We start from the raw sequence: 46182 nt of genomic DNA, 5'->3' as shown, positions 1-46182 counted from the left end.
AGAGGTGTATAAGAGACTGCCTTCAACGCGCTTTACTGAAATTGTGGAAGGCGGCTTTGCAGGCGGGCCAGTCATTCCTGCCGACTTTAATTCTGCGAGCCCAGAAGCATTAGAGTTGGTGGCAGCTAACGTAGAAAAGGCAAACATTGTCGGAAGACAAGTATCCAGTGATTACAGCTGCGCAATGGTAACAGCACAATTGCTCGATATTGACCCGCAAACTGGCGAGCCTCTCAATACATTGGCGCTAGCAGCAGAGCTTGAAGAGCAGCTTCGCGGTCAATATGAAAACGAAAATACGTCTATTCATATAATTGGCTTTGCGAAAATGATTGGCGATGTGGCCGACGGTGCAAAAGACGTGTTGATCTTTTTCGCCATTGCTATCGCGATTACTGCCGTAATGGTGTATTTCTTCTCGCGCAGCATCATGCTTACGTTATTGCCGTTAGTATGCTCAATCATTGCCGTTATCTGGCAGCTAGGACTGCTTACTTCAATTGGCTTTGGTATGGACCCTATGTCAATACTGGTGCCATTTTTAGTATTTGCCATTGGTGTGAGCCACGGCGTACAAATGATTAACGCGGTAGAAAAACAAGCAGTAACCGGTATTGGTGCTAAACGGGCATCTATGGCGGCATTCAGAAACTTGCTGGTTCCAGGCGGAATTGCATTGTTATCTGATACGGTTGGCTTTATGACGTTATTGGTAATCGATATCGGCATTATTCGCGAGTTGGCGATTACGGCAAGTATGGGTGTAGCGGTAATCATTCTTACCAACTTGTTGCTGCTGCCTGTGCTGATGAGCTTCTTAAAACTTGACCAGAAATATGTCGAAAAATTCGCGGGTAAAGAAAACGCTAATTCGAAATTCTGGGAAGTCATTGCAGCTTGTTCACGTAAAAAGCCTGCGGCAATAATTCTTATCGTTACTGCTATCCTATTCGTGTTTGGTCATTTCCAAGCTCAGAATATGAAGATAGGGGACTTACATGCGGGTGCACCTGCGCTTCATGAAACGTCACGCTACAATCAGGACACTTTTCTGATTACCGATAAGTACGAAGTAACGGTAGATTACATTTCTATTTTGGTTGAAACCACACCAGAAGCTTGTACGTCACACAGCGTGATGAAGGCCATGGACGATTTCCAGTGGAAAATGGAAAATGTTCAAGGCGTTCAATCGGCGGTTTCGTTGGCATCTGTAGCAAAAATTGTTAACGCAGGTTACAACGAAGGCAACGTTAAGTGGCAGGTACTCCCTCGTAACCAGCAAACATTGGTGCAGGCAATTTCTCGCGTTCCAACGTCGTCAGGTTTACTTAACGGCGACTGCTCGGTCATGCCAATTATTCTGTTTATGGAAGACCACAAAGCAGAAACGATCTCTCGTGTCGTTGAAGCGGTAAAAGCGTATCGCGATGAATATCAAACCGATGATATGAAGTTCAGTCTTGCTTCTGGTCCTGTCGGCGTGATGGCCGCAACTAATGAAGCGGTGAGTGCAGCGCAAGACCCTATGATGCTTTATGTATTTGGCGCCGTTATTGCGTTGTGTCTAATTAGCTTCCGCTCGGTGCGTGCTACGTTAGTTGTTGTTATTCCGCTGTATGTGGTGTCTGTACTGGCGCAAGCCTTAATGACATACCTTCAAATTGGCCTCACCGTTTCTACATTACCAGTTATCGCACTTGGCGTGGGTATAGGTGTGGACTATGGTATTTATATACTCTCTACCAAGAGCTTGATGCTGAAGAAAGGCGCTACCGTTCAAGAAGCGTATTTCGCTGCCTTAAAAGAACGTGGAAGTGCTGTGCTATTTACCGGTATTACGCTGGCAATAGGTGTGAGCACATGGGTGTTCTCTTCGCTTAAGTTCCAAATGGATATGGGCATTTTGCTTACATTTATGTTCGTCGTGAACATGCTTGGAGCAATAATTGTACTGCCTGCACTAGCAAGATTCCTATGGTGGAACAAGAATGACCCTGATGCATAAAATATTTTTGCATAGCTAAGCATTAAAAAGGGCCTTTAGGCCCTTTTTTTTGGGTGTTTTCTGCATACTTATCTATGCTGTTAATATAAGGTTAAAAATGGGCTTTCATTAGCGTCATTTATTAGAGAAAATAGTTAGGTACTCGGCACTTATACCAAGCTGGATTGGTATTACGACATTCAAAAAAGGTTAACAAATGACAGTCACCTCACAGCGACACTCAGTACTGCTAGACAATGTATTTGCACTTATCGACAAAAAAGTAGATACCAAGCAGAAGTCTCTTGTGCAGCAATTCGGACGTCTGTTGTATAAAAATATTTCAAGCGATGACCTAGAAAATCGCAACGACAGCGACCTTTATGGTGCAACACTTAGTTTATGGAATGGCTTGGCGAAGTTTGAACATACGTCGCCATACATACGCGTATTTAACCCGGAAATTGCCAAACACGGCTGGCACTCAAGCCACACAATTGTTGAGATTATTGTGTCGGATATGCCATTCTTGGTTGACTCGGTGCGCATGTTGCTAAATCGTTTGAACATCACCGCACATTTATTCCTTCACAGCCCAATTGGCATTAAGCGCGACAAAGCGAACAAAGTTGAAGCGTTTGCTGAGCCAGGTCAATCGCTTGAAGGTGCGAAAAAAGAAACGGTCATCTTTATCGAAATCGATAGACAAACATCGAAAAAAGACATCGATGCTCTAACACAAGAACTACACTCTGTCGTTGATGAAGTTTCTTTGGCAGTTCAAGACTGGCAAGGCATGACAAATACCTTGCAAGACGTAATTAAAAACAATGCTAAATTTAACTGGCCTGTATCTACAGAAGCCAAAAAGCAAACTAAGGCTTACTTAGAATGGTTAGGCGATCACAACTTCACAATGATGGGTTACCGTTATTATGACGTTAAAGCCATTGAAGGGGACCATAGATGGATCCCTCAAAACGACACCAGTTTAGGTTTGCTTAAAAACTCAGTAAACGACCGTGAGCGTTTGTTGTCTCGCTTGCCTGCGTCGGCCCGTGCGGAAGCGCTTAGCAAAAACCCATTGATTCTGACCAAAACAAATTCACGCGCGCGAGTACACCGTCCTGCATATATGGACTATGTAGGCGTGAAGGTGTTTAACAAAGAAGGTCAAGTTGTTGGTGAGCACCGCTTTTTAGGTTTGTATTCTGCCTCTTTCTATAACAACAGCGTAACTCAGCTTCCGATTTTACGTGAAAAAATCAAACGTATTTGTGAGCTATCTGGTTTCGAGCCCGGAACTCACGCATACAAAGCGTTTGCAAATATTATAGAAACCTACCCACGAGATGAGTTGCTACAAACGCCAGCAGAAGAGCTAGCGCAAATTGTGATGGGTATTTTTCAAATGCAAGAGCGTGGAATTTCACGTTTATTCATTCGAAAAGACATTTTTGGCCGCTTTTTCTCGTGCATGGTGTTTGTTCCAAGAGAGCGCTATAACACCCAGTTACGCAAAGAAACCCAAGCGCTACTTAAAGCGTCATTGGGCGCAACTGAAGAAGTGGAATTTACTACGTTCTTCTCAGAGTCTGTATATGCCCGTACGCATTACATTGCTAGAGTCAACGACAACAACGCGGAATTCGATGTGAAGGAAATAGAGCAAAACATTATTGAGTTGACCAAAACCTGGAATGACAGACTCGCGTCAGCTATTTCAGCGGCACACGGTGAGGCTTCGGGTAAAGCGTTGGAACGCAAATACAACAATGCTTTCTCTCGCAGCTATATGGAGCATAACCTACCGTCAGCAGCGCTTGTAGATATTGGCAAACTAGAGATGTTAGACGACAACCACACATTGGATATGTTGTTCTATCGTCCACAAGAAGAAGACGCTGACAGCCAAGTAGTTAAGCTTAAGCTTTTCCACCGCGCCGAGCCTATTCATTTGTCTGACGTGTTACCGATGCTTGAGAATTTTGGGTTACGCGTAATCGATGAAAGCCCTTATAAAGTCACGTGTTCAGAAGGTGAACGTAACTGGGTCATGGACTTCACCATGTTACATAAAAGTGGTCAGCACTTTGACATGGAAAACGCCCAGATTCTCTTTCAAGATGCCTTCGCCAAAGTGTGGTACAAGACACTAGAAGACGACGCGTTTAACCGTCTTATCCTTGGCGCGAATATGACTGGTCGTAAAGTTACGGTACTCCGTGCTTATGCTAAATACATGCGCCAGACCGGCAGTTCTTTCAGCCGTGACTACATCGCAAACACACTAGCTAACTATCCAGACATTGCTCGTTTACTCGTAGACTTTTTCGACCAGCGTTTTAATCCTAAGAAAAAGCGCAATGAGAAAAAAGAGGAAGGTATTCTTGAGACTATTAAGGAACAGTTAGACAACGTTAGTAACTTGGATGACGACCGAATTATTCGTCGTTATCTGGATATGATGTCTGCAACGTTACGTACAAACTTCTATCAGGTAGACGATGCCGGCAATGAAAAATCATATGTATCATTTAAGATGATGCCTGAACTCATTCCTGACATGCCATTACCACTGCCTAAGTTTGAAATTTTTGTTTACAGTCCTCGCGTTGAAGGTGTGCACCTGCGTGGCGGCAAAGTTGCCCGCGGCGGTCTTCGTTGGTCTGATAGACAAGAAGACTTCAGAACAGAAGTACTCGGCCTAGTAAAAGCGCAACAAGTTAAAAACACGGTGATCGTGCCGGTTGGTGCAAAAGGTGGTTTCGTTTGTAAGAACCTACCTGTAGGCGAAGGTCGCGCAGCTATTCAGGCTGAAGGCCAAGCATGCTATCGCACTTTCATCACCAGCTTGTTAGATATTACTGACAACATTGTAAATGGTGAAATTGTTCCTCCTAAGGATGTTGTTCGCCTTGATGATGATGACCCTTATTTGGTTGTTGCTGCAGATAAAGGCACTGCCACGTTCTCTGATATCGCAAACGGTATTGCGGAAGAGTTTGGGTTTTGGCTGGGCGATGCATTTGCATCTGGCGGTAGTATTGGATACGACCATAAGAAAATGGGTATTACTGCACGCGGCGGATGGGAGTCGGTTAAACGTCATTTCAGAGAAATTGGTATCGACTGTCAGACCACTGACTTTACCGCTGTTGGTGTGGGTGACATGGCAGGTGACGTATTCGGTAACGGTATGTTGCTATCAGAGCATACGCGACTAATCGCTGCGTTTAACCATTTACATATTTTCTTCGATCCAAGCCCAGATGCAGCAGCAAGTTATAAAGAGCGTCAACGCCTGTTTGAGAATCCAAGCCTAAGCTGGGAAGACTATGACAGTAAGCTGATTTCAAAAGGCGGAGGCGTATTTAGCCGCGCGTCTAAATCTATCAAGCTTACACCTGAAATGAAAAAGTGGTTAGGTACGCGTCAGCTAACGATGACGCCTAATGAGCTAATTCACAATATATTGAAAATGCCAGTCGACCTACTGTGGAACGGTGGAATCGGTACGTATATTAAGAGCAAGAAAGAATCTCACTCAGACGTAGGTGACCGTGCTAATGATGACTTACGCGTCAATGGTCGTGACGTACAAGCTAAAATTGTGGGCGAGGGCGGTAACTTAGGTCTAACGCAGTTAGGTCGTATTGAATATGCGTCTAACGGTGGCCGAGTTAACACTGACTTCATCGATAACGTAGGTGGGGTTGATTGCTCGGATAACGAAGTAAACATCAAAATCTTGCTTAACAGCCTAGTTAACGACGGTGAACTTACGCTTAAACAGCGTAATAAGTTGCTCTACGATATGACCGACGATGTAAGTCGAATTGTACTGAAAGACTGCTACCGTCAAACTCAGTCTATCTCTATTACTGAGTTAGCTGGCGTTAAGCAACTTAAAGAACAGCTTCGCTTTATCCACGGTCTTGAGCGTGAAGGTCAGCTAAACCGTGAATTGGAATTTATTCCAAGTGACGATGAGATTTCAGATCGCGTAGCCACGGATCAAGGTTTAACTCGCCCAGAGTTAAGCGTATTGATTGCGTACGGCAAAATGGTACTTAAAGATGCGCTTAATATTCCGGAAATTACTGACAATCCTTACCACGGTAAGTTGTTAGTAGAAGCATTCCCTAAAGTGCTCCGCGAAAAATTCGCAACACACATGCAACAGCATCCGCTTAGAAGCGAAATTATTGCGACTAAGTTAACCAACAACATGGTTAACGACATGGGCCTTAACTTCGTGTTTAGAATGCAGGAAGAAACTGGCGCAAGTGTGAGCGAAATTGCTGACGCATACGCAATTGTTCACGGTATCTTTAACATGAAGACGCTGTGGGAGCGCATCGAACAACTGGATAACGTTATTCCAGCTCAGCTACAGCTTAAAATGTTAGATGAAGCACGTAGAATTATGCGTCGCGCTTCGCGCTGGTATATTCGCCACGGTAATAAGACGCAATCCATTGAAGAAGCCATCGCGAGCTACCGTGGTACCTTCGATATTTTATCGAAGAACCTGCAAAACTACTTGGTTAAAAGCGAATTTACTCAGCTTGAAAACGCCACGCAGAAATACATTGATAAGGGTGTACCAGAAGACATCGCTTATCAGGTTGCAAGCTTCTCTAACATGTTCTCTAGCTTTGACCTTGCGCAAATCGTTGAAGCAGATAAGCATGATACCGATGTAGTCGCTAAGCTTTACTATCAGCTAGGTTCTCGTTTAGAGCTTCACTGGTTCTTAGATCAGATAAACAACCAGGCGGTAAGCAACCACTGGCAAGCGTTAGCTCGCGCCTCGTATCGTGAAGAGTTAGATTGGCAGCAGCGTTCCATTGCAGCAAATCTTTTAGCTTCTCGCGCAGACGTAAGTAGTGCAGATCAAATTCTTGATGAGTGGATTGAAAGCAATCAGGTCCTACTTAAGCGCTGGTATCACATGATGTCTGAGTTTAAGACCAGTACAACGCACGAATTTGCGAAATTTTCTGTCGCTTTACGTGAATTGATGCTTTTAAGCGTGAAGTCTAACCATTAGAATACACGCACCTTAATGATTTAAGCCCTGTTTATCAGGGCTTTTTATTGGCCAACTGAACATTACTGTACATTTTTTCAGCATCGCTTGTAAATGCAAACCTCATACAAGCGCAATATACGTTGATGATCAACAGGCCCTTAATTAGCGAGCGGTAAAAATAACCATGCAATCTCTAGTGCAAAAATTCTTGCTTCAGTGTGAACCTGAAAAAAGTCACGATTTCACCATTAACTGGTTAAACAAGACCCAACATACACCGCTGAAATGGATGTACAGCACACCGACGATAAAAAAGCCCGTTACCGTTGCCGGCATGACCTTCGATAATCCGGTAGGACTTGCCGCCGGTCTTGATAAGAACGGCGATTGTATTGATGCATTTGCGAGCATGGGATTTGGTTTTGTTGAGATAGGCACGGTAACGCCTCGTCCGCAGCCAGGAAACCCAAAACCTCGTTTATTCAGAATTCCGGAAAAGCACGCCATTATTAATCGCATGGGATTTAATAATAAAGGTGTTGATCATCTTGTCGAACAAGTGAAAAAGGCTCAGTTTAAAGGGCCTATTGGTATTAATATTGGTAAAAATAAAGATACCGAAGAAGCGAATGCGCTCGACGATTACCTGATTTGTTTAAACAAAGTTTATCCTTACGCAAGCTACGTCACTATTAACATTTCGTCACCGAACACACCTGGCCTAAGAAACCTTCAATACGGTGAAGCGCTCGATAAGCTGTTAGTTGGCCTAAAAGCAGCACAGGAAACGCTAACGCAAACCCACGGTAAATATGTACCGCTGTTCATTAAAATAGCGCCAGATTTGAGCGATGTGGAAATTGACAGTATCGCTGCCTCGCTAATTAACAGCAAAATGGATGGCGTAATTGCTACTAATACGACACTTTCACGTGATGCCGTTGCCGGATTACAGCACGCTGAGGAAATGGGCGGTTTAAGTGGCTCAGTTATGACAGATATGAGCTTAGAAGTAACACGCAAGCTAAACAAAGCACTTGACCGCGCTATTCCTATTATTGGCGTTGGTGGTATTGACTCACCCGAAGCGGCACAAGCACGCTTGGACGCTGGCGCATCACTGGTGCAGGTCTACTCGGCTTTTATTTATCAAGGCCCATCGCTCGTTAAACGCATCGTAAACGCGTTATAATATACCCAAACCAATCTCTCGTGTACGTGCTTTTTCTTAGGCACGTACATCAAAAACAGGTACATGAATGAATACTATTCTGGTTACGACCAGTCGCGGTCTTGACGAACTATTAAAACAAGAAGTGCTACGCCTTTGCCCTGATGCGCAAGTTAAGCAAGGGCCTGGCACTATTCAGTTTGAAGGCTCAAAAGAGGATGCGTATAAACTTTGCTTATGGTCACGCTTAGCTAACCGCGTAATTTGGGTGCTTGCATCAGGTAAAGCAGGCGATGCAGATGCACTGTATAACACGGCTATGGGTATTGACTGGCAAATGCAGATGGATTCACGTCATACCTTATCTGTACAGTTTATCGGCACAAACTTTGCCATAAAAAACACTCAATTTGGTGCGGTTCGTGTTAAAGACGCCATAGTAGATTCATTTGTAGAGCAAGGCTTACCGCGCCCATCAGTAGAACGAAAGAGCCCTGATATTTCTGTGTATGCAAGACTACATCGCGATAATGTAATTTTAGGCATAGATTTAGCAGGGGCAAGTCTGCACCAACGCGCATACCGACAAGAAACCGGTGACGCGCCGCTTAAAGAGCATATCGCAAGCGCAATGCTAATGCGTAGTGGATGGACAGAGAATACCGATGCGCCATTGGTCGACCTAATGTGTGGCTCGGGCACCATCGCGATTGAGGCAGCCTACATCGCTCGCAATATTGCGCCAGGTATAAAGCGTATGTATTGGGGCTTTACTAAGTGGCTCGGCCACGAAGAGAAGCTTTGGGATGATTTGGTAGAACAAGCTATTTCCGTTCAGAAGCCAAGCTGCAGTGGTATTTACGCGGGTGATTTCAGCCGTAAAATGGTAGCAATTGCAAAAGCAAACGCTGATTTTGCTGGCGTATTTAACGATATTTCGTTCTCACAGCAAGACGCAACAAAATCTTCTCCTCCCGTTTCCACACCAGGCTACGTCGTTTCAAACCCTCCTTACGGAGAACGTTTGGGCGAGCTAACATCGTTGATACCGCTATTTAGTGATTGGGGTAAGCGTTTTAAAGAAGCCTGGAAGGGATGGCATGTGTCGCTTCTTAGCAGCAATCGTGATTTGCTTCGGGTTTTAAAGCTTCGCGCCACCAAAGACTATGCCATGAATAACGGTAAGCTGGAATGTCGTTTAGCGAATTATGTGTTGGATGAAGAAAACACGGTACAGTTTAGCGAGGACGCTAGCAACCACGAGTTTGCCAATCGTTTGAAGAAAAACCTCAAACGCATGAAAGGCTGGATCAAGAACGCTAACACTAACTGTTACCGCATATACGATGCTGACCTGCCAGATTATAACGTTGCCGTAGATAGATATGGTGACTGGCTGGTCGTTCAAGAATACGCGCCGCCAAAAACGGTTTCTGAAGATAAAGCACGCAAGCGTCTGCAAGAAGTCTTGCTTCATTTGCCAGCAGTAACAGGTGTTTCACCAAAACAGATAGCGCTTAAAGTGCGTAGCCAACAAAAAGGTACAAAACAGTACGAGAAAATTAATCAGACTGGCGACATGATGGAAGTGTTTGAAAATGGCGCTCGTTTCCTGGTTAACCTTACTGACTACTTGGACACAGGCCTTTTCTTAGATCACCGTAATACCCGCCAAAAAGTGCAGGCGTTGTCCCAAGGTAAAGACGTTCTTAACTTGTTTTCATATACGGGTAGTGTGTCGGTATTCGCCGCTAAAGGTGGCGCAAAGTCTGTAACGACAGTGGATATGTCTAATACTTATTTAGAGTGGGCAAAGAAGAACGTAGCGCTGAACAAACTCACTGCGCCTCATGCTTTTATTCAAGCTGACTGCACCACTTGGTTAGGCACGCATAAAGGCAAATACGACTTAATTTTTATCGACCCACCTTCATTTTCGAATTCAAAGCGTATGCAAAATACGTGGGATGTGCAGCGCGACCACGTAAAAATGCTTACCGATGCTAAAGCGTGCTTAAAAGAGCAGGGGATCATCATCTTCTCTAACAACAAGCGTGGCTTTAAGCTAGACGAATCAGCCATCAGTGAACTGGGCTTGTCAGTAGACAATATTACCAAAGACACTATTCCAGAAGATTTTGCACGTAAAGGCAACATCCATCAGTGCTGGGTGCTAGGCTCATGAAAATTTATTTTTACACCGGGCCCCAATGTAGCCTGTGCGACTTAGCCGATGTTGAGCTTCAACAAACGTCTATGTTTTCATCGCTTAATATAGAGAAGGTTAACATTCGCACTAGCACTGAGCTTTATCATTTGTACGGTGCAAGGATCCCCGTTTTGAAACGGGCAGATAATGAAAAAGAAATCGGCTGGCCTTTTAATACCGCCGATTTAGAGGAGTTTCTTCAGTGAGCATTTTGCAGTTAAAAAACATCACTGTTATTTATGGGAATCCGCCGCTGTTAGACGGTGTCGAACTGGTTGTACAGCCTAAAGAGCGCGTCTGCTTAGTAGGTCGCAACGGTAGCGGTAAATCAACACTGATGAAAGTTATTGCTGGCGATATTATTGCCGACGATGGGCAGCGTATAATTGAAAATAATACGGTCATTGCGCGCCTAGAGCAGGACCCGCCCCAAACTACCGATGTGACGCTTTTTGACTATGTTGCCGAAGGCTTATCTGACGTAGGTGAAACACTGAAAGCCTACTTTCATCAAACCCGTATCGTTGGTGAAGATCCAAGCGAATCGAATTTAAATAAATTACAGCGACTACAAGAACAGTTAGAAGCCAGAGACGCGTGGCAGTTTGAACAGCAAATTGAACAGACGCTAACCATGCTAAAGCTAGACCCTGAGATATCGCTATCTACTCTTTCTGGGGGATGGCGCAGAAAAGCAGCGCTAGCTCGTGCGCTTGTTCGACAGCCGGATTTGCTCCTGTTAGACGAACCAACTAACCACCTTGATATTGAAATGATCCGCTGGCTTGAATCCAGCTTGAGTAATTACCAAGGCGCAATTGTGTTTGTAAGCCACGACCGTGCATTTATACGTGCCATGGCTACGCGAATTATTGATCTAGACCGCGGCTCGGTTACGAGCTATCCGGGTAACTACGAAACTTATTTAGAAAAGAAGCAGCACGATTTAGAGGTTGAAGCTTCACAAAACGCTGAGTTTGATAAAAAACTAGCGCAAGAAGAGGTATGGATTCGTCAGGGCATCAAAGCCCGCCGTACCCGCAACGAAGGCCGAGTAAGAGCGCTGAAAAAACTACGCGAGGAGCGTAAAGCGAGAAGAGCGGTTCAGGGCAATGCGGTAGTCAATCAACACCAGGGCGCGCGCTCTGGAAAGATGGTGTTTGAAGTAAAAGACTTAAGCTATAGCATTGAAGGCAAGCCTATTGTTAAAGGGTTAAACCTGAATGTTTTGCGTGGTGACAAGCTTGCTCTCATTGGTCCTAATGGTAGCGGTAAAAGTACGCTTATCAAGCTTCTACTAGGCGAACTCCAGCCCGATAGCGGCAACTGCAAACAAGGCACTAATCTTGAAGTTGCTTACTTTGACCAGCACCGCCACGGGCTGGATTTAGAAAAGTCTGTGATAGACGCGGTAGGCGACGGTAAACGAGATCTGATGGTAAATGGCCACCCACGCCATGTGATCAGCTATTTACAAGATTACTTGTTTACGCCTGAACGAGTTAATGCACCGGTTAAGTCGCTATCAGGTGGAGAAAAAAACCGCCTGATGCTAGCAAAACTGATGCTTAAACCGAGCAACGTTTTGGTGCTGGATGAGCCTACCAATGACTTAGACGTTGAAACCTTGGAAATGCTCGAAACCTTACTCAACGAATATACCGGCACCGTGCTTTTAGTCAGTCACGATAGGGAATTTGTTGATAACGTAGCAAATAGTAGCGTGGTATTCGAGGGTAATGGAATGCTTCGCGAATTTATTGGGGGTTTCACTGACGTAGAAAACTGGTATAAAGAGCAACAGGAAAAACGTCAGCAAATCGAAAAGGAAGAAAAAGCCAAGGTAAAGAATGAAACTAATTCAGCTTCAGACAGTCCTAGTGCTAAGTCTTCTCCCCGTAAGACGAAAAAGCTATCATACAAAGACCAGCGTGAACTTGAGTCCTTACCGAAAGAGCTAGAGACACTTGAGGAAGAGCTTGAGGCTATGCAAGAAAAAGTGAACGACCCGGACTTTTTCAAACAAGACAGTGACATTACTGCCAAGGCGTTAGCCGAGCTGGCAGATAAAGAAGAATTACTTTCCCAGAAATATGCGCGCTGGGATGAACTAGAAAGTATGCTGGAAGATAATCAGCAGTAAATAGGATTTTAAATGAAACGAACTCAGCTTGCCGCCGCCGTTCTGTTGGCAACAGGAAGTGTTTCGGCATTCGCCGCGACCTATTCAGTGACGCCTCTTCCTTTACAGGATACCGCTAGAAACAATTTTGCTCGTTCGATTGATAACTCAGGCAAAATGTTGTCTGTCGTTCAACTGGAGTTCAATCCACCAATCGACGCAGAGCAGCTTGAAGAAGACACGACTTTTTTTGACCAGTTCGGTGAGAGTCTAGAAAACGAAGATGACGCACGCCAGGGTGTTTTTACAGACATAGACTACACCACGGTAGTAAACTATCTTCTATCGAACCCAAATCTTACAACGGGACAGAAGCTAGCGTCGTATAGAACCTATGCAACCGACACTCAAGATATATCATTAGTACCAGGTCTTGATGAAGTTACAGACAAATTTGATGACTATACGCGATCTGTTGAATCGACTGGTCGTGACAGCTTGAACGGTAACTTTATTGTCGGTGATTCTTCGGGACTGGTTGTTCTAGACCCATATGAGAACGAAGATGGCGATACATTAAACTACACGTATCCAGAGTCAGCACAACAAGCCTTTGTTCAAGCATCTGGAGAGACTAAAGTACTTCCAGCTGTTGATGACACTGTAGGAGGGTTCTCTTCAGCTCGAGCAATAAACGCAAACTTACAGGTTGCAGGTTTCAGTACTGTTAGTTTCCGCGATGATGTTGCCGATGCTGTTGAAACGTGTACAGACGATGAGTCTCGTGGTGACACATCTGAAGGTCGCTGCCTGTTTACTATTTATAATGGCGATTTTGCTGTTCCACGTATTTCTAGCTACTTCATTAATTCATCTACAAATTACTTACCGAGCTTCGTATTGCTGTCTGAGGTTAACGCTACCATTTGGCAGATCGATGTCAACGGCGATGTAATCAGCACCGATACCTACCCGTTATTATTTGAACCTGATGAAGACGATACACGCCACTATTTCACGTATGCCTATGACATAAATAACCAAGGTATCGCAGTCGGTGAAGGCCTTACTGGAGATCGCATTACGATAACGCGCCCAAATACATCAGGCAGGACTGAAAGTGAACGAGTTGCAACGGTTTTCAGAGACGGTGAAACCATTGAACTTCTTCCACGCGAAGAAAATATCATTAGCCAGGCTATCGCAATTAATGATGAAAATTGGGTGACGGGTGCAGTGCTTCGTTCACAAAGCGATATCGCACGCTCTCGTTTGTTTGTATACAACCTTGATACCCAAGAACAGCATTACCCTGATGGCTTCTTCGTGAGTGCTGGTGTGACTGCGAATGCCATTAACAATAATAATATCGTAGTGGGTAAGGCAGACGTGGATGCAACGAGTGATACGCTTCGCGATACAGCGGCATTTATGTACAACATTGATACTGAAGAGTTTACTAACTTAAATGATTTAGTCTCTTGTGATAACCCATATGAGCTAATTGAAGCAGTAGATATCAACGATGATAATGAGATCATTGCGAATGCGAGAATTAAAGCTACGAACAAGTATGTAACGGGTAACGATATAATTAATTCAGACGGTGAAACAGAAGAAATCGACTCCGTAGTGGCGGTTAAACTGTCTCCGTTATCGAATGGTTCCATAGATGAATGTGAAATTCCCGAGGACGAACAGCCCTATGAGCGAAAAGGAGCTGCAACAGGTTTACTCGCATTTTTTGGTCTATTTGCTGCAGTATTTATGCGTAGACGTATAAAGAAATAGCTGACCATTTGGACAATATGTAATCAATATAAAAAGAGCCACCTATGCGTGGCTTTTTTTATGCCTAAAAAACGTAAAAAAAGACATATTTATGCATAAAAAATGTAACATAAATTTCATAGAAACTTCATTTATTTAAATTTTGTCAAGCCCTTTTATTTTTTATTTTTCTTGAACCATTTAGTTAATTGCACTATCACAGTATTGTACGCAATCACTTTTCCGGCACTATCAACCGAAATGATGTAGAGCGCTCGAGAAAATGATTTGTTGTACTTTCAACAAACAAAAGAGGCTAATCAATGAAAAGACAAAAAAGAGATAAACTGACACGCGCCCATTCGAAAGGCTATCAAGCTGGCATTAGCGGTCGTTCAAAGGAAAATTGTCCATTTCAGCAAAACGATGCACGTTCACAGTGGTTAGGTGGATGGCGCGAGGCAGTAGAAGACAGACACTTAGGTTTAAGTGTTAAATAACACTTCTCTTTTATGAACTGATTATGCAAAAAGGAAAGCCCCTGAAAAGGGGCTTTTTTGTTGGTCAACGGTAATTGCCCTTATAGCTCTATAAAGGCAGTCTAGAAGTTTGAGGTATCTTGGAACAAGCCAACTTTCAAATCTTTCGCTACGTAAATCTCACGGCCATCAACTTCTACTGAACCATCTGCCATACCCATGAAGAGTTTACGCTTTATCACGCGCTTCATCGTGATCTTATACGTTACCTTCTTAGCGGTTGGAAGGATTTGACCGGTAAATTTAACTTCACCTACACCTAAAGCTCGGCCTTTACCAGGGCCGCCGCTCCAACCTAAGAAGAAACCAACTAACTGCCACATCGCGTCTAGGCCTAGGCATCCCGGCATTACCGGATCACCTGGGAAGTGACAATCAAAAAACCATAAATCGGGGGTAATATCTAATTCAGCGATAATTTCGCCTTTCCCATGCTCACCGCCATCTTCTGTAATTGAAACTACGCGGTCCATCATTAACATGTTAGGTGCGGGAAGTTGACTGTTACCTGGGCCAAACATTTCACCACGGCTACACGCCAATAAATCTTCTTTGTTAAAACTATTTTTCTTCTCTGACATTCCCAACTCGTTGCTGTTATTAAAGTGACGCTGCTAATTTAGCGAACAGTTGTACGCCAAACAACTCTGAACAGTCATTTTTCTGAAGAAAAACGCGTGCTAATATAGCTTTAGTTACTTGGGCCTGTATAAATATCACGCTAGGCGTATGAAATATGTGCAGACCCTAACTTTTTAGGCTCTACCATAACGTAACTTTATGTGAAAACTATGACAGAACAAACGACGAAAAAGATCATTAAGAAAAGTGCAGCAGATAGAGCTAAAGCCAATGCAGATAAACAGCGACGTTTCAGAGAAAGACAAAAAGACGCGGGTAAAAAGCTAGTAAGAGGCTATGTAAGCCCAGAAGCAAAAGCGTGTTATGACGAAATACGCGACAAGACGGGTTGGACAGATAGTGAAGCAATGTCGAACGCCATGAGACTTATGTACGCGGCATACAAGTGCGGACAAATTAAACTTTTAAACGAGTGGCTTCGAAAAAATAACCGCTAGGCCTAATGGTCTAGCTTAGTTTTAAGCCATGCTCGACTGGGGCTATTTTGCATGGTGTGACGTTTCACTATGCGCTGCGCTTCTTTAACCACATCATCTCTGTCTCGAAAGTCCCATAGTCGCTTAGCCGTGCTCTGGCTATGAATAGCAATATTAATAATGGGCGCGACATAGTCTCGCTCTAGGTCAAAGTCGAGCATTTGAGCCTCTAGAGGAGGCAATAGATACGGCGCGTGTATTGCGTCGCCAGGCAATGATTTAAGCTCTGGCACCCACTTTCTTATGAATAGACCCTCTGGATCTAATTTTTTTGATTGTGTAGCAGGATTGTACAACCTCACGGTGTGGATACCTGTTACGCTGGCTTGCATTTGAATTTGTGGATAGTGAATACCTGGCTCGAAATCTAAAAACTGCGTAGCTAGGTAATGCGCAGCTTTTAGCCAATGAACATTTAAGTGATGGCACAGAAAACTAGTGATCATAGCGCGCATGCGAAAATTTAGATAACCCGTATACTTCAACGCTCGCATACAGGCGTCAACCAGTGGATAGCCAGTTAGGCCGGTTTTCCAACGATAAAAACGACGCTCAGCTTCAGGGCCGTCAATAAAAGGGTAGTTCTCATAGGCACGGTTCATTGGGCGCCATTCTATACTGTGTTCGCTTTCAAATTTTTGGATGAAGTGGCAATGCCAGTGAAGTCTGGAAGTTAATGCAGAAAGGGCACGCCCCCATTGTTTTCCTTCGTCGGCCGTTAACGTCTTCTTCACTTGTTTTTGCTGCAAAACACTTTGGTAAACTTGCTTGATTGATATATTGCCCCAAGCCAAATATGGACTCAATCGAGAGCATGCTCGCCTCGCATTCTCTGGCATCGATATATGCTGATGGTAAAACTTCCCCCGACGTTTAAAAAAGTCTTTCAGCACATGCCATGCACGTTTTTCACCGCCAGGTTGCATAGCTTCAAGTTCACTTAGGTGCGCGATGACCTCGGGACGAAGGTTGGTTTCGTAGACTGAGTTAGGGTCAAATTGGCGGCTAATAGACGCTCTATCACCGGCGATGTCGTCGAAATTCTTTTCAGCATCTTTTATCGCGGCATGCTGCGTCCAAGCGACCCAGTTGGCACTGTTTATATCAAAATCGTAAGTGCTTGTTGTAAAATGGTGCTCCCAATTCGACTGCCATTGAGCTCGATGGGGCAAACCTCGAATTACTGCTCCAAACTGGCTTTCTTTCAAAGCAATATTTCTATTATTCAGATAGTTAGCCACTTTCACATCACGGTTATGCGTAACCTTTAGGCCTATTTCCTGGTAACTCCTAACCGCAGAAATGGTGTAATACCGAGCAATAAATTTAAATGCATCTATCACTTCACAGTGCAACGTCAAAATACGGGCAGGTGCAGGAAGCTGGTTGTTAATATCGTCGATACTTTGCTGAACAAATCGCCAATGGCGAACGTCCATATGTGGGTCTTCAATAAGCGATGGTTCCCAGCAAAAAAGCGGCAATATATTTTCTTTCGCTTCTACAGCTCGAAAAAGTGGCTCATGATCACGCAGGCGAAAATCTCGCTTAAACCATATAATCGTAATGGACGGTTTAGGGTTATCTGGCACCATAGAACATATAACCTATAACCACTTTTTACGGAATTGGCCCTTGGGGTCGTAAATCTCTGTTTGCTTTATCAAGTTGAATTGTCTGTGTCCGCGAGGGTCACTGCCAACACCAGCAAGGTAGAGCCAATTTCCCCAATTACTTCCCACTTCGTAATCAATGAGTTGATGCTCAAACCACGCTGAGCCATATCGCCAGTCTTGACGAAGTTCGTGCACAAAACAACTTGCTACTAGTTGTCTACCGCGGTTAGACATGTATCCCGTTTCAGCAAGCTGTCGCATACACGCATCTACAATTGGATAGCCTGTTTTACCTTCACACCAAAGTCTAAACGTTTCTGGACAATGTTGTGTAGATGGCGTTTTCCCCTGAATCCCACTGAAGTGAAACCATTTTGCTCCATATTTATACTGCAACCAGTGAAAGAATTCTCGCCACAGTAGCTCAAAGTAAATCCAATAAGTGGAATCGTTTTTCTCGACTGTTGCTTCAAAAAGCTGTACTTGCCTAACGACTTCTCGCGCAGAAAGTGAACCGTTAGCTAACCAGGCCGAGAACTTAGTACTGTCTTGCCAAGAATCAAGCGCATTTCGCGTTTCTTTATATGAAGACGCCGACTGCCAGTCGAAGAGGTAAGTGCCTAAGTGGGATAGCGCCGCTGTTTCACCTCCTACAAATGATGTTTCTGATGGCGCGGGTAAATCAATATCAAGGGTTAAATGAAATGACTCATCCAACGGGGGCGTAAATGCGTCGGGTAAAGACGCTAGCGCATCGTGAACCGGTAAAGGTTCACTATGCTTCTCTATTTTTCTGCGGAACGGACTGAAAACATCAGGCATATCTTCAATGCTGAATGGTAATGTCGAAACATCAAACAACCCGAACGTTGGGGTTTCAACCACAGTCAATGAATTAGAGAAACGCTTTACTGCGTTTAATTGAGCAGTTTCATCATAACCGCAATGTTGACTAACACCTATATGGGTATATTGGCCCGCCTGAAAAAGATTCGCCAGGCACTCTGCCGTCTTGCCTTTTAGTACGAGTAGCTCATGACCTAAGCCAGCCAACTGGCGTTTTAAATCTTCTAAAGTCTGCAACAAGAATGTATGCCTGTGTTGTCCCATTGGAGACAATCCGAACTCATTTGGGCTGAAATTCTTATCATCTAAGATGTAGACAAAAGTAATTTGAGCAACTTTTTTACAAAGCGCGGCGATGGCGGCTTGATCATGAAGTCTTAGGTCATGTCGAAACCAGAACAAACCTCGTTGATTAAGGTTTGAACACTGTTGTTGAGTGTGATTGTTTATCATACTAATTTAGAGCACTTTTTTACTGTTTATACGGATCCTGAACCCGTTTATTACCGTAATACATGCAATACGAATAATATAAAAATTTGGCGCAACGCCTGAGGAAAAAAAGTGACCGTTCCTGTTAGTATCATGTGGTTTAGACAAGACCTTCGTGTAAAAGACAATCCGGCATTAAACGCTGCTTGCGACATGGGAAAAATAGTTCCCATCTACATCTACGATGACACAACGCCTAACGGAAGAGAACCAGGAGGCGCCAGCAAATGGTGGCTTCATCATTCGCTAGTGTCGTTGAATAAACGCCTGAACGGGCATCTACAAATATTTAAGGGTGATCCTCAGAAGCTTATTCCCAAGTTAATGGCGTCATTTGATGCCAAGGGTATTTTCTGGAATCGGTGCTACGAACCGTGGCAAATAAATCGGGATAAAGGGATTAAGAAAACACTTATCGATAGTGATTACGAAGCTCACAGTTTTAACGGTAGTTTATTGTGGGAACCCATGAAGGTTCTAAAGAAAGACGGTACACCGTACCGAGTCTTTACCCCATACTACAAAAAAGGCTGTTTACAGATTGAAGAGCCTCGTTACCCCAAAGCACCGCCAGCACGTATTACTTATGCCGATGTAAGTAATGAAGGTGATGATTTAGCATCTTTACGTTTGTTACCCACTATCAAGTGGGATGAGACCATCGCCAAAACGTGGGCTCCAGGTGAAGACGGCGCCGCTGATAACCTAGCTGACTTTATTCAAAATTCAGCGCGAAAGTATAAAGATGGAAGAGATATACCATCTGCAAAAGGTACATCTCGCTTATCTCCCCACCTACATTTCGGGGAAGTGTCGCCAAATCAAGTTTGGTATGCGATTAAAGACAAATTCGGAAATAGCGAAGACAAGAGCATTGAAACTTATTTAAGTGAGCTTGGTTGGCGGGAGTTTAGCTATTACTTATTGTTCCATTTTCCGACCCTGCCTAATAAAAACTTTAACGATAAATTTGACAAGTTTCCCTGGCGTACTGACGCTAAGGCACTTAAAGCATGGCAAACAGGCAGAACTGGCATTCCTATCGTCGACGCGGGTATGCGCGAACTGTGGCAAACAGGCTACATGCATAACAGAGTACGTATGATTGTGGGCTCGTTTTTGGTCAAAAACTTACTGCTCAGTTGGCACGAAGGCGAGCGATGGTTTTGGGACACATTGCTAGATGCCGACCTTGCCAGCAATAGCGCCAGCTGGCAATGGGTAGCGGGCTCAGGTGCCGATGCAGCACCTTACTTCAGGATATTTAACCCAATTCTGCAAGGTGAGAAATTTGATAGCAAAGGGCAATACGTTCGCAAGTACTGCCCCGAGTTGAATAAGTTATCAGACAAATACATTCATAAGCCTTGGGAAGCTCCAAACGCCATATTGAAAGAGGCAGGCATTGAGCTTGGCAAGGAATACCCAAAGCCTATTGTTGATTTGAAAGCGTCGCGTCAGCGTGCACTTGACGCTTTTCAACAAATAAAAGAGTAGGGTATGGCGGCACTTATCTTAGTTTTAGGCGACCAGCTTACCGAAACATTACCGGCAATAGCTAATGCAGTAAAAAGTAAAGACACCATATTAATGGCGGAAGTGCGTGAGGAAGCCACGTACGTAAAACACCATAAAAAGAAGATAGCGTTTTTGTTTAGTGCTATGCGTCATTTTGCCAAAGCGTTGCGCGACGACAATTTTAACGTTAACTACGTTCATTATAACGACGAAAACAATCAAGGCGGTTTACTCGCCCAGGTAAAATACGCGCTTAACGAAAACACGTTTGATGAAGTAAGAGTGACCATGCCCGGTGAATACCGCCTGCTTAAAAGCATGGAGCAATGGGAAAATACCCTTGGGGTTCCTGTTACGATTTGCGATGACAATCGTTTTTTATCCACCCCTCAGGAATTTACCGATTGGGCAAACGGCAAAAAACAACTTCGTATGGAGTTTTTTTACCGTGAGATGCGCCGCAAGCACAACATACTAATGGAAGGTAAGAACCCCATCGGGGGTAAGTGGAATTATGACGCGCAAAATCGTGAATCTATGCCTGAAACTCATAAGGTTCCTAAACACTCGACGTTTGAAATTGACGACATAACAGCAGATGTTATCGGCCTTGTGAAAGAGGAGTTCGACGATCACTTTGGCGATATAGATAACTTCCACTTTGCGGTAACTCGAAAAGGCGCACTCAGCGTCTTAAATACTTTTATAGAAGAAAGATTACCTAATTTTGGTCAGTATCAAGACGCCATGGTGGAAGGTAAGCCTTGGCTTTACCACTCTCATATAGCCTTTTATCTGAACTGCGGTTTGTTAACACCTAGCGAGGCTATCCACGCTGCTGAGCGAGCCTACCACGCAGGACAAGTACCTCTAAATTCTGCCGAGGGATTTATACGTCAGATCCTAGGCTGGCGCGAGTATGTTAGAGGTTTCTATTGGCACTTTATGCCAAATTTGAAAACTGATAATTACTTTAATAACAGCCGCTCACTACCTTCGTTCTTCTGGAACGCACAAACGAATATGAATTGCATGCGGCAATGCATTAAAGAAACGCAACAAAACGCTTACGCCCATCACATACAGCGTTTGATGGTAATTGGTAACTTCAGCTTGTTGACCGAACTTAACCCAGAAGAGGTTCAAGCATGGTATTTGTTGGTATACGCCGATGCCTACGAGTGGGTTGAGCTTCCTAACGTAGCAGGCATGATTCTGTATAGCGATGGCGGCAACTTAGCGAGTAAGCCTTATGTCGCGAGCGGTAGTTATATCAACAAAATGAGCAACTATTGCAAGAACTGTGGATACCAGGTTTCGAAAAAAACGGGGCCGAAAGCCTGTCCATTCAACTATTTGTATTGGCACTTTATTGATAAGCACAAAGAAAAACTGAGTAACAATCATCGAATGGCCATGATTTACAAAACCTATGGACGAATGAAGGAAGAAAACATCGAGACCATGAAGCAAGATGCTGCAATATTTCTATCAAAGCTAACCAAAAATGAAGAAGTCTGATTTACCCACAAAGATATGTCCGGTTTGCCAACGACCATTTACGTGGCGCAAAAAATGGGAAAAGAATTGGGAAAATGTACGTTATTGCTCCAAGCGTTGCGCCGGAAATAGAAAAAGCGCTACCGATGAGTAAAGCGCGATATGGCGTGTGGGCAAAACTAGAAACATAGATCGCTAAGGCATCATTACCGCTAAATAAAAACTATAGTTAATCATTCGCCGCTACTGTTGCGTATGAAATAAAGTGAAAATACAAGGAGTGTGTTGTGGAAGCACCGATAACCGTAGATAGGCTACGTTTTCTTTTATACAGTCTAAAAGAGAAGCTTTGGGTGAAGCCTCTTGGCTTTTGTTTGCTTTCTATCTTCGCGGTTTTTATAGCTAAAGTTGCTGACGGTACATCACTTGCCGAACATATCCCTGAGATAAAGCCCGATTCTGTTGAAACGCTACTCTCAATAATGGCATCAAGTATGATGGTTATAGCTACGTTTTCCGCAGGCACTATGGTCAATGCTTACGCGTCAGCGAGCCAATCATCTACACCTCGTTCTTTAAGCCTTATAATATCAGACGACGTCTCACAAAATGCGCTCTCAGTTTTTATAGGCGCATTTATATATAGTGCTGTTGCACTTACTGCAATGACTCAGGCGTTCTTCGATGAAGCGGGATTGTTCATTTTATTCTGTCTGACCTGTGTGGCTTTCATCATTGTTATCTTAACGTTTATACGTTGGGTAGACAGCGTAGCACGCTTAGGGCGCGTAGGCTCAACACTACTGAAAGTGGAGCACGCAACAACTCGTGCCATTAAAAACAGAATTGATATGCCTTGCTTGGGCGCAGTCCCACAGGGACAAGTAAAAGAGCAGGGGGCTCACGCTATTTTTACCGAGCAAGTAGGCTACATTCAGTTAATAGATATTGCAAAACTACAGCGCTGGGCTGAAAGTAATGACTGTTTTATAAATGTTGCCATGCTGCCGGGTGAGTTTGTGACACCAGAGCGCCCCATAGCCTACGTTAATAAAGATGAACAAACCAAGGATGTAATTAGCGCGTTCACTATTGGAGAAGCCCGCTCCTTTGAGGCAGACCCGCGCTTCGGCTTTATCGTACTGGCTGAGATAGCATCAAGAGCGTTGTCGCCATCCGTCAATGATCACGGTACGGCAATAAATACTATTAGCATCATTACACGATTAATGCTTATGTGGCGAAAGCAATTCGAAGACAGCCCGAAAACACAAAAGGAAAAAAAGAGCGAGACTGCAAAGTATGATCGTATTTCTGTGCCTGAGTTGAACGTTGCCGACCTATACGACGACGCATACACATCTATAGCGCGAGATGGTGGCGCCAATATAGAAGTCGCTATAAGAATTCAAAAGTCGTTAACCACCCTAAAGACATGCTTCAATAACCTAAACGATGATTTTAAATCAGAGGCGATACGCATGGCAGAGCACAGTTTTGAGAGAAATAAGTTATTGATGAACTATGACAATGATATAGAGCGAGTAAAGCACTTCCATCAAATCCTTAAAGAGGACTGATATATCTGGTCAGTAAAATGCGAAAGCCAGCTAAATGGTACGCTTCACTTAGCTGGCTATTTAAAGAACAGTTAAATAATAATGGTGATCTAGGCTTGTTACATATACTTATCGATAAGTTTAGCTAAGCTTTTGCCATGCTTTCATCGAACCTTCCATCACATCCACAGTTTTTATACCTGCTTGTCTAAGAACGCTGGCCGCTGTCGTGGCCCTGACACCCGACCCACAATAAACTGTGTACCTAACGTTTTTGTCAAAACCTCCAATTGATGAACTAAGATGACCCAGATAAACATGCGTCGACCCATTAATTGCCACACTGTCACGTTCATCTTGTTTTCGAACGTCCAATAAAACCCAGTCACTGCTATTACTATCAAAGTGTACTTTAACGGCTTTTGCACTGGTGAGACTTAAGGAACACAATCCTTTATCGACGTTAGCGTCACCAGTTAATACAGGCACATTGATAATATAGCCATTAACGTTATTAAAACCCATCCGACGTAGCTGCAACACTGTTGAACTGGCGTGTTCACCACTATTAGCGACTACAATGATCTTGTCGTTATCCTTTAGAAACCAACCTGCATATGATGAAACCAAACCTTCACCAAAGAACAAACTGCCATCTATATGAGTGCTACAAAACTCATCTTTAGTCCTTACATCTATTATCTTTATTTCATTGTTATAACATTGATTTGAAAGTTCAAAAGGATCGAAATTACCAATGAAAGCAGGAGAGGTGATATCTATAGTACAAAGCTCACCTTTAACGTTGCATTTTTCCATTTTTTCGAAGTAGGGCGCATAGTAATGTGTTTCCTGTACCTTTTCTTCAATGAAGCGTTGCTTGTCTTTGATTGAGAACTTGGGGTTATTCCTACGCTCATATCCGATAGTCGAGAACTCTCTGTCTGCCATACCTCCACCACAAACTGAACCTGCACCATGCGCTGGATAAATAACAGCCGATTCGGGTAAGCGTGACAACTTCTGAAGACTTTCGAATAAGCGTCCCGCCATTTCATGTTCTTCATTAGGATAAAAGTCAGTTCTACCTACATCATTTACAAATAATGTATCGCCGGTGAACACCGCAATAACTTCGTCGCTTATAGCAGTATCAGATACGGCTAGACAGATACTGTCTTTAGTATGACCAGGCGTTTCTAATACGGATACAAGTAAATCTCCAACGTTGAATTTATCACCAACACTGGTGTAAGAAGCATATTCAACATTTTCGTCAGCGTTCGGCCCGTGATAAACAGGTATATCAAGACGCTGTGCCAACGCTGCAGCGCCTGATATAAAATCTTCGTTACGGTGGGTCTCAAATATGCAGTCTATTTTTACATTAAGACTTGTTGCAGCATCGATATACGTGGATATATCTAATTGTGGGTCAACTACAAACGCAAATTGTCCACTTGAAACCAAATATGACAACTGCGCTAAACCTTCAGCCTTAAAACTTTGAATTTTCATAACTTTCCTTAGCGATGCGTTTACTAGTAGCTAACGCTTTATATGCACAGAAACGTATATACGATCACACGTTCTAGTAATTTGGTTTGCGTTGCCACCAAGACAATAAGGAGTAGCTACGTAATGAAGATTGTGACTGCGATTTCGCATTAGTGATTTGCCACAGTTGAATTACATTCTTTGCATAGCCGTTATGGATAGACGTGCTGCATTGAGAACGCAGGTTTATAAAAAAGCCTTAAATAGCTGTGTATGGTAATTGCGGTGATTAACTTAAACGTCAGGTAATCAAATACCTCTAGTTTAAGAAGAGCATCTAAATAAGCTATGAGCTTAAAACATTTATAGTCATTTGCGGCATAGATAATAGAGATGAAATCACATATTAAATAACGCAGTAAAAAACCAACAAGCAAGATAGAAACATCAATATCAAGAAATCAATGAGCTTTTATAAAATGCTCAGTTGTTTAACCTAATAATAAATGCCTCAAAATAGTTTAACTTTTTTATCAACAAAACGGCGCAAAAACATACCGTGCGCTACGTGAATGAAATTAAAATATCAGGGACATAGTACTGCAGATTTTACGTAGCGCACGATTCAATTTATTACGTCCAAATCAAATTAACTGAGCAGTTTTGAATTAAAAGTGCTGACGTATGTGAGATGTAACCGCACAAACGCCAGTACCGACAATAAGCAAACACAAGCAGCCACGCATAAAAGTTCGTAAGTAATCACAGCCAACAAAACATCCGAATAGAGCGGCATCATCGCCCTAATCGTCCATACACTTAATTACGCATAATGTATATTATGTTAAATTGAGTATTAATGTGGTTATCAATTAGCGCGTACTGTCGTTTCTATTCCAGCTTTGGAATGCCATTCTAGCCAGACTGGAATTCGATATAACTAACATAACTTTAAATTAGTTATCTTAAAGAGCGGAATCAGATTTACATTTCGAATCTTCATGATTATTTATAAACTTAGTAGTTATCTGAAAACACACATTTTATGAGATATATATCTTGATTTTATAGGACTACCTTTGAATAAAGGAGTCGAATCTAAATTAATCAGCCTTTGCCTTTCATAGTTCATTGGACACTAATAAAAGGATTAATCTAACGATTATTTATTGTTAGAAAGCTTTTCTTATTATAATTTTCTTTTACCAAGCAACTAGAAGGTTGGTAAAAGAAGTAAAGACATCGAAATAGCTTCAAAGGATTTTAGATCAAGTGTCATTTTACTAGTGGCTAGTAGTCCCATTCCACATCTAAAATGTTATTGTCCCTACCCGTTTACGACTATAATTATCGCGTTCGAACTATTTAAAAAAAGCATTATAACATGTTGATTATACAGGGTTTCACGCATGATAATTACAGTTATCATGCGTGAATATCCAATAATATCAATACTTTACAATAACACCCAGTATCTTACATAATTCTAGCAAATGCTCTAACCAGGTTAACACATGTCTTCTAAGCTTAATAATTCGCATACCTCATCTGTTGGTAAGTATGAAGATGAAGAGTGTGTAAATTCAATATCACAAATTTCTAATAGCTATATTGGCACTGTTTCGGGAGGCCTCAGTACCAAGGGCCCCGGTGGTAATAGTAATACATCGCAACATTCGTTAGTGTCTAACGAGACCATGTCATCTTCGAAAAGCTTCGAAAGTTATTACCGTGATATTTTTACTAAGTTACCTTACAACACCCAACGTGCTTATATTAGTGACTATAACGAGTTCGCCATATTTTGTAAGCAAACAGGCTTATCTGGTTTCTCTGATAGCTTCGAACATAACGAGACATGTATAAAACGATATGTAGAAGAACTGTGTCGTTCTCCCCTAGCCTATAGAACCATAAAACGCCGACTCTCAGCGCTGAGTAAATTCTTAGGTGTGGCGAAATTGCCAAACCCAATAATAAGGTCGGCTTATTTGAGGGACTTCATTCGCCTATCATTGATCGAAAACAAAAAGTTTAGGCTATCGCATAAGCAAGCTGTGCCACTAACCATTGATATGGTTGAACAGATCAATAATGCGATCATTCCCGATTCATTATTAGAACTTCGTGACCTTGCAATTATCAATTTGATGTTTGACGCGTTACTTCGCGCAGATGAACTTGTGCGCGTTTGCGTTGAGGATATATCCGCACGAAATAATACTTTACTCGTTGTATCATCGAAAAGTGACCAGTCCGGTCAGGGTCAATACCGCTACGTGTCTGCTAGTACTATTTCCATGGTACAAGAGTATATTAATGAAGCGAACATCGATCCAAAAACTAAAGAGCAACGCCTTCCTTCAGATTTACGTGGCCTACATAAGGGCATTCTTTTCAGGCGGCTTACGAACCATAAAACGGCACTTTTGCCATTTGACGAACATATTCCAAGCCACCAAGCTAACGTTTTAAATTACTCTAGTGTTTACAGAATTTGGCAACGAATTGCTCAACGCGCAGGTATTAGCGAAAACATTACCCCTCATAGCGGTCGAGTTGGTGGCGCTGTTTCTCTTGCCGAAGACGGTGCAACTTTACCTGAGCTCCAACTTGCTGGCGGCTGGCAGTCACCAGAAATGCCCGGACATTATACAAAACAAGCTAATGTAAAAAGGGGCGGAATGGCAAAACTATCGGCAAAAAGAAAAAGATAAATTACATATAAATCAATGCAATAAGAAAATAATGGTTACGCATAACTATTATTTAAAATATTACGTACAACTCACCTACTCTATTCACACATTTTTAAATCTGAAACGTTTTTTCGTGCGTAGTAATTGCGTATATTTCACAAATTGTCTCTCAAACGAGAGTCTTCTTCTATGTAGATTAAGCTCTTTCGCATAGTTGAGTGAACGCTTTAATGAAGGGAGTTTTATATGAGCAGCGCAATCGATACTAAGCACGGAAAGTTACTAGCAGAAATGGTGGTTCAATCTTCTTCTTGGAAGATTCAGCCTGAAAAACAGGACCCATTCAAATCACAGGAAGCGGCAGTCGAGTACTTAAATTCTCACAACGAGCCTCTTTATCTCCATGTTCCGCTAGCCCAATCCGACGACTACGTAAGAATTTGTGTTACGTCGCGAGACGATGATGTGGTGTTCACGATTAAAGATATAAATAATGGCGGTGAAACTTCACTGCACTATTCTCATATCAAAAATTTAGATAGCACCATTCGAACATTAGTCTCTGAAACCTGCGATCAAAAGATAAAAGCCCTATAGCGGCTTTTTTAGCATTGAGCTTGAAAGACGTTATTTTGGTTATAGTTGGTAATGTTTTAGCCTAAAGCATGCTTGCTTTACCAAAGAATGGTAAGCCAGGTAAAACATGCCAAGACTAAACTAACAAAAACAGCAGCGGACCCAATATCTTTCGCTCTGCCAATAAGCAGGTGAATATCTGTACTTACATGGTCACAGAGCTTTTCGACAGCAGTGTTGAGCAGCTCTGTTATCAGTACAATCAACAGTGACATGATAAGCAAAATTCGCTCAATACTTGTAACTTCTAAGAGAAAAGTGACTGGTATTAAAATTAACATTGTGAAAACTTCTTGCCGAACCGCTGCTTCGCTTAAGAACGCTGCGCGCAATCCCTTCAACGAATAGTAAGTTGCGTAAAGAAGCCTAGTTAATCCCTTTCGTTTTACCATCATGTTTAGCATTCACAAAAAATAATACGCTAGCGAACAATCATTACATCTACATGACGATTAAAGGTTTTCTTCCAGTTACTTCCTGCTTAGATCTTTAACTTAGTCCAATTACACCTTAACAGCTAACACATCTGTTTTTACACCGTGTAAAACCGCATTTGCCGTCGAGCCCAATAACAAGCGAAGACCACTCTGACCATGTGTACCTACAACAATAAGATCCGCGTTAATTTTCTCAGCCATGTGGTGTATTTCATCGGCAGGTGAGCCAATCTCTACGTTTACGTGGCTGTAAGGAATGTCGTGTTTAGACGCAACATCTTTTAATTGTCTTAGCGCCTGCTCTCTAACTTCTTCCGAAAAATCACGTTCTAAAAATAACCCATAGGGCTCTACGTTGGTTTGCGGATATGCGACATAAAGCAAATGAATTTTGTGGCTATTACCAGCGATGGCGATGGCTTTTTCTACAACTAATTCATAGTCAGAATAAACATCAATAGGTACTAATATCGTATCGTAGCCTTGCATTGTGACTCTCCTTAACAGTTTAGGAAGTAGTGGTTTTAAGATACCGCTTATTATTCGTACTACATAGTAGAACCACGAAAATTATTATACTTTGCGCTAGGTCAATGTTTACTCCTCAAAATTATCCATACTTGATTTATGTACTACATTTCGTAAATAGTAAAAATTTAGTGAGGGGTATAAATATGAGAACCATAATACTAGTAATAGTGTCGCTTCTACTTTTTGCTTGTGATCAAGGGCCTCAATCGCCACGTGGATTCAGCCTGCCCGAAGGTGATATGGAAAAAGGTTATCAGGTTTTTAAAAAATATCAGTGCCAGGACTGCCATAGAATTGCAGGAGAAAAAGAGCGTGAAAATGCACAGTATTTAGTAGCAAAGCCCATCCCATTAGGAGGCAGCAGCGGAAGAATAACCACTTATGCAGAACTGGTTACCAGCATTATTAACCCTTCACATAAGCTTACCCCACGTCAGCCAGCTAGCTTTACCAGTGAAGACGGTGTCTCATTAATGCGAATAGTAAATGACGAACTTACGGTATCTGAACTTATTGATTTAGTGGCTTACTTGCAACCCAAATATAAAGTAACGCCATATAGAACCAGTGATTACCGCCTTTATCAATTGCGTATTCCTGAGAAAAAAGTGGAATAGAGGTTGAATCTCACTAAGCCTAACTCCTAATTACTAGTTTCAAAGAGAGTTAGGCTTTTTATTTATCATCACCCTAGTTAGAGCTGCACTATACGGCTTTCGTTTCTTTCTCAATTTCAGCCAGTAAACTGCACGGCATAAAACTTCCCGCGTTAGCTTCTTTTAAATGTAGCTTAAATCGCTCAGGTACTTCATCTGTCAAGAAGCTTCCGGTTTTTACAAGTGGAAAAATCTCGTCGTAACGAGCAATGTGGCATTGGTCGACCCGTCTAAATATGTGTGTTCGATTTAATTCACTGGTTTTGATATGACCCGTTGACGATAAGATATCCATTAGCGCGTGAATGGTCTTTTTATGAAAACGGTACACTCGCTCGTACTTGTCTTCCACGTTTAAGCCTTTCTCAAGCTTTGGATCTTGTGTTGCCACGCCTGTTGGGCACTTATTGGTATTGCAGGATAATGACTGGACACAGCCAAGTGCCAGCATCATGCCTCTGGCACTGTTACATAAATCAGCACCCAAGCTTAAATTTTTAGCTAGCTGGAACGCCGTAATGATCTTACCCGAGGCGATGATTTTAATTTTGTCTCGTATTCCAAAGCCAGTGAGGCAATCATCAACAAATGCCAGCGCTTCTCGAAGAGGAAAACCAATCGAGTTGGTATATTCTAGCGGTGCGGCGCCGGTACCGCCTTCGCCCCCGTCTACCGTTATAAAATCTGGCGTTACGCCCTTCTCTACCATGGCTTTACACATGGCAATAAACTCACTTTTTCTACCAAGCGCTAGCTTTATACCTACGGGTTTATAGCCGCTCAATTTGCGCAATTGACTGATAAAGTCCACCATTTCTAATGGCGTGGAAAAGGTTTTGTGTCTTGGCGGTGAATCGACTTGTGTACCAGGCTCAACACCTCTAATTTTGGCAATTTCTGGGGTATTCTTGTAAGCAGGAAGAATACCTCCGTGTCCTGGTTTAGCTCCCTGGCTCAACTTAATTTCTATCATTTTTACATTGTCGAGTTTCGCTTTCTCCTCGAAGAGTACAGGGTCAAACCCGCCATCTTTGCTTCGACAGCCAAAGTAGCCTGTGCCGATTTGCCAAACAATATCGCCGCCATTTTCCAAGTGATACGGGGTTAAGCCGCCCTCGCCCGTATTGTGGTAAAACCCACCTTTGGCCGCCCCTTTATTTAGCGCTAAAATGGCATTTTTAGACAAGCTCCCAAAACTCATAGCGCTTATGTTCAAAACGCTTGCGCTATAGGGCTTTTTGCAATGTGGGCCACCTACGGTAATGCGAGGATCTTCATCCATGTCTTCTACCTCACGGGCAGACAATGAATGTCCAATCCATTCATAGCCATCTTTATAGGTATCTAGCTGGGTACCGAACGGGACAGTTTCCCTACTGTTTTTAGCCCGTTGATAAACAATTGAACGAAACATGCGAGAAATAGGCGCACCACTGGTGTCGGTCTCGATGATATATTGCTGGATGTAAGGCCGAAGCCCTTCAACGGTCCAGCGTACCCTGCCGATCAATGGGAAATTCTTTAATATGGCGTGCTTATTTTGAAAGGCATCGTAAAGACCAAAAACTAGTAGCGTAACTGACAGCAGTAAGAACCACCACACGGGGGTCCACAACAAACCAATAACCAGATTAAAAGCGACCAGTAAACTCAGTACAGTTAGTATTGTAAAACGCATTCAAAGTCCTTCTCTATTTTGGCCATATTTAAATAAGATAATATGCCTACAGCCTTGTTCAATACATCTAAAAACGGGAACTAGATTTATATCTATGCTAATCCATTGATATAAATCAAAAAAACAAGATTTGAGCTTAACGTTAAAATTGGTTACGCGTTACCACAAAATACTATCTTAGACCTTTTTTAGCTGCGAAAACAAGCCATTACATGCTAATCTATTAATTCGATTTTAGCGAGTTGACCTCGTGATTTATGAGTAACACGAGGTTAAATTATGATGTAACCTGCGCTGGGTAGCGGATTTCACGTTCAACATTTTTGAAAGGTAATTCATGGAGTATGCATTTCTTCTTTTCGCATTTATATGCGGTTTAACGGTTAAGCTTATCGGCATTCCTCCTTTAGTTGGCTATCTAGTGGCTGGCTTCTTACTCAATTTCGCAGGCTACACTCTCACTGAAGATTTAACTCAAATCGCTAATCTTGGTATTACCCTAATGCTGTTTACTATCGGCTTAAAACTCAATATAAGAGATTTAAGCCGACGTGAAGTTTGGGCTGGGAGCGTATCTCACACATTAATATGGGTGGGCGTTATCACATGTTGTGTTTATGCAATAGGCGCTGTTGCAGCAAACTTTGTTGATGGACTTACCTGGAAGAGTGCAGCTCTTATCGCTTTTGCTTTAAGCTTCAGTAGCACTGTTTGTGTAGTTAAAGTATTGGAAGAAAGCGGCGAGAGCAAAACACGCCACGGTCGACTGGCCATTGGCATTTTAGTTATGCAAGACGTTTTTGCCGTAATCTTTCTTGTAGCTGCAACAGGCAAGTTACCGTCGGTATGGGCACTTGCCCTTCTCGCATTATTCCCGGCAATGCCAATTATCAACAAGATGATTAATAAATCAGGCCACGGAGAATTATTACCTCTTACAGGTTTCATTCTTGCTTTGGGTGGTTATCATTTATTTGAGCTGGTTAATATTAAAGGCGACCTAGGTGCACTTATCTTTGGAATCATGTTGGCGCAACACGAAAAAGCCTCAGAACTTGCCAAGTCACTACTTAGTTTTAAAGATTTATTTTTAATTGGCTTTTTCCTTACCATAGGGCTAACAGCGCTTCCCAGTCTGAGTATGGTTGTTCTCGCCATTGTATTCTGCTTATTTATACCGTTAAAAGCTGCGCTGTTTTTCGGTTTGTTTACATCGCTTCGTCTTAGAGGACGTACTGCGTATTTAAGCAGCCTGGTGCTATCAAATTACAGTGAGTTTGGGCTTATTGTTGGGGCGCTTGCAGTTTCTTTAGGATTATTGGCAAATTCATGGTTAGTAGTCATTGCTCTTGCCGTCTCAATCTCATTCGTAATTACCAGCGTGCTCTATCGGAACTCACATTCACGTTATCACAAATATAAGCATGCCATTAAACGCTTCGAGAAAAAGGAACGTTTAAAAGAAGATATTTACCCTACTCTAAACAATGCAGAATTTTTAGTGTTGGGAATGGGGCGTGTTGGTCGCGGTGCTTTTAATGCGCTATCGAAGTTGAGCGATGTGAGCGTGTGGGGCATGGATGCTGATCGGGTTAAAGTTAAGGAACTCGCTGAGGAAGGACTCGATGTTATTTGCGGCGATGGCGAAGACGTGGATTTATGGGACAACCTGGATATTAAGCAGATACAGCTCGTTTTGCTTGCTCTACCATCTATCCAAGATTCGATTAATATCACTCGCCAATTAAAGAACGCTGGTTATACCGGAAAAGTCGCTGCCATAGCTCGCTATGAGGATGAAGTGTCCAGTTTGCTAGACAATGGCGTCGACAAAGTATTCAACTTCTTTACTGAAGCAGGACTTGGTTTTGCTGAAGAAAGCTTAGCCTACGCCCATGAACAACGGTAATGCTGTTCTAAATGCGAACAATGGATGAATTGAGAAACGTTATCGTTTGTAAACAACTGTTTTACAAAGACTTTTTTGACACAACCTCAAATCTAGACTAAACTTCACGCAAATACGTTAATAGGGTTTTCACAATGCAAGGTGATAAACAAGTTGTTGCAAAATTGAACGAAGTGCTGACAAGTGAACTTACTTCGATAAATCAATACTTTCTGCACGCTCGTATGTTCAAAAACTGGGGTTTTTCTGAACTTAACGAAAAGAATTATAAAAAATCGATCAAGGACATGAAGCAAGCGGATGATCTTATCGAACGCATTCTGTTTCTTGAAGGCCTTCCTAATCTTCAAGCTTTAGGTAAGCTTTATATCGGTGAAGACACCGTTGAAATGCTGTCATGTGATGCGCGCTTTCAAAAAGAGCAGCTTCCACTACTTCGTGAAGCTATCGCGCTATGTGAAGAAAAGCAGGATTATGTGTCTCGTGATTTACTTGAAGACCTTCTTGAATATGAAGAAGAGCACTTAGACTGGATTGAAACGCAAGAATACCAAATTGATGCAATGGGTATTGAAAACTACCTACAAGCGCAAGTAATGGGAGATGACTAATGAAAGGTAACCAAGCAATCATCAATGGCTTAAACGAGCTTCTCTCTTATGAGTTGGCTGCCATGGATCAGTATTTCATTCACTCTCAGATGTATCTTGATTGGGGGTTGAATAAGCTTTACGAACGCATCGATCATGAATTTGATGACGAGCGCGGGCATGCAACTAAGCTAATTGAACGCATGCTGTTTTTAGAAGGTACGCCTGACATGGCGAAGCGCACAGGCTTCAAAGTGGGTAAAGATGTACCTGAAATGCTTGAAAGCGATTTACGTGTTGAATATGAAGTTGACGCAAAATTGCGTGAAGTGATAGCGCTATGTGAAACCGAGAAAGACTATGTGACCCGTGACATGCTAATCGTGCTATTAGACGATACTGAAATGGACCATGCACATTGGCTTGAACAGCAACTTGGTCTAATCAAGCGTATCGGTCTTCAAAACTACTTACAGTCTCAAATGTAAGATAAAGCGTTCACGCTACATCACAGCTAATTAATAATAGGCCGCTCTTTAATTCAAGAGCGGCCTTTTTCATGCTTCTTTGCTATCTGTTATTTAGCGAGAGGCTTATTGCCTTTTAAACAGTTACTGCTGCGTAACAAAATACAAATAGCTAGGGCTGTCTTTATCTTTAATGTTCAGGCGTAGCTGCCATTTCATTATCGGCTCACTACAACTTCCTAACATAAACCAACCTGACCACTCACCTTTGCCATTATTATCTAACAGTACGGGAATTTTGCCCATATACATGTTTACGCCCTCAATCCATGCGCTTTCTATTACCTCGCCCTCGGGAACTAAAAGCTTAACCGTTACCGACTCTTCGGCTTCAGGCATGGTAGAAAATGTGGCAATTGCCAACTTGTCATCAATTAAGAATTCGCAAGTTTCATTGACAAAGTTGCAGCTGTTTCCTATTCCATTAACTACGCTCGTGTCTTTTAACACCGAAGACTGGAATTTATGTGCAAGGTATACACACACGGCTACAACAATAATAGCCACTAATGGAAGCTGAGAATGTAAAAATTTTGATCGTTTATTGTTATCGTTATTTAGCATTTCTTAAATTTTGTGTATTTCTTCATTGACGGAGATCAAGCTTAGGTAGTTTATGGTATCTTTTTGTAATTAAAAACCTTATCATCCGCGTACCAACTGGCTTGGAGACAATAATTATTACTCTTTCCGAGCTCGGTGTGAAGCGTTATTCCTTTGCTGATACACGTCTCGACCGTACTATTCCGGCAGTTGGAGACCATAGTTCATTTGAAGTGGAAGATTCATTAAAATGAGTGAAATAAGCCAAGCACAACCTGACTACAATTATAAAGTAGTTAGGCAATTTACCATCATGACCATAGTCTGGGGTATCATTGGTATGGGCCTAGGGGTATTTATTGCCGCGCAGTTATTTGCACCTATGCTTAACTTTGACACACCATGGCTAACATTCTCACGTTTGCGTCCGTTGCACACTAACGCCGTTATTTTTGCCTTCGGCGGCTGTGCGCTATTTGCAACGTCGTACTACATCGTTCAGCGTACCTGCCAGGTAAGACTGTTCAGTGACAAACTTGCCGCATTTACCTTTTGGGGTTGGCAAGCCGTTATCGTTTTAGCTGTTATCACCCTGCCTATGGGTTTAACCAGCTCAAAAGAATACGCTGAACTAGAATGGCCAATTGATATCCTTTTGGCACTGGTTTGGGTCGCTTATATCATTAACTTCTTCGGAACCCTAGTAATCCGTAAAGTTTCGCACATTTATGTTGCAAACTGGTTCTTAGGCGCGTTCATGTTAACTGTTGCAATTCTTCATATTGGTAACAGCATGGCTATTCCGGTATCTTTCACTAAATCGTATTCACTGTATGCAGGCGCAGTAGACGCTATGATGCAGTGGTGGTACGGCCATAACGCGGTAGGCTTTTTCCTAACTGCGGGCTTCCTTGGTATGATGTACTACTTCGTACCTAAGCAAGCTGGTCGCCCGGTTTATTCATACAGACTTTCAATTGTTCACTTCTGGGCACTTATCTCTCTGTATATCTGGGCTGGTCCTCACCACCTTCACTACACTGCCCTACCAGACTGGACTCAGTCGCTAGGTATGGTGATGTCTATTATCCTATTCGTTCCATCTTGGGGTGGTATGATTAACGGTATTATGACGCTATCTGGCGCGTGGCATAAACTTCGCACCGACCCAGTATTGCGTTTCCTAATTGTTTCATTGTCTTTCTACGGTATGTCTACCTTCGAAGGTCCAATGATGGCAATTAAGACCGTTAATGCACTATCTCACTACACTGACTGGACAATTGGTCACGTACACTCTGGCGCTCTAGGTTGGGTTGCAATGGTTTCAATTGGTTCAATTTACCACTTAATTCCAGTGCTATTCGGTCAGCGCGCTATGTATAGCACCAAGCTAGTTAACGTACACTTCTGGTTCGCAACTATCGGTGTTGTTCTATACATCGTAGCAATGTGGATGTCTGGTGTACTACAGGGTCTAATGTGGCGTGCAGTAAATGCTGACGGTACGTTAACCTATAGCTTTGTTGAGTCATTAGAAGCGTCTAAGCCTTTCTATGTGGTTCGTTTCATTGGTGGTTGTTTCGTGGTAGCGGGTATGCTTGTTATGGCATACAACACATGGAAAACCGTTCGTGCACCTAAAGGCAGTATCGCTGCAGACCCAGCGACTCAGCCGGCGTAGTAAAGGAGACGAATAATGAAAAACGCACATGAGTTAATTGAAAAGAACGTCGGTCTGTTAACGGTATTAATCCTTATCGCTATCAGCTTCGGTGCCATGGTTCAAATTACGCCGTTGATGTTTCAACAGCAAACCATGGAACCGGTAACAGGCTTACGTCCATACACCGCGCTTGAGCTTGAAGGCCGTGATATCTACATCCGTGAAGGTTGTGTAGGTTGTCACAGCCAGATGATCCGTCCATTCCGCGCTGAAACAGAGCGTTATGGTCACTACAGCGTTGCTGGCGAATCAGTATGGGAGCACCCTTTCCTTTGGGGTTCTAAGCGTACTGGTCCTGACCTAGCACGTGTTGGTGGTCGTTACAGCGACGAATGGCACCGAGTTCACCTGCTTAATCCTCGTAACGTGGTACCAGAGTCGAACATGCCAGGTTTCCCTTGGCTTGCGGAAAACACGCTTAATGGCGAGTTAACGGCTGAAAAAATGGAAGTATTCCGTGGATTTGGCGTTCCGTATACCGACGAAGATATCGCGGGTGCGAAAGCGGCAGTACAGGGTAAAACGGAAATGCAAGCCCTTATTGCTTATCTACAATCTCTTGGCACACATTTGAAATAATATGGACCAGGGAATTGTAGGCAGCATTTTTACTGTCATCGTCTTTGTAAGCTTCATCGGTGTTGTGTGGTGGGCATTTAGCAGCCGCAACAAGAAAAAATTCGATGAAGCTGCGAACCTAGTGTTTGCAGACGAAGAAAAAGAAAAATCAAAAGAAGATTAGCAGGAGTCTCGAACTCATGAGTATGTTTTGGACAATTTGGATTTCAGTGATAACCCTAGGGTTGATCATTGGTTGCTACTTCCTTCTTCGCTGGTGCCTTTCTAACAAGACCGGCGTAGCTGAAGGTGAGTCAATGGGCCACGAATTTGATGGTATTGAGGAGTTGAACAATCAACTTCCTCGCTGGTGGACAATTATGTTCTACATGACCATCGTTTGGGGCTTTTTATACCTAGCGCTTTATCCTGGCCTAGGTGCGTATGAAGGTATTTTGGGTTGGAAGAGCTCTAACCAAAATATTCAATCGCTAGAAGAGTCAGCTCAAGCGCGTATTGACGCTAAAGAGCAAGGCTACCTAGTAGAATATGACCGTGAACTAGATTTCGCTGCCGAGAAGTTCGACCCGATCTTTGAAGCGTATGCAAAAGTTCCTGTTGAAGAACTGGCTAAAGACCCAGAAGCAAATAAAGTAGGTCAGCGTTTGTTCCTACAAAATTGCTCTCAGTGTCACGGTTCTGATGCACGTGGTCAAAATGGCGGCTTCCCTAACCTAACGGACAACGACTGGTTGTACGGTGGTTCAGGTGCGAAAATCGTTGAAACTCTTACGCTTGGTCGTAAAGCAGCTATGCCAGCATGGCTAGATGCTATGGGTGAAGACGGTATCGAAGAAGTGGTTAACTACGTACTTAGTTTAAGCGGTCGCGATGTGGACCCTCAGCTTGCAGAAGCAGGTAAAGCACGTTTCGCAGCGTGTGCGGCTTGTCACGGTATGGACGGTAAAGGTAACCAAGCACTTGGTGCGCCAAACCTTACTGACAATATCTGGCTATACGGCGGCAGCCACAGAGCGGTAACAGAAACGCTTACTTACGGTCGTAACGGTGTAATGCCTTCATTCAAGAAAACCTTGGGTGATGACAAAATTCACGTTGTCGCAGCGTATGTTTACAGCCTTTCAAATGATTAATGATTTAAATCATTAAATATCTTAAAAAGCCTCGTTACTACGGGGCTTTTTTTATGAGAAAATACAGCGATATAGAGAGTGCTGTACGAACAATCTTTGTTCACATTTAGTATGTCTCGCGAACATTATATTTATTCTTATTTCCCGGCTAAACATGTCGTTGGGGCAGTGAAAATAAATATGTTGTTAGCGAAGTAAACACGAGAAAAGATTTCAATGAATAGACCCTGGTATAAAGAGTTCTGGCCCTGGTTTTTAATTGCCGTTCCTATTATCACGCTCATTATGGGCGGCGTATTATTAAAGCTTGCTATTAGTACTGAAGATAGCCTAGTGGTGGACGACTACTACAAGGAAGGAAAAGCAATTAATGCGCGATTGGATAAAGAAGCCGTAGCCCGTCGCATGAATATCACTACCGATTTAACCATTGAAGATGGCAGCATAGCGCTAGAGTTTCATTCAGGTATTCCACAAGAAGGTAATGCGGTTAAACTAAGCTTTTATCACGTAACGCTTGAAGAGCGTGATGTCAGCGTTTTATTAAGCCGCGATGCTAAGGGTATCTATCGTGGTTTTGTCGAAGAAGATCTTGATGGTAAATGGCGCGTATCGCTAACCCCTATTGATGATAGCTGGAAAATACAAAATACCATCTATCTGCCCCACTCTGGCAAAATGAAATTCAATCCATAATGGCCAATCACGACTGTTACCATTGCGGCTTGCCTATTGCGGGCTCAGACGATGGAAAATTTACTACCGTCATATTAGGGCAGCAACGCGACATGTGTTGCCCTGGATGTTTAGCCGTGGCCGAAGCCATCGTAACCAACGGTCTTGAAGACTATTACCAGTTTAGAACCGAACCAGCGCAAAAATCAGACGATGGTATTCTAGAGACACTCGACAAACTCAAAGTGTATGACGACCCTGCTCTTCAAGAAGAATTCGTTTTTGATGAGGGGCAAGATAAGCAGATTCAATTAACCCTTGAAGGTATTACGTGCGCTGCGTGTGGATGGCTTATCGAAAAGCAGTTGTCAAAAGTAGAAGGGATAAAGCAAGTCGCGGTAAACGTCCAAGAGCGCCGCGCTTTAGTTACTTGGTCACCTTTTCAAATCAAGCTTAGTCAGATTCTTTCTACACTAAAACGCATTGGTTATGTTGGGTCGCCATTTCACCCCGATGAACACGAAGCCAGTTATAAACGCGAACAAAAGACCTTTCTGAAAAAGCTTGGTCTAGCAGGCATTATGACCATGCAGGTGATGATGCTGATGACGGGGCTGTATTTTGACTGGTTTGGCGCTATTGAATTAGAAACCCGACAGTATTTTTACTGGGTTGCCCTTACGCTTACTACACCTGTAGTACTGTACTCAGGCAGCACTTTTTATGTGGGCGCCGCTAAAGCGCTAAGCGCAAGAACGGTTAATATGGATGTGCCCGTTACGCTCGCCATATTCGGTACTTACATTGCAGGAATTCGCTCTACAGTATTAGAGCAAGGCGAAGTGTATTTTGAATCTATTTGTATGTTCATTTTCCTGCTGTTACTCAGCCGCTTTTTAGAACATCGCAGCCGCCATCGCGCCGCACAGATCTCTGCCAATATGATGCAGTATGTACCCGTTTCAGCCACCAAATTGATGCCTGATGGCAGCCTAACCGAGTGTCTGGCAAAGCAGTTAAAAATTGACGATGTGGTGCTGGTTAAGCCTGGTGAAACGATCCCCATTGATGGAGTGGTGACCGAAGGGAACGCAGCGGTTGACGAATCGATGCTTACCGGCGAGTTTAACCCCGTGCGTAAGTCGAACAGTAGCCCGGTTTACGGCGGCACGGTTTGTCAAGATGGTACGCTAACCATTACGGTTACGCAGACCCTTAAAAATGCGCTGGTAAATCAAATTGTACGACTGCAAGCAAGTGCGATGGCGAGTAAGCCTAAAGCAGCGCAGATAGCCGATAATTTTTCTCGCTATTTCGTTACCGCGGTATTGCTGATTTCGGCGTTAACCTATGGCTTTTGGGCGTATCAGGGTAGCGACGAGGCATTTTGGATCACCATATCGGTGCTGGTTGCAACCTGCCCTTGCGCACTAGGGTTGGCTACGCCATCAGCGTTAACCTGCGCTATGGCAAAGTTAAACCGACAAGGTATTTTACTAAAACGGGCCGATGCGCTAGAACAAATTACTGACATTGACACCATCGCTTTAGACAAAACCGGCACGCTCACAAAAGGCAAATTTACTATTTCAAATGCTTGGTACGCTGACGGCGTGGATAGTAATAGTGCGCTATCAATTGCGCGCGCTTTGGAGTCACGCTCTGAACATCCGATTGCCAAAGCCTTTAGCGACGGTGTAGCCCTAAGCGAGATTTCTGCCTCTAGCGGTAGTGCTGACGCCATCGATAACACGGTACACAAAGTGACTAATTTTACCGTTACGCCAGGAGGTGGTATCAGCGGTGAGATCAATGACACGTTGTTTTCTATGGGATCTGCAGCATTCAGCGTTCACGAATCACAGCTAAAACTCATTGAAGCGTTCCCTTCAGCTAACGTGTTTCTCACGGTTAAGGGGCGTATTATGGCGGCGTATGAAGTAAAGGATTCACTAAGAGAAGATACGCAAGAAACTCTCGATATATTAGCTGCAAGCCATACGCTCGCCGTTTTAAGTGGTGATACACAGCAAAACGTTAATGCGCTTACCGCACCATTGCCAATTTCGACCGCTAAAGGTGGCCTAACACCTGAGCAAAAGTACGAAGCCGTTCAAGCTATGCAGCAATCTGGCGCGAAAGTGATGATGATGGGGGATGGTATTAACGACGCTCCAGTTCTTGCCAGCGCTGATGTGGCGATTGCAGTGGGTAATGCCACAGACGTGGCTAAAACTGCCGCCGACGTGATACTGCTTGGCGATCAGTTGCTTTCTGTACCAGAGCTTATTCGAACTGCGCATCAAGTGAAGCAAAAAATAAGGCAAAATATCGGCTGGTCGGTAGGTTACAACGTTTTGATCTTACCTTTCGCCGTATCAGGCCTACTTTCACCCTGGATGGCTGTTGTTGGTATGTCGTTAAGCAGTATCATTGTGGTCACAAACTCAACGCGACTTTTGAGCAAATAGCATGAGTATTATTTACGTATTAATTCCAATCGCCATCATCATTGTTGCCGTCGCTATCGTGATATTCTTTTGGGCGGTGAAAACCAATCAATTTGAAGATTTAGATCGCCAAGGGTATAGCATACTGTTTGACGATGATCTTCCGCCAGAAGAAAAAAAGCTAGCTGAGCAACGCAAGCAACTTCAAGACAGTAAAGTAGACAAAAGCCAAGCGCCACATGGAAGGGATTAACTACTTCTCTGCCTTTCTTATCGGCTTAGCCGGCGGAGTTCACTGTGTGGGAATGTGCGGTGGAATTGTCGCTGCGTTAAGGATGGTATCGCCTAAAGGCGCTTCAGCACTACCCTATACCCTTGCCTATAACATGGGACGTATAGTGAGCTACACCATCGCCGGAGCAATAACCGGGGCACTTGGAAAAATTGCAGCAGATTATATACCTCTTGCCAACTATGCCCTTTCCCTACTTAGCGGAATCATGTTGCTTCTACTGGCGTGTTATTTGGGTAAGTGGTGGACTGGCTTAACAGTGCTGGAAAATGCGGGTAAAGGCCTATTTTCCAAAGTCCAGCCGCTTTCAAAACGCTTTTTGCCCTTTAAGACCCCTTTAAGTGCGTTGCCTTATGGTTTTATTTGGGGTTGGCTTCCTTGCGGTTTGGTGTATTCCACACTTACCTGGTCTCTCGCGGCGGGTAACGCACTAGAAGGCGCTGCTATTATGTTCTTCTTCGGTTTGGGTACATTACCCACCTTGCTCGCTGCAAGCGCTGGTAGCCAATATATTGTTCGAGGTTTTCAACATAATCATTTTAGACAAATTATTGCAGTAATAATGGCAATATATGCAGCTTATCTTATTCATGGCGCAATCGTTTAAAAATGGGTGTATTATTGTCGGGTATTCTTTTAGAGAGCGTGCATTATGAGCAAAGGAAGCCAATTTTCTATTCACTGTCAAAACTGTAGTTTCAGTCACCTGTGTTTACCGGTGGCGTTAAACAAAACAGAAATCGAGTCTCTTGACGATATTATTGAACGCAAGAAGCCGCTTCATAAAGGTGACACGCTGATTCAAACTGGTGATAAATTCCGTTCTCTATTTGCAGTGAGAACTGGTTCATTCAAATCATTTGTGACTAATACCGAAGGTGAAGAACAGATTACTGGTTTCCACTTTCCTGGTGACATTATCGGTTTCGATGCATTAAGAGAGAACAAACACCAAAGCTATACCTCTGCGTTAGAAACTGCCATGGTGTGTGAGCTTCCCTACGAGACCCTCGACGAAATGTCTGTGCAATTTCCAAAGCTGCGCCACCAGATCATGAGCTTCATGAGCGCTGAAATAAAACAAGATCACGACATGATCATGCTTTTAAACAAGCGAACCGCAGAAGAGCGTTTATTGTATTTTATATCACATCTATCTCAGCGCTTTGAAGAGCGTGGCTTTTCCCATAGAGAATTCCACTTAACCATGACGCGCAACGAAATTGGAAACTATTTAGGATTAACGATTGAAACGATTAGTCGTCTGTTAAGCCGTTTTCAAAAAGACAACATCATAAAAGTAGACGGCAAGCTTATTACTATTTTGGATTTCGATAGACTAAACACCAAACTAGCGGCGCTTAACGGCCCAAGCGTTGTCTGCGGTTAGTCTTTTTTAAGTGTTAAATAAGGCGCGCACTAAGCGCGCTTTTTTGTGACCTTTGGTAGCCACCTATCTACCCTTTCAGCGCCACGCTGGTTGCTCCATGTTCAATTCGTTAAGTTCACTCATGGTCGCCTCGTAAAATTCTTGATCTAAAACAACTTACGTTTTTCCCAATGTCGTTTATAGTTAGTATTAGAAAGCTTCGATTTCGACAGCCGCTACTAAGTTTCGTAGTTAGGGGGACGTTATGATTGAGTGTAAACGAATTCTGGCCGTGGTAGATGCCGAGCGCGATAACCAACCTGCACTAAGCCGAGCTTATGAACTCGCTTCAAAAACAGGCGCTTCAGTTACCGCCATGATGGTGGTATACGACTTATCTTATGATATGACGACCATGCTTAGCCCGGATGAGCGCGAGTCAATGCGCGATGCAGTTACAAAGGAGCATGCAAAATGGCTTGCCACCCACTTAAGAGAACAAGGATTCACTGAAACTGATATCGTTGTAGAATGGAATAATCGTGCGTATGAGTCGATTATTTACTACACCCTAAACAATCAGATAGATTTAGTGGTAAAGGCAACCAAAAAGCACGACGATCTTGCTTCTGTTATTTTCACCCCCACCGACTGGCATTTAATGCGTAAATGCCCTCGCCCAGTATTGCTCGTTAAAGAGCACGACTGGCCAGAAGGAGGAGAGATTATTGCTGCAGTAAACGTAGGCAGTGAAGACGATGAGCATGCCGCACTTAACGATAAGCTCACCCTCATTGCTAACGACTACGCCTCTTTATTGAAAGGTAGCGTAAATTTGGTCAACAGTTACCCTTCTACACCACTTAATATCGCCATAGAAGTACCTGAGTTCGACCCCGATACCTATCACGACGCGGTAAAAAATCATCATTTAAAGGAAATGCGTAGTCACGCATTAAAGTACGGTATTCCTGAGAACAAATGCGTAGTAAGAGAAGGCCTTCCGGAAAAAGTTATCCCGCAAGTGGCAAAAACACTGGATGCAGAGCTGGTTGTTATTGGTACCGTTGGCCGTGTGGGCATTTCAGCGGCCCTAATTGGTAACACTGCAGAACACGTGATCGACGAACTCAATTGCGATGTGCTTGCTATTAAGCCAGATGGATTTGTGTCGCCGTTGTCGGTGTAGTCTTTTCATCAGTACTACATAGCCCGTGTTTGCCGTTACTTAGCGGCCAACACGGTATGTCACCAACAAATTTAACTTCACAAGCATGGTCTCGAAAAGCCGCTTTAATGTATAATGGTGGCTTTATCACAAACCAAGCTAGTTAATTATGAGTTTAGGCACAAACAGTGCTGACGCGTCGCCATTAAATGCTGCGCAAAGTAAGCAAAAGTACAACTTCAACAAACTTCAGAAACGACTTCGCCGCAATGTGGGTAAAGCCATTGGCGATTTCGGTATGATTGAAAACAACGACAAAGTAATGGTGTGTTTATCTGGCGGTAAAGACAGCTACACCATGCTAGATATTTTATTGTTTTTAAAGAAGATTGCGCCTATTCATTTTGATATCGTTGCGGTTAATCTTGACCAAAAGCAGCCTGGTTTCCCCGAACATATCTTGCCTGAATATCTAGAAAGCATTGGCGTTGACTACAAAATTGTAGAAGAAGACACCTACTCTATTGTTAAAGACAAAATTCCAGAGGGAAAGACAACATGCTCTCTCTGTTCTCGCTTGCGCCGTGGTATTCTGTACCGCACGGCAAAAGAGTTAGGTGCGACTAAAATTGCATTAGGTCATCACCGCGACGACATGCTAGAAACGTTTTTCCTCAATATGTTTCATGGTGGCAAGCTTAAGTCTATGCCGCCAAAGCTAGTCAGCGATAACGGTGAACACATCGTTATTCGTCCATTGGCATACTGCACAGAAAAAGACATCGAGAAATATTCTCAGGCCGCTGAATTTCCGATTATTCCGTGTAACCTTTGTGGCTCACAAGAAAACCTACAGCGCCAAAACATAAAGGCTATGCTTCAAGACTGGAACCGTCGCTTCCCAGGTCGTATAGAGTCGATGTTCCGTGCGCTTCAAAACGTAGCGCCTTCACACTTAATCGACAGCAACCTTTATGATTTTAAAGCTATAGCCACACAAGAAGGCCCGGTAGAAGACGGTGATATCGGGTTCGATGAACCTTCTTTCACTACAGAAAATAGTACGGACTTCAGTGATGAAGATAATACTATTGAAGTAATAAACATTATGGAACCTAAGTAAATGAAAATTGGACTTGCGCTAGGTGCCGGTGCCGCAAGGGGCTGGACTCACATTGGCATAATTGAAGCATTAGAAAAACTCGGCGTAAAAATTGACGTTGTAGCGGGATGTTCTATTGGTGCTTATGTTGGTGCTGCCTACGCAAGTGGCAAGCTGGAAGGCTTGAAAGAGTGGGCCTGTTCCCTTAGCGACTGGCAGGTACTTGCTCTTATGGGTGTAGGACTTAGACGCGGCGGCATTGCCAGCGGACAGAAGGTTTTCGACAAGCTAGCAAGCGAGTTTTGTGAATCGACTTATGAAGACATGCTTAAGCCGTTTGCGGCTGTGGCTACCGACCTTTATACGCCGTGAAGTAGTGTTTAACTCTGGTCCTATCGGAGACACCATTCAAGCATCCTGCGCTATTCCCGCACTTTTTGCGCCCGTAGCACATGGTGATCGTTGGTTGGTAGACGGTGCCGTTGTAAACCCTGTACCGG

38 protein-coding genes and 1 pseudogene are annotated in these 46182 nt (G+C 43.2%); 31 read left to right on the top strand and 8 right to left on the bottom strand.

Annotated features, from left to right (window positions below; genetic code table 11):
• The 8 genes from QVA83_RS11850 to rmf form a co-directional block, all read left to right on the top strand.
• Positions 1-2008: efflux RND transporter permease subunit (locus QVA83_RS11850; protein ID WP_287498489.1), on the top strand; the 2008-nt coding region annotated here is incomplete at its 5' end.
• Positions 2009-2204: 196 nt separating this feature from the next.
• Entirely contained in the window at positions 2205-7043 is a 4839-nt protein-coding gene (locus QVA83_RS11845) for an NAD-glutamate dehydrogenase (protein ID WP_287498488.1), read from the top strand.
• A gap of 166 nt (positions 7044-7209) precedes the next feature.
• Positions 7210-8217 carry a quinone-dependent dihydroorotate dehydrogenase gene (pyrD, locus tag QVA83_RS11840; RefSeq protein WP_014949553.1) on the top strand — a complete coding sequence of 336 codons (1008 nt, stop codon included), beginning with the start codon at positions 7210-7212 and terminating at the stop codon, positions 8215-8217.
• A gap of 67 nt (positions 8218-8284) precedes the next feature.
• Positions 8285-10381, top strand: a complete 2097-nt coding sequence (rlmKL, locus tag QVA83_RS11835) for a bifunctional 23S rRNA (guanine(2069)-N(7))-methyltransferase RlmK/23S rRNA (guanine(2445)-N(2))-methyltransferase RlmL (RefSeq protein ID WP_278343573.1) — start codon at positions 8285-8287, stop codon at positions 10379-10381.
• Positions 10378-10611, top strand: a complete 234-nt coding sequence (locus tag QVA83_RS11830) for a glutaredoxin family protein (protein ID WP_014949555.1) — start codon at positions 10378-10380, stop codon at positions 10609-10611. Before rlmKL ends, QVA83_RS11830 begins: the two co-directional genes overlap by 4 nt.
• Positions 10608-12548: an ATP-binding cassette ATPase Uup gene (gene uup / locus QVA83_RS11825; RefSeq protein ID WP_014949556.1), complete on the top strand. Its 1941-nt coding sequence runs from the start codon at positions 10608-10610 to the stop codon at positions 12546-12548. The genes QVA83_RS11830 and uup overlap by 4 nt, the downstream gene beginning before the upstream one ends.
• Positions 12549-12560: 12 nt before the next feature.
• Positions 12561-14318 (top strand): DUF3466 family protein, encoded by a 1758-nt coding sequence (locus QVA83_RS11820; protein WP_061095051.1) that lies wholly within the window; start codon positions 12561-12563, stop codon positions 14316-14318.
• A gap of 302 nt (positions 14319-14620) precedes the next feature.
• Positions 14621-14797, top strand: a complete 177-nt coding sequence (gene rmf, locus QVA83_RS11815) for a ribosome modulation factor (protein WP_014949558.1) — start codon at positions 14621-14623, stop codon at positions 14795-14797.
• Positions 14798-14898: 101 nt separating this feature from the next.
• Here the strand turns inward: rmf and fabA are convergent, their stop codons facing one another.
• Positions 14899-15417 carry a bifunctional 3-hydroxydecanoyl-ACP dehydratase/trans-2-decenoyl-ACP isomerase gene (gene fabA / locus QVA83_RS11810; protein WP_014949559.1) on the bottom strand — a complete coding sequence of 173 codons (519 nt, stop codon included), beginning with the start codon at positions 15415-15417 and terminating at the stop codon, positions 14899-14901.
• A gap of 210 nt (positions 15418-15627) precedes the next feature.
• On the opposite strand from fabA, the gene QVA83_RS11805 reads away from it, so the two are divergent.
• Positions 15628-15915, top strand: coding sequence for a hypothetical protein (locus tag QVA83_RS11805; protein WP_014998414.1), 288 nt, complete (start codon positions 15628-15630; stop codon positions 15913-15915).
• 2 nt (positions 15916-15917) lie between these two features.
• Here the strand turns inward: QVA83_RS11805 and QVA83_RS11800 are convergent, their stop codons facing one another.
• Both QVA83_RS11800 and QVA83_RS11795 read right to left on the bottom strand, forming a co-directional pair.
• On the bottom strand, positions 15918-17549 hold the full coding sequence (locus QVA83_RS11800) for a cryptochrome/deoxyribodipyrimidine photo-lyase family protein (RefSeq protein ID WP_156078376.1): 1632 nt from the start codon (positions 17547-17549) through the stop codon (positions 15918-15920).
• Between the two features lie 12 nt (positions 17550-17561).
• Positions 17562-18869 (bottom strand): DASH family cryptochrome, encoded by a 1308-nt coding sequence (locus QVA83_RS11795; RefSeq protein WP_156078377.1) that lies wholly within the window; start codon positions 18867-18869, stop codon positions 17562-17564.
• Positions 18870-18980: 111 nt separating this feature from the next.
• On the opposite strand from QVA83_RS11795, the gene QVA83_RS11790 reads away from it, so the two are divergent.
• The 4 genes from QVA83_RS11790 (at position 18981) to QVA83_RS11775 (ending at position 23506) form a co-directional block, all read left to right on the top strand.
• Positions 18981-20405: a cryptochrome/photolyase family protein gene (locus QVA83_RS11790; RefSeq protein WP_156078378.1), complete on the top strand. Its 1425-nt coding sequence runs from the start codon at positions 18981-18983 to the stop codon at positions 20403-20405.
• 3 nt (positions 20406-20408) lie between these two features.
• Positions 20409-21947: a cryptochrome/photolyase family protein gene (locus QVA83_RS11785; protein ID WP_156078379.1), complete on the top strand. Its 1539-nt coding sequence runs from the start codon at positions 20409-20411 to the stop codon at positions 21945-21947.
• The gene (locus tag QVA83_RS11780; RefSeq protein ID WP_014998419.1) at positions 21934-22080 is read left to right on the top strand and encodes a DUF2256 domain-containing protein; all 147 of its coding nucleotides are present in this window, start codon (positions 21934-21936) and stop codon (positions 22078-22080) included. Before QVA83_RS11785 ends, QVA83_RS11780 begins: the two co-directional genes overlap by 14 nt.
• Before the next feature lie 133 nt (positions 22081-22213).
• Positions 22214-23506, top strand: coding sequence for a DUF2254 domain-containing protein (locus QVA83_RS11775; protein ID WP_061485913.1), 1293 nt, complete (start codon positions 22214-22216; stop codon positions 23504-23506).
• 120 nt (positions 23507-23626) lie between these two features.
• Here the strand turns inward: QVA83_RS11775 and QVA83_RS11770 are convergent, their stop codons facing one another.
• Positions 23627-25003, bottom strand: a complete 1377-nt coding sequence (locus tag QVA83_RS11770) for an MBL fold metallo-hydrolase (RefSeq protein ID WP_156078380.1) — start codon at positions 25001-25003, stop codon at positions 23627-23629.
• A 1676-nt stretch (positions 25004-26679) separates the two neighbouring features.
• On the opposite strand from QVA83_RS11770, the gene QVA83_RS11765 reads away from it, so the two are divergent.
• Positions 26680-27699 carry a tyrosine-type recombinase/integrase gene (locus tag QVA83_RS11765; RefSeq protein WP_231513140.1) on the top strand — a complete coding sequence of 340 codons (1020 nt, stop codon included), beginning with the start codon at positions 26680-26682 and terminating at the stop codon, positions 27697-27699.
• A 228-nt stretch (positions 27700-27927) separates the two neighbouring features.
• Entirely contained in the window at positions 27928-28278 is a 351-nt protein-coding gene (locus QVA83_RS11760; RefSeq protein WP_014998423.1) for a hypothetical protein, read from the top strand.
• Between the two features lie 77 nt (positions 28279-28355).
• Here QVA83_RS11760 and QVA83_RS11755 read toward each other — a convergent pair whose 3' ends face one another.
• Positions 28356-28712, bottom strand: coding sequence for a diacylglycerol kinase (locus QVA83_RS11755; protein ID WP_156078382.1), 357 nt, complete (start codon positions 28710-28712; stop codon positions 28356-28358).
• A 108-nt stretch (positions 28713-28820) separates the two neighbouring features.
• Positions 28821-29243: a universal stress protein gene (locus QVA83_RS11750; RefSeq protein WP_014998425.1), complete on the bottom strand. Its 423-nt coding sequence runs from the start codon at positions 29241-29243 to the stop codon at positions 28821-28823.
• 185 nt (positions 29244-29428) lie between these two features.
• Here QVA83_RS11750 and QVA83_RS11745 point away from each other — a divergent pair, with 185 nt between their 5' ends.
• Positions 29429-29902, top strand: a complete 474-nt coding sequence (locus QVA83_RS11745; RefSeq protein WP_156078383.1) for a c-type cytochrome — start codon at positions 29429-29431, stop codon at positions 29900-29902.
• 88 nt (positions 29903-29990) lie between these two features.
• On the opposite strand, the gene QVA83_RS11740 is transcribed toward QVA83_RS11745, so the two are convergent.
• A complete protein-coding gene (locus QVA83_RS11740; protein ID WP_156078384.1) occupies positions 29991-31619 on the bottom strand; it encodes an FMN-binding glutamate synthase family protein in 1629 nt (542 codons plus the stop codon).
• Positions 31620-31956: 337 nt separating this feature from the next.
• On the opposite strand from QVA83_RS11740, the gene QVA83_RS11735 reads away from it, so the two are divergent.
• The 3 genes from QVA83_RS11735 to bfr (QVA83_RS11725) all read left to right on the top strand — a co-directional run bounded on the left by QVA83_RS11735 (position 31957) and on the right by bfr (QVA83_RS11725) (position 34606).
• A complete protein-coding gene (locus QVA83_RS11735; protein ID WP_287498487.1) occupies positions 31957-33528 on the top strand; it encodes a cation:proton antiporter domain-containing protein in 1572 nt (523 codons plus the stop codon).
• A 134-nt stretch (positions 33529-33662) separates the two neighbouring features.
• Entirely contained in the window at positions 33663-34139 is a 477-nt protein-coding gene (gene bfr, locus QVA83_RS11730) for a bacterioferritin (RefSeq protein ID WP_014949586.1), read from the top strand.
• Positions 34139-34606, top strand: coding sequence for a bacterioferritin (gene bfr / locus QVA83_RS11725; RefSeq protein WP_156078386.1), 468 nt, complete (start codon positions 34139-34141; stop codon positions 34604-34606). Before bfr (QVA83_RS11730) ends, bfr (QVA83_RS11725) begins: the two co-directional genes overlap by 1 nt.
• 123 nt (positions 34607-34729) lie before the next feature.
• Here the strand turns inward: bfr (QVA83_RS11725) and QVA83_RS11720 are convergent, their stop codons facing one another.
• Positions 34730-35209, bottom strand: coding sequence for a hypothetical protein (locus QVA83_RS11720; RefSeq protein ID WP_156078387.1), 480 nt, complete (start codon positions 35207-35209; stop codon positions 34730-34732).
• Between the two features lie 229 nt (positions 35210-35438).
• Between QVA83_RS11720 and ccoN the strand changes: the two genes are divergently transcribed.
• The 12 genes and pseudogenes from ccoN to QVA83_RS11660 form a co-directional block, all read left to right on the top strand.
• Positions 35439-36872, top strand: a complete 1434-nt coding sequence (ccoN, locus tag QVA83_RS11715; protein ID WP_014949589.1) for a cytochrome-c oxidase, cbb3-type subunit I — start codon at positions 35439-35441, stop codon at positions 36870-36872.
• Positions 36873-36887: 15 nt separating this feature from the next.
• Positions 36888-37493, top strand: coding sequence for a cytochrome-c oxidase, cbb3-type subunit II (gene ccoO / locus QVA83_RS11710; RefSeq protein ID WP_014949590.1), 606 nt, complete (start codon positions 36888-36890; stop codon positions 37491-37493).
• 1 nt (position 37494) lies between these two features.
• Positions 37495-37656, top strand: coding sequence for a cbb3-type cytochrome oxidase subunit 3 (locus tag QVA83_RS11705; RefSeq protein ID WP_014949591.1), 162 nt, complete (start codon positions 37495-37497; stop codon positions 37654-37656).
• 16 nt (positions 37657-37672) lie between these two features.
• Positions 37673-38626 carry a cytochrome-c oxidase, cbb3-type subunit III gene (gene ccoP, locus QVA83_RS11700; RefSeq protein WP_156078388.1) on the top strand — a complete coding sequence of 318 codons (954 nt, stop codon included), beginning with the start codon at positions 37673-37675 and terminating at the stop codon, positions 38624-38626.
• Between the two features lie 216 nt (positions 38627-38842).
• Positions 38843-39322, top strand: a complete 480-nt coding sequence (locus QVA83_RS11695) for a FixH family protein (RefSeq protein WP_014998432.1) — start codon at positions 38843-38845, stop codon at positions 39320-39322.
• Positions 39322-41772, top strand: coding sequence for a heavy metal translocating P-type ATPase (locus QVA83_RS11690; RefSeq protein ID WP_287498486.1), 2451 nt, complete (start codon positions 39322-39324; stop codon positions 41770-41772). Before QVA83_RS11695 ends, QVA83_RS11690 begins: the two co-directional genes overlap by 1 nt.
• Before the next feature lies 1 nt (position 41773).
• Complete coding sequence (gene ccoS / locus QVA83_RS11685) at positions 41774-42004, top strand: cbb3-type cytochrome oxidase assembly protein CcoS (protein ID WP_014949594.1); 231 nt, start codon at positions 41774-41776, stop codon at positions 42002-42004.
• Positions 41991-42650 carry a sulfite exporter TauE/SafE family protein gene (locus QVA83_RS11680; protein ID WP_156078390.1) on the top strand — a complete coding sequence of 220 codons (660 nt, stop codon included), beginning with the start codon at positions 41991-41993 and terminating at the stop codon, positions 42648-42650. Before ccoS ends, QVA83_RS11680 begins: the two co-directional genes overlap by 14 nt.
• Positions 42651-42695: 45 nt before the next feature.
• Positions 42696-43433: a fumarate/nitrate reduction transcriptional regulator Fnr gene (fnr, locus tag QVA83_RS11675; protein ID WP_014949596.1), complete on the top strand. Its 738-nt coding sequence runs from the start codon at positions 42696-42698 to the stop codon at positions 43431-43433.
• A 244-nt stretch (positions 43434-43677) separates the two neighbouring features.
• Positions 43678-44601, top strand: a complete 924-nt coding sequence (gene uspE / locus QVA83_RS11670) for a universal stress protein UspE (RefSeq protein ID WP_014949597.1) — start codon at positions 43678-43680, stop codon at positions 44599-44601.
• A 148-nt stretch (positions 44602-44749) separates the two neighbouring features.
• Positions 44750-45703: a tRNA 2-thiocytidine(32) synthetase TtcA gene (ttcA, locus tag QVA83_RS11665; protein WP_014949598.1), complete on the top strand. Its 954-nt coding sequence runs from the start codon at positions 44750-44752 to the stop codon at positions 45701-45703.
• Positions 45704-46182 (top strand): annotated as a pseudogene (locus tag QVA83_RS11660) (patatin-like phospholipase family protein); the annotation flags it as partial.

It is taken from the genome of Alteromonas sp. AO-Serp (assembly GCF_017849675.1).
In the GTDB taxonomy this organism is placed as follows: Bacteria; Pseudomonadota; Gammaproteobacteria; order Enterobacterales; family Alteromonadaceae; genus Alteromonas; species Alteromonas macleodii.
The sequence above is the reverse complement of the archived record's forward strand: the minus strand, read 5'-3'. Positions and strand labels throughout refer to the sequence as shown.

What these genes read in the sequence shown, in the direction of transcription:
- ccoN (WP_014949589.1), top strand. Translation starts at nt 35,439, where the DNA reads ATGAGTGAAATAAGCCAAGCACAACCTGACTACAATTATAAAGTAGTT.
- QVA83_RS11820 (WP_061095051.1), top strand. Translation starts at nt 12,561, where the DNA reads ATGAAACGAACTCAGCTTGCCGCCGCCGTTCTGTTGGCAACAGGAAGT.
- rlmKL (WP_278343573.1), top strand. Translation starts at nt 8,285, where the DNA reads ATGAATACTATTCTGGTTACGACCAGTCGCGGTCTTGACGAACTATTA.
- QVA83_RS11680 (WP_156078390.1), top strand. Translation starts at nt 41,991, where the DNA reads ATGGAAGGGATTAACTACTTCTCTGCCTTTCTTATCGGCTTAGCCGGC.
- QVA83_RS11750 (WP_014998425.1), bottom strand. Translation starts at nt 29,243, where the DNA reads ATGCAAGGCTACGATACGATATTAGTACCTATTGATGTTTATTCTGAC.
- ccoP (WP_156078388.1), top strand. Translation starts at nt 37,673, where the DNA reads ATGAGTATGTTTTGGACAATTTGGATTTCAGTGATAACCCTAGGGTTG.
- QVA83_RS11745 (WP_156078383.1), top strand. Translation starts at nt 29,429, where the DNA reads ATGAGAACCATAATACTAGTAATAGTGTCGCTTCTACTTTTTGCTTGT.
- fabA (WP_014949559.1), bottom strand. Translation starts at nt 15,417, where the DNA reads ATGTCAGAGAAGAAAAATAGTTTTAACAAAGAAGATTTATTGGCGTGT.
- QVA83_RS11845 (WP_287498488.1), top strand. Translation starts at nt 2,205, where the DNA reads ATGACAGTCACCTCACAGCGACACTCAGTACTGCTAGACAATGTATTT.
- rmf (WP_014949558.1), top strand. Translation starts at nt 14,621, where the DNA reads ATGAAAAGACAAAAAAGAGATAAACTGACACGCGCCCATTCGAAAGGC.
- QVA83_RS11830 (WP_014949555.1), top strand. Translation starts at nt 10,378, where the DNA reads ATGAAAATTTATTTTTACACCGGGCCCCAATGTAGCCTGTGCGACTTA.
- QVA83_RS11735 (WP_287498487.1), top strand. Translation starts at nt 31,957, where the DNA reads ATGGAGTATGCATTTCTTCTTTTCGCATTTATATGCGGTTTAACGGTT.
- QVA83_RS11765 (WP_231513140.1), top strand. Translation starts at nt 26,680, where the DNA reads ATGTCATCTTCGAAAAGCTTCGAAAGTTATTACCGTGATATTTTTACT.
- QVA83_RS11740 (WP_156078384.1), bottom strand. Translation starts at nt 31,619, where the DNA reads ATGCGTTTTACAATACTAACTGTACTGAGTTTACTGGTCGCTTTTAAT.
- pyrD (WP_014949553.1), top strand. Translation starts at nt 7,210, where the DNA reads ATGCAATCTCTAGTGCAAAAATTCTTGCTTCAGTGTGAACCTGAAAAA.
- QVA83_RS11695 (WP_014998432.1), top strand. Translation starts at nt 38,843, where the DNA reads ATGAATAGACCCTGGTATAAAGAGTTCTGGCCCTGGTTTTTAATTGCC.
- QVA83_RS11720 (WP_156078387.1), bottom strand. Translation starts at nt 35,209, where the DNA reads ATGCTAAATAACGATAACAATAAACGATCAAAATTTTTACATTCTCAG.
- QVA83_RS11760 (WP_014998423.1), top strand. Translation starts at nt 27,928, where the DNA reads ATGAGCAGCGCAATCGATACTAAGCACGGAAAGTTACTAGCAGAAATG.
- fnr (WP_014949596.1), top strand. Translation starts at nt 42,696, where the DNA reads ATGAGCAAAGGAAGCCAATTTTCTATTCACTGTCAAAACTGTAGTTTC.
- QVA83_RS11705 (WP_014949591.1), top strand. Translation starts at nt 37,495, where the DNA reads ATGGACCAGGGAATTGTAGGCAGCATTTTTACTGTCATCGTCTTTGTA.
- ccoO (WP_014949590.1), top strand. Translation starts at nt 36,888, where the DNA reads ATGAAAAACGCACATGAGTTAATTGAAAAGAACGTCGGTCTGTTAACG.
- ccoS (WP_014949594.1), top strand. Translation starts at nt 41,774, where the DNA reads ATGAGTATTATTTACGTATTAATTCCAATCGCCATCATCATTGTTGCC.
- uspE (WP_014949597.1), top strand. Translation starts at nt 43,678, where the DNA reads ATGATTGAGTGTAAACGAATTCTGGCCGTGGTAGATGCCGAGCGCGAT.
- QVA83_RS11755 (WP_156078382.1), bottom strand. Translation starts at nt 28,712, where the DNA reads ATGATGGTAAAACGAAAGGGATTAACTAGGCTTCTTTACGCAACTTAC.
- QVA83_RS11780 (WP_014998419.1), top strand. Translation starts at nt 21,934, where the DNA reads ATGAAGAAGTCTGATTTACCCACAAAGATATGTCCGGTTTGCCAACGA.
- QVA83_RS11800 (WP_156078376.1), bottom strand. Translation starts at nt 17,549, where the DNA reads ATGGTGCCAGATAACCCTAAACCGTCCATTACGATTATATGGTTTAAG.
- bfr (WP_156078386.1), top strand. Translation starts at nt 34,139, where the DNA reads ATGAAAGGTAACCAAGCAATCATCAATGGCTTAAACGAGCTTCTCTCT.
- bfr (WP_014949586.1), top strand. Translation starts at nt 33,663, where the DNA reads ATGCAAGGTGATAAACAAGTTGTTGCAAAATTGAACGAAGTGCTGACA.
- QVA83_RS11770 (WP_156078380.1), bottom strand. Translation starts at nt 25,003, where the DNA reads ATGAAAATTCAAAGTTTTAAGGCTGAAGGTTTAGCGCAGTTGTCATAT.
- QVA83_RS11690 (WP_287498486.1), top strand. Translation starts at nt 39,322, where the DNA reads ATGGCCAATCACGACTGTTACCATTGCGGCTTGCCTATTGCGGGCTCA.
- QVA83_RS11805 (WP_014998414.1), top strand. Translation starts at nt 15,628, where the DNA reads ATGACAGAACAAACGACGAAAAAGATCATTAAGAAAAGTGCAGCAGAT.
- ttcA (WP_014949598.1), top strand. Translation starts at nt 44,750, where the DNA reads ATGAGTTTAGGCACAAACAGTGCTGACGCGTCGCCATTAAATGCTGCG.
- QVA83_RS11795 (WP_156078377.1), bottom strand. Translation starts at nt 18,869, where the DNA reads ATGATAAACAATCACACTCAACAACAGTGTTCAAACCTTAATCAACGA.
- QVA83_RS11785 (WP_156078379.1), top strand. Translation starts at nt 20,409, where the DNA reads ATGGCGGCACTTATCTTAGTTTTAGGCGACCAGCTTACCGAAACATTA.